The organism is Vibrio sp. D417a (assembly GCF_030248595.1).
GTDB lineage: Bacteria > Pseudomonadota > Gammaproteobacteria > Enterobacterales > Vibrionaceae > Vibrio > Vibrio alginolyticus.
In genome coordinates this window covers 1-56,871 of record NZ_JAHGAM010000020.1, presented here as the reverse complement: position 1 = coordinate 56,871, position 56,871 = coordinate 1, and the positions used below count along the sequence as shown (strand labels likewise).

The window sequence follows — 56,871 nt, the reverse complement described above, 5'->3', positions numbered from 1 at the left end:
TACCACCAAGCGGGTGCTAACTGGCTGCACTTGGTGGATTTAACTGGCGCGAAAGACACGACAGCACGCCAGCTTGATTTGATTGCAAAGCTACTAGCAAGTACACCAGCAAACATCCAAATCGGTGGTGGTGTGCGTACAGAGCAAGACGTTATTGATCTGTTAGAAGCCGGTGCTCAGCGTGTTGTTGTTGGTTCTACAGCAGTAAAACAGCCAGAGCTTGTGAAAGGTTGGATGGAAAAATACGGCGCAGAGAAAATCGTTCTCGCGCTAGATATCAACATCGATCAAGACGGCACACGTAAAGTGGCGATCTCTGGTTGGCAAGAAGATTCAGGCGTGACCATCGAAGCTCTAATCAACGATTACCTAACGGTAGGTTTGCAGCACGTGCTTTGTACGGACATTTCTCGTGACGGTACGCTAGAAGGCTCAAACGTAGAGCTTTACGTTGACCTATGCAAACAGTACCCACAAGTGCAGTTTCAATCTTCAGGTGGCATTGGCTCATTAGCAGATATCGAAGCGCTAAAAGGCAGCGGTGTGGCTGGCGTGATTGTTGGTCGTGCGCTGTTAGATGGTAAGTTCACAGCAGAGGAGGCGTTTGCATGTTGGCAAAGCGAATAATTCCATGTCTTGATGTACGTGATGGACAAGTGGTCAAGGGCGTCCAGTTCCGTAACCATGAAATCATTGGCGACATCGTTCCTCTGGCACAGCGTTATGCGGAAGAGGGCGCTGACGAGCTCGTGTTCTACGATATTACCGCTTCAAGTGATGGTCGTGTCGTCGATAAAAGTTGGGTCGCTCGTGTTGCAGAAGTGATTGATATTCCTTTCTGTGTGGCTGGTGGTATTAAATCAGCGGAAGACGCAGCGCGCATTCTTGAGTTTGGTGCAGACAAAGTGTCTATCAACTCACCTGCATTGGCGAACCCGCAATTGATTACTGACCTTGCTGATAAGTTTGGTGTGCAATGTATCGTCGTTGGTATCGATTCATACTACGACAAAGAGACTGGTAAGTATCAGGTTTACCAGTTTACAGGTGATGAAGAACGCACCAAAGCAACCCAATGGGAAACGCGTGATTGGGTGCAAGAAGTACAAAAACGCGGCGCTGGTGAAATCGTTCTGAACATGATGAACCAAGACGGCGTGCGTAACGGCTACGATATTGAACAACTTAATATGGTGCGTGAAGTGTGTAACGTGCCATTGATTGCATCGGGTGGTGCAGGTGCCATGGAGCACTTCGCAGAAGCCTACCAAAAAGCAAATGTGGATGGCGCGCTTGCCGCATCGGTATTCCACAAGCGAGTCATCAATATTGGTGAACTAAAGCAGTATTTGAAACAACAAGGCATTGAGGTACGACTATGAGTGTGAAAGCCGCCGAAGTAAGTTCGCTAGCTGAGCGAATCAACTGGGAAAAGGTGGATGGTCTGGTACCTGCCATCGTACAAGATTTCCAATCAAGCCAAGTGCTGATGATGGGTTACATGAACCAAGATGCGTTGGCAAAAACGGGCGAAACAGGTCAAGTGACGTTCTTCTCTCGTACCAAGCAGCGTCTTTGGACGAAGGGTGAGACCTCCGGCAACGTATTGCAGCTAGTGAACATGCAGCTCGATTGCGACAACGATACGCTACTGGTGAAAGTGAATCCCATTGGTCCTACGTGTCACTTGGGTAACACAACTTGCTGGGATGTGGACCCTCAAGAGGAGTCACAAATGGTGTGGCTTCATCAACTTGAGCAGCTATTGGCTGCCCGCAAGAGTGCCGACCCAGATTCCTCTTATACTGCCAGTCTTTACGCCCGTGGCACCAAGCGTATTTCGCAAAAAGTGGGCGAAGAAGGCGTTGAAGTCGCGCTTGCGGCGACGTCGGGCGATAAGGCGGAGTTAGTGTGTGAATCTGCAGATCTGATTTACCACTTACTGGTATTGCTTCAAGACCAAGGCTTATCGATTAATGACGTAGTGAACAAACTGAAAGAGCGTCATAAATAAACCTGCTATAGATAAATGAAAGCCCCTATGCTCTCGAGCCTAGGGGCTTTTTTAATTTAGTGTTCTTGATTCGGGGTAAAAACCGGCAACAGTGCTAGTAGCGATTAGATTCTGAATCACACTCGTTCCTCGCTGTTCAGAATGACGGTATATTTTCTAATGGTGCTTGCAGTAGAGTTATTTACTTCAAACAGGTACATATATTCACGTCACTCCAACGAGCCTAGGCGAGATCAGGAATTTCATTAAAGAGAGCTCAATAAGCTAGGAGTGGATGATCTTACCCACAACACTTCTTAAATTTCTTACCGCTTCCACAGATACACGGGTCGTTACGACCTACTTTTAGGCTACTTACTGGCTGGTTTAAGCGTGGATCTTGTTCTGGCTCTTCTTCAGGAAATGTGCCGTCAATGTAGTACCAAAGCCCATTTTCTTTTACAAAGCGAGAACGCTCTGTCATACAGTAGCGCTTGCCGTCTTCATCAAAATAAGCGCTAAATTCGACAAAGCCTTCATTGTCATTACTGCCAGCTTCTGTTTTTACAACTTCAAGTTTGCACCAATCGCTGTCGATAGATTGGGCAATGCCTTCACGTTGCTCTTCTGCATTACAGCTTGGGTGGTACGTGTTCACCACGTAATCTACTAGACCTAACACATGCGCACTGTAACGAGAGCGCATTAACTGCTCCGGAGTGGTAACGTAAGCATGGTTATTGTGGGCAATTTCACAACACTGTTGGTAGGTGCGGTTAGATCCGCAAGGGCAAGAAGAAGCCATAAAATGAAATCTCGATTAATTAAGCGGTAAAAACAAACAACCCCACAATTGCGAGGCTGGAGGTGAGGCATTATAGCGATTTAGGGCGTTTGAGACAGCAGTTCTTGAGCCCATTCCGTCGATTGATTAAAAGCGTCCGCTAATTGAGGTTCGGTTAATTTAAGAACGGTGCAATATCGCTCGGCTAACTCCCAGTCCGCTTGTTCATAGGCGATTGTCATCGAAAGTAAGTGACCAAGTACGCCTTTTCGACTGGTTAATGCGAGTTTTATATCTTCGTCAACGGGGATATCTTCAATGACATCCGAGAGCGGTTGATCGAGCAAAGATCCGAGTAAAGAAAACATGCCTGTCAAAAAAGCCTGCCCAGGGTCATACCTAGTGTTCATTTGACTAAGTAACAGTTCACACATTCGTGCACGCTGAATCGCTAAAGAGTAAAGAGAGTCAGGTTTATCTTCTTGAACGGACGCAATTGCAACTAAGGAAATAAAGCGTCGTAGTCGCTCTTCACCCAGATAAATAAGCGCCTGTCTGAACGACTTAATCTTGGTCGTTAATGTATATCCTGAATTTACGTAAGTAAGCAACTTGTATGACAGCGTCACATCAATTGAAAACAGACGTTCAACCTCATTGAAGTCGATGGGCTTATCTGCAATCTCTTTACAAAGCTGGATGACGGTAAGAAACGCGGGGTTCAACCGTTTTTTCTGGATCATCTCAGGTTTGCTAAAAAAATACCCTTGAAAATAGTTAAAACCGGCTTCTAGAGCTTGCTCAAACTCTTCATAGGTCTCTACCTTTTCCGCAAGAAAGTCGATTTTAAATGGGCTCAACGCCTGAATAAAAATGGCAGCTTTCTTGATCGGCACAAGTCTAATATCAAACTTGATCATGGAAACGTATGGAAGAAAACGCTTCCAAGCTTTCGTCGGAACAAAATCATCCAGAGCAATTTTGTATCCGCACTCATGAAGGTGCTTGATGGCTTCTAACAGTTCTTCTGTCGGTTCGCAGTCTTCAAGGACTTCAATGACGAGAGATTCTTTAGGGAACAAAGTTGGGACCAAGTTCACCAAGCTTTGATGCGGAAAGTTAACAAAGCCAAGTTTGTTTCCTAATGTGTTGTAATGCGTCGACAAAAAATGATCGGATAGCAGTCGACTAGTAGCCAGCTCTGGTTCTACTTCAGGGAAGGTATTTTTAGGGCCGTCTCGAAAGAGGAGTTCGTAACCTATGGTTCGTTTTTCTCTATCCAGAATCGGTTGGCGAGCTACGTAAGAATACTTCAATTAGGTACTTCGTTCTGTTTAACTTAGTATTATGATAATAGCGATTTTTTACAAAATATCTACGACTTGAGCGTGAATCTTCTACACGCTCTACATGCTTAACGCAAATTCTGTATGAACGGTCTCGTTTGTAGGTCAAAACTATCAGAATTTACTTTTAAAACTGAGCCTTGCGTATACCAATCCCCTAAAACAATTCGGGTCTTTTTAACGCCATCGACGTCAAAAAAATGTGTGTTCGGGCGATGTGTGTGACCATGAATCATTAAGTTGACGCAGTTCTGAGACATCACTTTCTCGACCTCATTTTGGTTGACGTCCATGATATCTAATGACTTGCTCATTTTATCATCACGAATATCGGATTGAACTTTTGAGACAATTTTCTTCTTAATGAACCAAGGAATACGGTTAAACAACCATTGTAGCCATGGTTTGTGAACGGTTTTTCTAAACTCTTGATATTTCACATCGTCAATACAGAGCGTATCGCCATGTAGGATTACGGCTTTTTGACCATAAAGATCAATCGTGCAGACATCGTCGAGTAATGTCATACCGGTTTCTTTGCAAAAGCGTTTGCCGAGTAAAAAATCTCGATTGCCTTGGATGAAAAAAGTTGGCACACCCGCATCCGTCAGTGCTTTAAATTCTGCACGGATTTGGTCTGCAAAAGGGGTGTTGTCATCGTCACCAATCCAGAATTCAAACAGATCGCCGAGTACATAAAGTGCATCAGCTTTTGTTGCTTCTGTTCGCATGAACGTCACAAAACATTCCGTGATATCAGGACGTGATGGGGTAAGGTGAAGATCGGAAATAAATAATGTCGTCATAGAAATAAGGGGAAGCTATGCCTCCCCATTAACTTATCTTTTAAAAATAATTCCTAAGAATTACTCTTCAATTGTTGTACCAGTGATTACTACGTCTTCTAGAGGTACGTCTTGGTGCATGCCGTAAGAACCAGTGCTAACGCCTTTGATCTTATTTACGATGTCCATGCCTTCGATTACTTCACCGAACACACAGTAACCCCAACCGTCTAGGCTTTCGCTACGGAAGTCTAGGAATGTGTTGTTGTTTACGTTGATGAAGAACTGAGAGCTTGCTGAATGCGGCTCCATAGTACGTGCCATAGCAAGTGTACCCACTTTGTTGCTAAGACCGTTGTTTGCTTCGTTCTTGATAGGTGCACGAGTCGCTTTTTCACGTAGACCAGACTCCATACCACCACCTTGGATCATGAAGCCGTCAATAACACGGTGGAAAAGCGTGTTGTCGTAGAAACCGTCGCGGCAGTACTGAAGGAAGTTTGCGCTTGTCTCTGGCGCTTTCTCTTCGTTTAGTTGAATCTTGATGTCACCAAAATTAGTGTGAAGGGTGATCATGCTACTTTCCTTTACTGTGTTGTGTTGAGCCCGAGATTCTAGCCTAAGTTCTAGTGCTTTAAAAACTCAGGAAGAGGAAATTCTTCGTTTTGTGCTTGAAGTTTAGTCGATTATCGTTTTATCGGTTAATTGCTATTACCTAACTAGGTTGGAGTTGATATACTCATCTTCTTTTATTCATTCACAATCATAGATAGAGATCATGTTAAAGATATATAACACACTCACAAGACAGAAAGAGGAATTCAAACCAATTACAGCTGGCAAAGTCGGTATGTATGTCTGTGGAGTTACCATCTACGATCTCTGTCACATTGGTCACGGTCGTACTTTCGTCTCTTTTGACGTTGTATCACGTTACCTTCGCTACTTGGGCTACGATCTGACGTTTGTACGTAACATCACAGATATCGACGATAAGATCATCAAACGTGCCGCAGAAAATGGTGAGTCTTGCGATTCATTGACTGAGCGTTTGATTGGTGAAATGCACGCTGATTTTGATGCGCTGAACATGAAACGTCCGGACGTTGAACCTCGTGCGACACAGTTTATTGCTGAAATCATCGAATTGGTTGAGAAGCTAATCGAGCGCGGTTTTGCATACGTTGCAGATAACGGTGACGTAATGTTTGAAGTAGGTAAATTCAACGAATACGGCAAGCTTTCTAAGCAAGACCTTGATCAGCTTCAAGCTGGCGCGCGCGTTGATATCGAAACAGCAAAACGCAGCCCTCTAGACTTTGTACTTTGGAAGATGTCAAAGCCGGGTGAACCAACGTGGGAGTCACCATGGGGTCCAGGTCGTCCAGGCTGGCACATTGAATGTTCTGCTATGAACTCTTCAATCCTAGGTAACCACTTCGACATTCACGGCGGTGGTTCTGACCTTCAGTTCCCACACCATGAAAATGAAATCGCGCAATCATGCTGTGCACACGATACACAATACGTGAACACATGGATGCACAGCGGCATGGTAATGGTAGACCGTGAGAAGATGTCTAAATCTCTAGGTAACTTCTTTACTATCCGTGACGTTCTTGGTCACTACGATGCTGAAACAGTGCGTTACTTCCTAATGTCTGGTCACTACCGTAGCCAGTTAAACTACAGCGAAGATAACCTAAACCAAGCACGTGCTTCGCTTGAGCGCCTGTACACATCTCTACGTGGTTTAGACCTAAACGCGGCGCCTGCTGGTGGTGAAGAATACGTATCTCGCTTCACTGCAGCGATGAACGATGACTTCAACACACCAGAAGCTTACTCAGTACTGTTCGACATGGCGCGAGAAGTTAACCGTCTGAAGACAGAAAACCTAGAGAAAGCGAGCGAACTCGGTGCGCTAATGCGTGAACTAGCTGACGTGATCGGTATTCTTCACCAAGATCCTGAAGCCTTCCTAAAAGGTGATGCGGGTAACGATGATGAAGTGGCTGAAATTGAAGCTCTGATCAAGCTGCGTAACGACTCTCGTGCTGCGAAAGATTGGGCGAATGCAGATATGGCTCGTGACAAGCTGACCGAAATGGGCATTGTTCTGGAAGATGGTCCAGAAGGCACAACGTGGCGTCGTAAGTAATTGAATTTTCATTTTTAAAGGGCTGATAATTCAGCCCTTTTATTTTCCATTTCCATAAATTAAAACTTTAACTTTAGGTAATGCTCTGTGGCTCAGATGTATTTCTATTACTCAGCAATGAATGCGGGTAAATCAACAACGCTTCTTCAATCCTCTTTCAACTATCAAGAACGCGGCATGACGCCAGTTATTTTTACGGCTGCGCTAGATGATCGTTTTGGTGTCGGTAAAGTGAGCTCTCGTATTGGTCTTCAATCTGACGCACATTTATTTCGTCAGGATACCAATTTGTATCAAGAGATCGCAGATCTGAATGAGGTTGAAAAACGTCACTGTATTCTTGTTGATGAGTGTCAGTTCTTGTCGAAAGAACAAGTTTATCAACTTACTGAAGTCGTTGATAAGTTGCATATTCCAGTATTGTGTTACGGCCTTCGCACCGATTTTCTAGGCGAACTTTTTGAAGGCAGTAAGTATCTATTATCTTGGGCAGACAAGCTGGTTGAGCTCAAAACAATCTGCCATTGCGGCCGCAAAGCGAATATGGTTATTCGTACCGATGAACACGGCGTGGCAATTAAAGAAGGCGATCAAGTTGCGATCGGCGGTAACGATAAGTATGTCTCCGTATGCCGCCAACATTACAAAGAAGCGCTCGGTAAATAAGCCGTATTGATACAGAAAAGCCACCGAACTTGGTGGCTTTTTGTTGTCGGTTAGAAAAAGTTAGACTAAGTCAAAACCAAACCGCTCGAGTAAAACCTGGTAAGAAGATTCGACTTGCTGAGGGATGTTCTGCTCGGTTTGAAATCCTTTCTCTGGATAGCTTTTTACGCGAGAGAAATCTTCCATTAGTGCTTCTAGCACCATCATTAATGGCATGTCTTCATTAATGTATTCAAAAAATGGAAGAGCCGCAGAGCTTACTTGGAGCTGAGTGTAGGGTGACTGCCACTGTTTTTCAAATGTCGCGATTGCTCTACGCTCCATAAACGGTTTTTGTACCAGAATAAACGAGGAACACTGTTTTCCTTCCTCTTTTAATCGTTGCTCAGTAAAGCGAACATTTTCTCCACTGTTTGTGGATTCAGTTTCGAGCAAAATTGCTTCACTTGGAACGCCCGACAACTTTGCAATCTCGGCAAAGGTTTCTGCCTCGCTTTTTTCAAACAGTCCATCTGTGAAGCGACCTTCACCCCCTGAAAATACAATCAAAGGTGCCAACTTTTGGTGGTAGAGCTTGGCAGCGTGCTCCGCTACACGCACATCATTACTGCACATCACAAACAAACAGTCCGCAGGCTTCAGTTCATGTTTAAGTTGCATGTAATCCCAAAGCGTTTCTATATGTCTATAGAGTCTCATAGCGCATCCAAAGTTGAATTGAAGTGAAATCGATAACCAAGTGAGAGTAGTTTGTCAGCAAGAATACGCTTGTCAGCTTGCTCTGTGACGGGTGGAAGAGGTATCTCACTTCCGATTTTGTTTATGGCAGCTTGGTAGAACTCAGCCTTGCTGACAGTATGAGGTGTCGTAACATTAATGACTTGGTTGCTTAAATTGCCTAAGGCAAATTTCGCAGCCGAGACAGCATCATCTTGATGAAGCATATTAGCTGGTGCTTTACGACTAACTTGTTGAAGCCTTGCTGCAAAGCGAGATGGGTGTCTATCTGGCCCGATTAATCCGCTACAACGTAGAATAACAAAGCTAATATTCGAGTCGATAACATGCTGCTCTGCTTGAAGCATAATACGTGCATTGTCAGAGAAATAAGGGCTTTCGGCTGCTAAAGAGATTGACGCGTCAGCTTCTTCCATATCGGAAGCAAGGTTAGGGTAAACCGTTGTAGAGCTGATCATGAGAAGTTTTTCAACGTTGTTTTGCTTAGCTGCGTTGGCAAGTATTTGCCATTGCTGTGCATATTCTTGACCGCGTCCTTTACGAAATCCTGGAGGAAAAGCACCGATAACGTGCGTAATTTGATGCTGTTTGAGCAGCTCATCTAGCCGTGCTGTGGCGTTCAATTGATTGAAATCGAACAATGCGGAGTGAGTTAATGAGGTGGGTAACTCTTTTAATCGAGTTTGGCTACGACGAGTGACGACAACATAGTGTCCATCTTTCATCAATGTTTCTGCTAGCGGAGTTCCGAGCCAGCCTGCACCTACGATCAATGTATTTGCCATTTGGGTCTTCCTACTTACTTATGTCTGCCCGAATAGGTTGAGCAGTTCTGCTTTAGCTTGTTGATGGAGGGGATCTGAATGCCATTTCTGGTGCTGAATAAGGTCAACATTGACTTGCCAAGCCAGTTTTGTGAAATCATCCCCAACTTTTTCTAATGTATTAGGTGAATACGCGACTAAATGCTGTGGTAGAAAGCACCAACCAAACCCTTTATTCGCCAATTCCAACAAAATATAGTAGTTATCAGCGTACCAGATATCTGGGCTAAATGCTTGATTGAGGCCACATGGCTCTGCACTTTTGGATCGTATGACCAATTGACGATGTTGTTTTAATTGATCAATGTGAGTGATTTTCTGCTTTGCTAAAGGATGTGTTGAAGAAACATAGACATCAAATGCAATATTGCCAAGATTGGTGAAATCGATGTGCCTTGGCATTTGTAAATCACTCAAAATAATCCCAGTCGTGGCGCGTTCCGACTTAACCAATTCAATGATATCAGGGCTTGATGCCGTTAAGCATTCAACTTGTAAGTGTGGAAAGCGTTGCTCTAACTTCTTTAGCACATCCGGCAAGCGAGTCAGAGGAATCCCTTCATCAATAGCTAAGACTAATTTGTTCGTTGGCGTGGAAAAGAGCTGTGATGCCCTATTGTTTAGGCGGTCGAGTTGGCTGATTGTTGCTTGTGCATAAGGTACGAGCGCGAGGCCATTCTCAGTTAATTTAGGGTACCTGCCTGATCGATCGAAAAGCTCAACGCCACAGTCGATCTCCATATTCATGATGTGCTGGCTAACTACAGATTGAGCTCGCCCCAGTTTTCTAGCTGCTCCTGAAAATGATCCTGCTTCTGATGTAGCAATGAAAGCTTGCAGTTGTTCGATGGTAAACATATCGCTTAAACCGATGGTATCTAACTTTTGGTTATCTAAATAATAGATAAAATTCTAAGCATTGAGTAGAACTATTTGGACAGAGAAATATGACTCGTAACGAACGAATTTTTCATGCAGTACTTTTTGAGTTAATCGCACTCGCGATTATTGTACCAGCGGCTTCATTGATCACTGGAAAGGGTTCTAGTGATCTCGCGTTGGTTGGGGTCGGGTTGAGCATGTATACCGTGATATGGAACTACATCTACAACTTGTATTTTGATAAGTGGTTTGGTGACAATCGAGCTGAGCGAAGTTTAGCGATGCGGCTTGGACACACTATTGGTTTCGAGGGAGGATTGATCTTTATCTCTCTACCTGTGATTGCCTGGTTCTTAGAAATTACGCTTCTTCAAGCTCTAATGCTGGAAGCCGGCTTCCTCGTTTTCTTCCTATTTTATGCCACTGGTTTTAACTGGTTGTATGACAAGGTTCAACCATTTAGCAAAATGAAAAAGCGATTATTGCCACAGGCATCGACAGGAAAAATATAGGACTAAAAAACGCCACCGAGTTCGGTGGCGTTTTTTGTTCAAATTACACAGACAAAACTCTTAAAATCTTATCTGCATGTTCTGCAACTTCAATGCCTTCGTCTGTTAGATAACCACCGTCAGGCTGTGTACAAAGTTGCTTCTTATATAGACGAGCAACGGCTGCCTGCATTTCTTCTGACGCGTCTGTATGAACTTTAATACCAGTTGCAGCACTACTTAGGTCGAACTGAAGAAGTAGATTCAATTCGGCGATATGTTCAGCTGAATATTTCATAAATGATTCCTTTGCGCTTTTTTTACCAAGCTAGTCTGAAAAGTAGCGTTGGGCAACATTCAACGACAAGAAGTGTTAAGTATGGCGCTATCAGGCTGATATAACGCAGGATCTTTGTTCGAAAGGTCGAATACTTGTTAAGTATCAATGATACTTACGGTAGCGAATGATAGGCGCTATTTATTGCTTTATCTCCCAATAACAACGATTTTAGTAAACACGCCAAATAGCACTTGAAAAAATAGGGAAATAGAGCGATTATCCGCGCCTCTTTAAATGTTTCTAAATGTTACACCAGAATGAACTTTAATCAGTTTGACTCACTATTACCGCCACAAGCTGCGGAACGCGCGGCTGAAGTGGGGGTAGGCAAAGCAACGAAAGCTCCAATCAAATCTTTTCTGCTCGCCATTTCTGCGGGGCTTCATATTGGTATTGCTTTCATCTTCTATACCACAGTAACGACAGGCGCAGGCGAGCTGCCTTGGGGCATTACACGACTCATTGGTGGTCTGGCATTTAGCCTTGGTTTGATTTTGGTGGTGGTTACTGGCGGCGAGCTTTTCACTAGCTCTGTGCTGACACTAGTTGCGCGTGCGAGTGGAAAAATCTCTTGGCAAGCACTTATCAAAAACTGGTTGGTGGTTTATTTTGGCAATATGGTTGGGGCCATTTTGCTCGTGGCCTGTATGCTAGTTACCAAGCAATATATGTTTGATCATGGCCAAGTTGGTCTCAACGCGATGGCGATCTCCCAACACAAATTACATCATGGTTTCTTTGCTGCTGTTGCGCTTGGCATCATGTGTAACGTATTAGTTTGTATTGCAGTTTGGATGACGTTTAGTGGGCGAACATTGACAGATAAAATAGCGGTCATGATTTTGCCTGTGGCTATGTTCGTGTCGGCAGGTTTTGAGCACTGTATTGCGAATATGTTCCAAGTACCTATGGCGATTGGTATTAAGTACTTTGCGCCAGAAGCGTTTTGGCAAATGACAGGGGCAGATATTGCAAACTACGCGGACTTAAACATGATGGGGTTCATCGTAAACAACCTAATTCCTGTTACGATAGGAAACATTATTGGTGGTGGCGTATTTGTTGGCATGTGGTATTGGATGATTTATCTACGCGATGAAGATAACCATTTGCGATAAGTTTAGAAGATCACAAGAAAGGCGAACCAGATGGTTCGCCTTTCTTTTTACTTGTCTCTGCAAGTGTCAAATAAGTCGAGTCATGCTAAATCAACTCTTCGTTGATGCCAAAATCGGTTGGGAGCCAATGAGAAGTTACTTCCTTTGGTTCTTGAACGAGCCAATCCAGAGGTGCATCGGACAGGAGTTCATCGTAATTTTCTTTGATCATTAAGACATCCATGTACGTCTCTCCAAGTTTGTGGTCACTGCCTTTACTTTAAAATTAGAACATGTCAGTCACGTGATCAATGCATGAAGATTAGATTGATCACTTATGTTGCTATGTTTCTGGTTGCGTATGGGTTTTGGGGGCTTATCCACATTTTCTGTGGATAACCTGTATCAAAGATCGTGCGTATCTAAACTTGCAAAGAAAATTTCATAAAATTAGAGGCTTATATCAAAAAGAATTCTGCCTGACTTTTCATCTGAAAGCGTCTTGATGAGTGCTCGAAGAATAGTTGAGTTATTCAGTTATAAGTACGTTCGACTTGGCAACACAAGTTGTTTAACGGGCTTTACCCACAAGCGCCAACTAACCGTGAGTTTTGGTCGATTCGGGTTGCTCGATTTTTATCTTGATTCGGCCTTCTTTGGTTTGTACCCAGCGCAATGTCATTTCTAACGTTATGGTTACGGAGGCACTCAACATAACGAAAATAGCCAGCATAATTACTAACTGGTATTTAATCGCAACCATCGGGCTCGCGCCACCTAGAATTTGACCGGTCATCATACCCGGTAAGGTAACCAGCCCTGTAGTGGCCATAGAAGCTAAAGTCGGGGCAAGGGACTTTCTAAGAGCCTCCTGAATGAAGGGGAAGGATGCGTAGCGAGGAGAGGCTCCAAGTGAGATTGCAGCCTCATATTCTGCTTGTCTCTGCTCAAAAGCCGTAAACAAATTCTGAAGAGCGATGATATTACTACTCAAGCTGTTACCCAATAACATACCAGCAAGTGGGATCATGTACTGCGCATTGTAAATAGGGGATGGTTGCACTAAGCCTGCTGTAATTGCTATCAGAAGTGGTATTAGACCACAGGTAAGGCCCGTTAGTAGCGGAAGCATAAGTGGCTTTTTAGGTAAGTGAGCTTTTCCCGCAATTGAGCTGGCACCAATCAGTAGCATGATGGCAAGCCAAAGTATATTGACAAGTAAGCTGTTTAATTGAAAAAGATATTCTAAATACACGCCAATCAATATGAGCTGAAGTGTCATTCGGATAACACTGATTATCGTGTCTTTTGCTATCCCTAATTTGTAGCGGGCATTGATAAAAAAGGGGACCAATAAAATCAAACCAAACAGTGCCAGTTTGACCCAGCTTATATCCACCACGTTATCCATAATCGCTCCTTGAAAGTACGCGAATAATTGTATCTAAGCCTCTCCTTTATATGAACCACTACGTGCACTTTTTGCTGTTCTTAAAGTAAATCTTGAGTGCTATTTTCGACATTAATACGCAGCATTTTGTTTACAAACGGTTATCTTTTTCGGAGTTTTTAAGTCGATTTATGGCATGGTAATTACGATTTAAATGTGATCGATGTTTCTTAAATGTTGGTTATTTAACAACTCCTTAAAAGACTTATTTTGTCACATCTGTTCATGTTTTTTAATAAATAACATCAATCCATCATATCTCTGGATGAGCTCAAAAAAGTGTTGAATTACAAGGTCTGAGGTCGCTTATTTGATTGAACCCTACTATTAGTATGGTCTAACATTTTCCATTAGAGATTGTAAAAAACTTAAGCTTGGTTACGCGGGCTTTTCAATAACACTAGATACAAAATAGGCAAATGTATGAGTGATGTTAATAAAATTGAGAGTGGTGAAAAACGCTCCCTGGAGTGGAAGTCGTTCCTCTTCATTGCAGTTGTTCTCTTCCCAATTCTGAGTGTGGCCTTTGTTGGCGGCTACGGGTTCATCGTTTGGATGTTGCAAGTCTTCTTCTTTGGGCCTCCAGGCGCACACGGCATGTAAGCCAGTGCGCTCATAACCACACTTTTGAAAAGATTTTAAGAGAGCAAATAATGAAATCATTAATCATTAAACTGTGGCGTACCATGACGCGCCCAGCTGTACATATCAGCCTAGGTGTGCTGACTATGGGCGGCTTTATTGCTGGTGTTATCTTTTGGGGTGGCTTTAACACCGCTCTAGAAGCAACCAACACAGAAGAATTCTGTATTAGTTGTCACACAATGCGTGACAACGTATACGTTGAGCTACAAGAAACGGTGCACTGGAAAAACCACTCTGGTGTTCGTGCTACCTGTCCTGATTGTCACGTTCCACATAACTGGACAGATAAGATCGCTCGTAAGATGCAAGCTTCTAAAGAAGTATTTGCACAAGTATTTGGCAACTACGACGAACCGGGTGTGTTCGAAGAGCGTCGTATCGAACTTGCTAAACACGAATGGGATCGTTTCTCGGCAAACAAATCTCTGGAGTGTAAAAACTGTCACAACTATGAATCGATGGATTTCGAGCAAATGTCTCCTACGGCTCGTATCCAAATGAAGCAAGCCGCTGAGAAAGATCAAAGCTGTGTTGACTGTCACAAGGGTATTGCGCACAACCTACCAGCAGGCATGGACAGCATTGGCGGTATCGTGGGTGATCTAGAGGGTATGACTTCTAACACGGATTACGGCGTTGGTCAGCAACTCGTGAGCGTTCGTCACCTACCAATTTACTTTGATGCGCAAGGCAGTAAAGAAGCTGGTCTTCTTAATCCTGCATCGACTGTTAAAGTTCTTGAAGACAAAGGCGAGTTTGTTGAGATCGAAATTGACGGTTGGCGCAAAGCAAAAGGTTTTGGTCGTGTAATTCAAGAAGACTTCGGTAAGAACATTGCGACTGCGTCTCTGATGAAAGAAGCAGCAACAGACAGCAACATTGTGACGACTGGTGAGAAAAAAGTGGATGAGCTAACAGGCCTTCCTTGGGAAAAAGTAGCGGCGAAAGTATGGATTAAGAAAGAGTCTATGCTGAACGACATCAATCCTGTTTGGGAAAAATCTCGTGAAGCCTACAAGACCAATTGTTCTGTATGTCACACTCAACCTGCGGAAGCGCACTTCGACGCGAACACCTGGCCAGGTATGTTCGACGGTATGTTGGCGTTCGTTAACCTAGATACAGACAGTGAAGCACTGATCTTGAAGTATCTACAGAAACACTCTTCAGATTATGCTGAAGGTCACCACTAATAAGCGTCGGATTGGAGTAATTTTAAATGGCTATTACACGAAGAAGTTTTCTTAAAGGTGTAGCAACCACAAGTGCAGCGTCAGTAATTGGTCCTAGCTTATTGGCGTCCGCCTCTGCAAATGCCGTTGAGACGACAGGTACTTGGAAAGTAACCGGTTCTCACTGGGGCGCGTTCCGCGCCCACATCTACGCGGGTAAAGTTCAAGAGATCAAGCCGCTAGAGCTAGACAAAAACCCAACAGAAATGTTGAACGGCATTAAGGGTATTATCTACAGCCCTTCACGTGTTCGTTACCCAATGGTTCGTCTAGATTGGTTGAAGAAACATAAATACAGCGCAGATACTCGCGGTAACAACCGTTTCATCCGAGTAACTTGGGATGAAGCGCTAGACTTGTTCTACCGTGAGCTAGAGCGTATTCAAAAAGACTACGGCCCATGGGCGCTGCATGCAGGTCAAACAGGTTGGAACCAAACGGGTTCATTTAACAACTGTACTGCGCACATGCAACGTGCAGTAGGTATGCATGGCAACTTCATCACTAAAGTAGGTGACTACTCGACGGGTGCAGGTCAAACCATTATGCCGTACGTGCTAGGCTCAACCGAAGTTTATGCACAAGGTACGTCTTGGTCTGAGATCCTAGAAAACTCTGACAACATCGTTCTTTGGGCTAACGACCCAGTGAAAAACCTTCAAGTAGGTTGGAACTGTGAAACGCATGAGTCGTTTAAGTACCTTGCACAACTAAAAGAAAAAGTGGCGAAAGGTGAGATCAACGTTCTATCTGTAGACCCAGTGAAGAACAAAACTCAGCGCTACTTAGAGAACGATCACTTGTACATCAACCCGCTGACAGACGTAGCGTTCATGCTCGCTGTGGCACACGTGTTGTACAACGAAAACCTGTACGATAAGAAGTTCATTGATACTTACTGTCTCGGCTTTGAAGAGTTCATTCAATACGTTCAAGGTAAGACAAAAGACAAAGTAGAGAAGACGCCTGAATGGGCAGCAGCGATTTGTGGCGTGAAAGCGGACAAGATTCGTGAATTCGCACGCATGCTAGTCAGCGGTCGTACACAGATCCTGATGGGTTGGTGTATCCAGCGTCAAGAGCACGGTGAGCAGCCATACTGGGCAGCGGCTGTGGTTGCTGCAATGGTTGGTCAAATCGGTCTACCTGGTGGTGGTATCTCTTACGGTCACCATTACTCAAGTATCGGTGTGCCTTCTACTGGTTTCGCGGGCCCTGGTGGTTTCCCTCGTAACCTTGACCAAGGTATGAAACCGAAGTGGGACAACAACGACTTTAACGGCTACAGTCGTACTATCCCAGTTGCACGTTGGATCGACTGTCTGCTAGAACCTGGCAAAGAGATCAACTACAACGGCGGTAAAGTGAAACTGCCAGACTTCAAGATGATGGTTATCTCGGGTTGTAACCCATGGCACCACCATCAAGATCGTAACCGCATGAAGAAAGCGTTCCGCAAACTTCAAACGGTTGTAACGATCGAGTTTGCTTGGACTGCGACATGTCGTTTCTCAGATATCGTTCTACCGGCGTGTACGCAATGGGAACGTAACGACATCGACGTATACGGTTCATACTCGAACAAAGGTCTGATTGCGATGCATCGCCTAGTTGATCCATTGTTCCAATCTAAGCCTGACTTCCAAATCATGAGTGAACTAACTCAGCGTTTTGGTCGCCGCGAAGAATACACTCGTGGTATGAGCGAGATGGAATGGATCGAAAGCCTTTACAACGATTGTAAAAAAGCGAACGAAGGTAAGTTTGAAATGCCAGAATTCAACGAGTTCTGGGAGAAGAGCGTACTAGACTTCGGTGAAGGTAAACCTTGGGTTCGTCATGCGGACTTCCGTAAAGACCCTGAGCTTAACCCATTAGGTACACCGTCTGGCTTCATCGAGATTACATCACGCAAGATCGGCCGTTACGGTTACGAACACTGTCAAGAGCACCCAATGTGGTTCGAAAAATCAGAGCGTTCACACGGTGGTCCTGGTTCAGATAAATACCCATTCTGGTTGCAGTCTTGCCACCCTGATAAGCGTCTTCACTCTCAGATGTGTGAGTCTGAAGAGTTCCGCGCGACTTACGCGGTACAAGGTCGTGAGCCGGTTTACATCAACCCAGCGGATGCCAAAGCAAAAGGTATCAAAGATGGTGATTTGGTACGTGTATTCAACGGTCGTGGTCAGCTGTTAGCCGGTGCTGTTTTGACTGACAGCTACCCACGTGGCGTTATTCGTATCGAAGAAGGTGCATGGTACGGTCCTCTAAACGAGAAAGAAGGCGCAATCTGTACCTACGGTGATCCTAACACGCTAACGCAAGACATCGGTTCTTCTGAGCTTGCACAGGCGACTTCTGCGAACACATGTATCGTAGACTTCGAGAAGTTCACAGGTAAAGTGCCGCCAGTCACTTCATTTGGTGGTCCGATCGAAGTTGCTTAATTAGTGCAGTTTGCATAAATCGAAATACCAGCCTCAGGGCTGGTATTTTTTTATCAAGATTTCAGTGAGCGTTGTCTCAATAGTAACTTCATAACGTTAAACGAGACTGGTATTCGTGATGATGGTAACGAATTGGGTGAGACAAGCAGGAGATAATGCGCCAAGCTAAACAATAATAATTAAGTGAGTAGACCCTTTATGGCTCAGAGCATTCAATTAGCAAATCACACTGAGATCACTGTGAATAACAATGACTCCCAAGTTGAAGTCAAGGGTAATCAATTACATTTTTCTTTTGCCGGTCTTCACAATAAAACCTTTACCGACCGTGAAGTGTTATTCGAAATGCCGTTTTTGTACGAGCACGAGGCCAACGTAATTGGGGATGGTTTTCAAATGTTGGCGCAAACGGCGGGAACGATCAATCACCCCGTTGATATTGGTCGCTGCCCAGACAATAATCCTTCTTATCGAATCTACCCTAAAGATGCCCCTAAGCGTTATTACAACTATTTAGTGGTGGAAGGTTCAGCGGGCTACACATTATTTGGCTTCACATCATGTCATCGCTTTGCAGGCTATTTTGATGTTGTGCTGCGTGATGGGCATTGGGTTTTATCAGCCGCAATTGATGGTGAGTTGACTCAAGTGGCGGATTGGGAAAGTAATCAACTTGAGTCCGTGGCGGTACTCTGCGGTCAATCACTGTCCGAGCTTTATCAAACCTATGGCGAGATGATTGCAGAGCATCATCCTGTTCGCCAAGGTGTGACACAAGATGCGCCTGTTGGTTGGTGTTCGTGGTACGCGTACTACGCAGACGTGACAGAGCAAAACATCATGCAGAACGTAGATTGTATGCAAGATAAGCTCGAAGACCTAGAGTGGGTACTTCTGGATGATGGCTATCAAGCCTTTATGGGCGATTGGTTAACCCCATCAGATAAGTTTTCTGGTGGCGTAAAAGAGCTCATTCATAACATCCGTGCAAAAGGAAAAAAGCCGGCAATTTGGATGGCGCCTTTCATTGCACAGCCTGAGTCGGAGATCTTCAAACAGCATCCAGAGTGGTTTGTTCGCCACAAGGATGGTGGCTTACTTAAAGCAGAAGATGTCACATACGGTGGTTGGCGATGCACGCCTTGGTACATACTCGATACCTCAAACCCAGAAGTACAAGACCATCTGACGCATGTAGTCTCTGTCATGAGACAAGAGTGGGGCGTTGAGTTGTTCAAGCTAGACGCGAACTATTGGGGCACCTTAAAAGGTGTTCGTAAACAATCTGGTATTACAGGCGTTGAGGCGTATCGCTTAGGAATGGAAGCGATTGCCAAAGGCGCTGGTGATGCGTGGCTTTTAGGTTGCAACGCGCCAATGTGGCCATCTCTGGGGCTTGTGGATGCAATGCGTGTTTCTGACGATGTAGAGCGTCATAGTCGTCGATTCGAACAGATAGCCAAAGAAACCTTTTACCGTAGTTGGCAGCATCGAAAATTGTGGCAAATTGACCCGGATTGCGCCACGTTCACTTCATTAGCTAATCAATCTGCATCCAGAGAAGAGTATGAATTTCATCGCACGGTGTTATTAGCGAGTGGTGGTTTGCTGCTGTCTGGTGACCCGCTCCCTGAGATTACGCCGTTTGCTAAGAAGACACTGTCTAAGCTCATGTTACGTCAACAACGTAACCAGCAATCTGCAAAGTTTACCGCTTTGAGTTTAAATCACGCGTTTTTAAAACTAACGACGAAGAATGACCTCCATTGTTTGTTTAATTATGCGAGTTACGGAGCGATGGAATTTACGCTGACGTCTGATCAACCGGTGGACTGGTATGATTACTGGACAGGGGAAAAGCTAAACCAAGAACCTTGCCAGTTGTTAATGGTGAGCGTGGATAAAGGGCTCAATGCGAAAGCGATCGTTACAGCATAAAACGTGAAGTAAATCGCCTAATACCAAGATCAAGAAAGGAGCCTATTGCGGCTCCTTTCTCGTTTGATGCTCTGAGCGTTAGAACTCGAGTAAAAAGTAATACCCGTATCCAACAATAAACGCAGGAATGGACGAGTAAATAGTCGCGACCAAAGCAGCTTTCGGTGCCATTGCAATAGCGGGGAATAGGGCGTCACCATCGTTAGAAATCGCATTGGCCAGTTGCGCAGAAAGTGGCGCTGCACCAGAAATGTATAGGCTAGTGACTAAAATTTGCGGTCCACAACCAGGCAACATACCAATGGCTAGGCCAGCTAATGGCATCCAAATTCCCCAATGAGAAAAGGTTTCTACAAGGTCGAGTCCAGAAAAATAGGTCGTCAGTTCAAACGCCAGAAACGCCACGATCACCCAAGCACTGACGAAATTCGTATCTTGTGCTGCTTTTTGAATCGGGTGTGAGTCCACGATTTTTTCATCTTCAGAGACCGTTGACTGATAATCGCCGAGCTCTTTTGTCATAGCCCACAACGACATTGTGATCACCGCGAAGATAGCGCCCAGCCATTCAATGGTATTGGCCTGCAAAGACAACAGCTGATTAATATCGATTTGGAAAGACATTAACACAGCAACGACACTAGCAGGCACAATAAGCCATTTCCAAAATGCGCCTTGTAGATTGATTGCACGTTGTTCAAGGGGTGTGTGTCGGTCTGTCTGGTGTTGGCAACAAGCATGTGTCTGAGGTGCTTCTTTTGGTTCTGGTCGCAGAAAGTTATCAGCATGAAAAGCATTAACGACTAACCCTGAAAGAGTACCCACGATAATGCCTAATCCAACCACGCCTAATCCAACACTTGGTTTGGCGGCCAGAAGTAAAAAGGCAGCGTCACCCATTGTTGAAGTAAGTACCGCGACAATCGCACCAAATCCTACTCGGCCACTAATAAATTGCGTTGTCACAACAATAGCGCCACCACAGCCAGGCAAAGCACCCAACAAAGAAGCAAAGAAAACCTGATGATTACGCGAGCGATGATATAGCTCGGTAATTCGATTGGTTTTCGACATAAAGTTTGAAAGATAATGATAAATAGCCAATGTGGCAGCAACATAGCATGACACCGCCCAGAATGAGTCGGATAGCGTCTGTACGGCTACGTCACGTGTATTTTCATTGCCTAGCAAAATGAGCATGACGATAGGGATCAGCAATCGCTTATAAGCTAAACGAAACTGAGTAGGCTGAAACAACTGTTGTGCAGAGTGTAATAATTGGGTCGCGTTCATCGTTTACTCAAATGCAAATAGGAATAATTATCATTATATGTAAATGAGATTTATTCGCAATAGCATTGTGAACTTTTCTTCGTGTCAAACTCTCTGAAATCAGGTAAAGTATCGGCCTTTGTGAGCAAACACGCCCTAATTAACTGTATTAGGCGGCGTATAAAATTGACTTGAATAGGAAGAAACATGATTCTAGTTGTAGGTCATAAGAACCCAGACAGTGACAGTATTTGTAGTGCACTCGTTGCAACTGAACTTCTAAAAGCGCGTGGCGTTGAAGCTATGCCAATTCGCCAAGGCGAAATCAACCGTGAAACTCAGCACATCCTAGAAGTTGCTGGCGCTGAAGTTCCTGAGCTTCGCACATCAGTTGCGGGTGAGACCGTTTGGCTAGTAGATTACTCAGATCTAGCACAAGCACCAGACGATATCGCAGAAGCTGAAATTGCGGGTATTGTTGACCACCACCGTCTAGGTGACGTGATGACAGTAAACCCAATGGAAGCATGGATCTGGCCTGTTGGTTGTACCAACACTGTTCTATTCAACATGTTCAAGATTGAAGGTCACGCGATTACTCCACAAATAGCTAAGCTAATGATGTCAGCAATTCTATCTGACACAGTAGGTTTTGCTTCTCCAACTTGTACACAAAAAGACAAAGATGCCGTTGCTGAACTAGCGGCAATCGCAGACGTACAAGATGTTGACGCGTTCACTAAAGATCTTCTAATTGCTAAAACAAACATCGAAGGTCTATCAGCGGCTGAGCTTGTTGAGAAAGACCTTAAAGGTTACCCATTCAACGGTCGTGACGTAGTGGTTGGTCAGGTTGAACTTGCAACTCTTGAGCAAGTTGACGGTATGATCGAAGCACTAGAAGCAGACCTAGAATCTCGTTGTGAGAAAGATAACCTAGCGTTCGCTGCTGTAATGCTAACAGACATCACGACTGCTCAAACTCGTCTTCTATACAAAGGTGAGTGGGCTGAGAAGCTTGCTAAGCACGAAAAAGACGGCATGCTAATGATGGAAAACACGCTAAGCCGTAAGAAGCAAGGTTGGCCTTGGCTTCAAACTGAGCTAGCTTAATTTTCTAGCATATACTTTAAATGCCCGCCTAGCTGCGGGCATTTTTCTATGGGAAATAGGAGACGAATATGTCTGAGCAACTGACCCAAGAGCAGATGGATATCATTAATCGCTACAACGAAGAGCAACGTTTAAAGTACTGCGTAAAAGAGATTGTGGCGAATCGTAAGGTTTGGATTCTGAAAGACGAACATGGCTGTGTCATGTTAAATACAGAAGATGATGATTGTGTACCAGTATGGCCAAACGAAGAATTTGCTTTGCAATGGGCGAATGGTGATTGGGAAGATTGCGAGCCTGAGGCGATCTCTTTAAACAAGTGGCACAGCCGTTGGACCTCTGGTCTAGAGGATGACGAGCTATCGATTGTTGTATTCCCAAATCAAAATGAAGAAGGGGTCGTATTGTTTCCTGACGAGTTTGATTTTGAACTGCGCAAACAAGCGAGCCGCCGTTAGTTTTTTGATTAGTACCCATGCAATAAAGAAGCCTGCGTTAAAGCAGGCTTCTTTACATTTGCACGATCACATCTTTGATAAGCTATTTTGTTTGATGGCTTGGCGCTTTATAAAAGTGGCTTTCGACTAGTCGTTGAGTAATAGGATGCTCGGGATGAGTCAGTACTTGGTTGGTCTCGCCAAACTCGACCACTTCACCTTCATGCATCACCATCACTTTATCAGTAATATGCTTAACAATGCCAATATGCTGAGACACGTACACAAATGACAATCCCATCTCTTCTTGCAACTCGAGGAATAAGTTAATGATCTGCGAGCGCATTGCCATATCCAAACCGTTTAACGCCTCATCAGCGACAATGATGGAAGGTTGAAGAATAAGTGCACGAGCCAAACACACGCGCTGTTTTTGACCGGCAGCTAGCATTTGTGGATAAAAATAGGCGTGCTCAGGCAGCAATCCTACGCGGAGCAAGGTGTTCTTTACACGCTGCATGCGCGCATCTGGCGGCATGTTGGTATTTCGCTTTAGCGGACCTTCTAAAATACGACCAATCTGGATACGTGGGTTTAACGATGTGTTTGGATCTTGGAAAATCATGCGGATGAGCTTGCAGCGTGTCGCGTAATCTTTGTGCTCCAATCGTTCGCCATTCACACGGATCTCTCCGGAGCTTGGTTCAACAACGCCAGCAAGCATACGAGCTAGTGTGGATTTTCCTGACCCGTTTTGACCAATAAAACCAATAGTTTGTCCTGGCTCTAAAGTAAAGCTTACCGGTTTAACTGCCTCATTAACCTGACGTTTGAACAGACGGGAGCGCGTAACAAATTGCTTCGATAAATTATCGACTTCAAGTAACGCACTCATGACTTTTTCTCCGTGTTCAATGGAAAGTGGCAGTTAAATTTATGATTCTTAATTCGTCTGGTGTGTGGAATTTCTACACATTGTTTCTGCGCATATGGGCAACGTGGTCCGAGGCGACAGCCGATAGGCAGATGCTGCAATGGCGGAATCGAGCCCGGTAGGGATTGGAGCTTTTGCTTGTGTGGTACCCAATCATTAAAGTCAGGCATCGCTTTAAGCAAGGCATCGGTGTACGGGTGCTTGGGTGCCGCAATGATTTTACTGGTATCGGCAGACTCCACCGACTGACCACAATACATTACCGTAATACGCCCTGCCCACTGTGTTATGGTCGCTAAGTCGTGACCGATAAGCAAAATGGTTGTGTTATTAAGTTGGTTCATGCGGCTCAACAGACGCAAAATTTGCGATTGAGTAATCGGGTCTAAGTCGTTGGTTGGCTCATCTGCGATCAGCAATTTAGGTTTGGTCGCAATCGCCATGGCAATCATGACTTTTTGACACTCACCATCAGTCAGCTCATAAGGGTAGCTACCCATTAAACGCTTGTGATCTTTAATACCCACTTTATGCAAAAGCGCGATGGCCTGTTTTTTACGCCATTTAAATCGCTCCCACCATTTCCCTTCAAATGCGCGAGATGGAATGGATTCAATCAATTGACGCCCGACTTCCTCTGAAGGGTCAAGACAAGTTGAAGGCTCTTGGAAAATCATCGCAATATCACGAGCAATGACGCGCCGACGCTCTTTTGGTGTAAGCTGAAGCAAGTCAATATTGCCAAGGCGCATACGGTCTGCGGTGATGCGCCAGTTATCTTTACTTACCCCGACAATCGCTTTTGCAACTAAGCTTTTCCCTGAACCAGACTCACCTACAAGACCACGAATTTCGCCTTCGTTCAAAGTTAGGCTCATTCGGTCAACGGCTTTGACCAACCCTTGAGGTGTTTCGATCTCAATGGTCAAATGTCGAATATCTAACAACGGCATTATTCGATCCCCGCATTAAGCGCTTGACGTACACCTTCACCTACTAAGTTTAGGGTAATAACAGTAAACATGATGGTCAGGCCGGGTAGGGTCACTGTCCAAGGTGCAATATAAATAAGCTCGACAGAGTCACCTAATATTGCTCCCCACTCGGTGCTTGGGGCCTGTGCGCCTAGGCCAAGAAAACCCAGTGCCGTAATATCTAAAATCGCAGCAGAGAGCGCGAGTGTGATTTCAGCGGCAATGACCGTCAGAATGTTAGGAAGAATTGAACTCCACAGTAAGTAGAAATCATTAGCGCCATCAAGGCGTGCTGCCATTATGTAGTCTTTTTCAACTTCGGTGTGGACTGCGATATAAACGGAGCGAATAAAACGCGGAATCAAAGCCAAGCAGATTGCGAGTAAAATATTGAACCCACCAAAGCCTAGAAATGCCACAAAAATGATTGCTAATAAGAGCGACGGGATCGACATGACGGTATCGAGCAAGTGGTTGAGAGTACTCGACAGTAAGCCTTTCGTCATACCTGCCAATACGCCAATTAAACAGCCTACAACGGCAGCAATTGCGGTGATGGCGACAGCAGCGCCAAATGTCAGCTGAGAGCCCATAATCAGGCGCGAAAGAATATCTCTACCTAAGTCATCGGTCCCCAAAAAGTAATCAACCGTTCCTGCTGGGGCCCATGATGGCGGCACAAGCAACTCACCTGACTGTGCTTGGGCGTCAAATGGTGCAAGTAGGGGGGCAAAAATGGTAATAAGGACGATAAACACCAAGCACCACAAGCCAAACATGGCTAGTCCGTTGGCGCGGTAGCTTCGCCAAAAACGCTCAAACTGTGTTGGAATGCGCTCTTCCTGATAAACGTTATTTGTTAGCATACCATTCCTTTCGAACTAAAGGATTAATCATCGCGCCAATCAAATCCGAGAGAATGTTAGCGGTAAGAACCAAAGTCGCAAGTACCATCACGCCAGCTTGGATAGATGCATAGTCTTGGCTTGCCAGCGCATCTAAAAGCCAACGACCAATACCTGGCCAGTTAAAAATAGACTCCGTGATGATAGCTAAGGTAATCATACTCGAAAGTTGAACACCAACTTTGGGAATGATAGGCGGTATCGCATTCCGCAATACATGTTGAGTTACGATTTCGCGGTTAGAAAGACCTTTGATTCTCGCTGCACGGATGTAGTTTTGGCTCATCACTTCCGCTACCGAGGAACGCATTAGTCCGACAACCTGGGTGGTTGGAGCCAAAGCGAGCACCAAACATGGCAGCACCATATGCTCAATAACGCTTTGCAGTGCATGAGCGCGGTATTCGCCTTTCGCCATGAATGCGTCGATAATGGCAAACCCGGTTACATGATCAATTTCGTAAAGTAAATCATACCGTCCCGCAACGGGAAAGAGTTGGTATTCCAATGAAAAGACCATGATAAGTAACAGAGCTACCCAAAAGATTGGGGCGGAATAACCAGACATTGACATGAATGAAATGCTGGTATCGAGCCATTTACCTTGCTTCATCCCAGCCACGGTTCCAAGTGGAATGCCGATCAAAAGGGACACCAAAAAGGCAAAGAAACACAATTCCAAAGTGGCTGGGAATACAACGGCGAGCTCGTCGTAAATCGCATTGCCGTTTTTACTTATGCCAAAATCGAGTTGAGAAAGGTTGATCAAGTAAGTTTGCCAGCCAGACCAAAAATCAACGTTTGCCCAGTGCGAGAGAGGGTCAAGGCGCAGCAGAGAAAAACCCACTAATGTAAGGATCATCAAAGTGATGATAAATAGGTTAAAGCGTCGAACGGTATACCAAAACATCAGTGAATTCTCTCAACTCTATCAAACGGTTGGGCATTGAAAGGGCTTGATTTGAAGCCTGTCAGCGATTTGTCGTGAACACGGAACTGCACGCCATGCGCCAGAGGAATAACCGGGAACTCTTGATTCAAAATGTTCTGTGCTTGGCGATATAGGTTCAAACGGTAACGCGGTTCTTGAGTTTCTAAAGCCAAATCGAGCAAGAAATCGAAGTCATCGTTACACCACATGGACACGTTAAGGCCAACGCGGTCAGACTCGCAAGATAATAAAGGGCGGAAAAAGTTGTCAGGATCCCCGGTATCACCAATCCAACCAGTTAAAAGTAAATCGATATCGTTGATGTTCTCCAAATCCACACGTTCAAACCTATCATCGGTAAGTAGCGTTAATTTAACCCCAATATCGGCAAAATTCGCTTGGATTAGCTCTGCGGTCTTGCGAGGGCTTGGGTTAAAAGCACGTGGTTCAAGTGGTACCCACATGGTCAATTCTAGGCCGTCTTCGTAGCCTGCATCTCGAAGTAGTGCCAATGCATAATTCCGGTCATAACGAATTTTTACGCTGTCTTTTTGATAAGCCCATGAATTAGGTGGTAGCAAGGTATAAGCTTGGGAGCCAGTTCCGTAGTAAACCGAATCTAAAATATTTTGACGGTTGATCGCTAAGTTAAGAGCTTGGCGAACTCGAGCATCACTCAGCGCGGTGGTTTCTGTGTTTATCGCAATAAAGGAAACGTTGTTAGCTGGTGTAGCCGTCAGCTCAAGGTTGTCATTTTCTTGAATGACAGGTATTTGGCTCGAAATAGGTGAAGAGAGTACGTCACACTCGTTTCTTAAAAGTTTAGCTAATGTACCCGTCCCTCTGTGAGAGATATCGAACACCACTTGTTCCATTTTTGCTGGTGACTTCCAGTAATTAGAATGACGCTCTAATCGAATCAAGTCGTTCACTTGGTACTCTTTTAATTGATAAGGGCCGGTACCGATAGGAAGTTGGTCGATTTCTTCTTTATGATCTTTTGCTGCCAATTGCTGTCCATACTCCGCAGACAAGATAACCGCATGGCTGGTGGCAATATTGGCCAAGAAAGAAAAGTTTGGCTGAGATAACGTAAACCTTACCGTATACTCATCTATTGCAACCACGTCTTGGAGTAGGTTTTGAAAATCTAACCCTGCAAACCATGGATAAAAACCACCACCTACTTGGTGAAAAGGATGGTCTACATCGATGATTCGCTTGAAGCTAAATACCACATCTTTTGCATTCAATGGGCGAGTGGGTGTGAACCAAGGTGTGGTTTGGAATTTAACACCACGTTTAAGCTTAAACGTGTATTCCGTCCCTGATTCATTTACTGACCAACTCTCGGCGATGCTTGCCACGGGCTGATGTGATTTAGGATCGAGCGTGAGCAGCGTATCGTACAGCTGCGGGCTCAGAGCCTCTGCGGTAATACCGCTATCAATAAGCTGAGGGTTAAACGTGGTCGGCTTACCTTGTCCGCAAAACACAAAGCCAGCTTTGCGAATATCATTGTGGTCAATTTCATCGCCACAAGCGGTCAGTAGGCTAATCCCAATAAGGCTCAGCGATAATCTTATAAAAGCATTCATAATATGAAATGTTCATTGGATCTTGCTCGTTTCGTTTGATCTTACTCTTTCAAAGCTAACAAGCGAAAATGATCTCGCTAATTTATCACCTTTGTGAACTCGCTCCAAACATAAAATCCATACACTGTAAGGTGTTATGCCATAAATGCATGCGAATTAGAGCGCAGTCACGAGCTCGTGTATTGATTGAGTACTCTCGGTCAAGTTAGCTTTGTCCGACCAAACCATATTTTCTAACCATCCCTCGTAATTGGTGATAGCTCAAGCCAAGTAGCTCGGCTGCTTGTCGTTGATTAAACTTGGCTTCTTCCAATGCACGATTGAGTAAATGGATATCTTGTTCCTCTTGCCATTGTTTATAGTCTAGAGGGAATTGGATGGTGTTGCTTGATGCTTCCTCTTCTTGTTGTTCTGCTTGTTTTGCACTATGGCCAAGCGCGCTGTGCCAAACCGTTTCAAAAGGATTGAAAACCAGTTCATCAATTGGGTGAGCATTCAGACCATGTTGGTAAATCGCACGTTCAATCACGTTTTTTAGTTCGCGGACGTTACCGGGCCATTCATATTCAATAAGCGACTGCTGCGCTTTTGGGGTAAAACCGACAAAGTATTCCAGTTGCAGTTCACGACACATTTTCATCGCGTAGTGCTCTGCTAAAGAGAGAATGTCTTCTTTGCGCTCGCGAAGAGGCGGTAACATAATGACATCGAAGGCTAGCCTGTCGAGCAGATCTGCACGAAAATCACCTTGCTCTGCCAATTTTGGTAGGTCGGCATTGGTTGCACAAACAAGTCGAACATCCGCATTGAGAGCGGTATGACCGCCAACTCGCTCATATTCACCATATTCAATGACACGTAATAGCTTTTCTTGAACTAAAAGTGGTGCGGTTGCCAGCTCGTCAAGAAACAAAGTACCGCCCTCGGCACGCTCGAAACGCCCTTTATGCTTACCTTTAGAGCCCGTGAAGGAGCCGGATTCATGTCCAAACAATTCGGAATCTATTAGCCCTTCGCTTAATGTCGCACAGTTGAGTGATAGTAGTGGTTTATCCCAACGTCTTGATAAATAATGCAAACGCTGAGCGATGAGTTCTTTACCCGTACCTCGTTCACCAATGATGAGGACAGGGCGCTCAATGGGTGCAAGTTGTGATACTTTATCTAGTACAGCGAGAAAAGCAGGTGATTCACCAATCAGGTTTTGCTTCATAAAATCCTTCTTATTTAACAGCCGAGCCATGATTCAGGGATAGAGTTGGTAAATTTCACCAACAGTTGGTGAAAAACATCATAGCACAATAGTGTGTAACGACAACAAAATGAATAACAATCTGATTTAAAAGAAAATTATAAGTTGGCACGTTACTTGTTATATATTCAGGGAGACACAAGGTTAATCACCACCTTGTCGAGTTTTAATAGGAAAAAAGAGGAGTTCCGTTATGGGTATTTTTTCTCGATTTGCAGATATCGTTAACTCAAACATCAGTGCATTACTGGACAAGGCGGAAGATCCTGAAAAAATGATCCGTCTTATCATTCAAGAAATGGAAGACACACTTGTTGAAGTGCGTACTAACTCGGCTAAAGCGATTGCAGACAAGAAAGAGTTGGCTCGTAAGGTTGAAACGTTAGAAGAGCAAATTGGCGAATGGGGCCAAAAAGCGAGCTTAGCATTAGTTAAAGAGCGTGAAGATCTAGCTCGTGCAGCGTTAATTGAAAAGCAAAAGCTAGAGCAAGTGATTAAGGGCCTCCACACTGAGCAAACCTTAGTGGAAGAAACGATCGATAAGCTTACTGGCGAGATTGGTAAGTTGGAAAGCAAAATTGCTGAAACGCGCGCAAAACAGCAAGCACTAGCAATTCGTAACCAAACTGCATCTAACCGTCGTGATGTGCAAAAACACCTGCACACTAGCCGCACTAATGAAGCGATGGCGAAATTTGAGCAGTACTCACGTAAAGTGGATGAAATGGAAGCGGAAGCAGACTTGTATGCTCAAACTGGTAATGCTAAATCGCTAGAACAAGAGTTTGCAGAGTTGCAGGCACAAGACGAAATAGAAAAAGAGTTGGCAAAACTGAAAGAACAGATGTCATCGAAAGATAAATAAGAAAGGAGCCATTTATGTCGGCATTTTTTATAGCAGGACCAGTGATTGTCTTTTTAATCTTTGTCGCTCCACTATGGCTCTTCTTACACTATCGCAGCAAACGCAAAACAGATAGTGCACTGTCGAGCCAAGATTTAGAGCGCCTTCAGGTACTATCTGAAAAAGCGGAAGCGATGCAGTCCCGAGTTGATACATTGGAGCGCATCTTGGATGCTGAGTCACCAACATGGAGACGAAAGTATGAATAATCGAGAACTGTATCGTGATCCAGTAAATGGCAAAATCTCCGGTGTTTGCGCCGGAATTGCCAACTACTTTGGTGCAGAAGTTTGGTTGATTCGTATTGTAGTGATTTCTGCAGCGCTGTTAGGTGGTACGTTTTTGGTATTGTTAGCGTACATCGCGATGGCGTTTATGTTAGAAAAGCAACCAGTAACGTATTCTGAAAATATCAGAGCTCAGCAAGAGCATACGCTCAAAAGTAAGCCTTGGCAGAAAGGGCAAAGCCCTGATCAACTGCTCAGTGTGTTGGAAAGGGATTTTGACCGTCTTGATGGCAAAATTCGTAACATGGAAGCTTATGTTACGTCTGATACATATAGGGTGAACAGAGAATTCAGTAAGCTCTAGGCATTTTGTATCCAAAGAAGATTTAACTGAAGCAGGCATAAAGCCTGCTTTTTTATCACAAATTACTAATTTTAAAGCACTATTAATCTTTTCTGCTCTGGAAGTTCGTTCAAAATTCATCTACTTTAAAAATAATCCCCCAATTTTTATGGATGAATGTAATGAGAAAATTGCTCATTCCTATTGCCATCTCGGCTGTCTTGTCGGGGTGCGGTAAAGAACTTCCTCCTGTTCCTGAACCTGAATCGCGCCCTGCGAAGCTATTTACAGTATCTGTTGGCAATGCCCAGTTTGAGCGACATTTTCCTGCCACGACGGAAGCTGGCGATAGAGCAGTACTGACATTTCGAGTTCCTGGGCTTCTTCAAACGATAGAAGTGAATGAAGGTCAAGTCGTCAGTAAAGGTGATGTTTTGGCGTCATTAAACCCAGATGAATATTCTCTGCTCGAACAGCAAGCTCGGGCAAATTTTTTGCTCGCAGATGTGCAATACAAGCGATACCAAAAGCTACGTAAAGACCAAGTAGTATCTGAGCAAGATTTTGATGAGGCAAAAGCGAATCACAACTCGGCAAAAGCTCAATGGAATCAAGCAAAGGCAAACTTAAGGTATACCAAACTTGTCGCGCCATATGATGGCACCATTTCGTACATTCCAGCAGAAAACCATGAATATGTTGCCGCGAAAGAAGGGGTGATGAATATTCAGTCCAACCAACTCCTCAAAGTGATATTCCAAATCCCAGACTATCTTCTAAATCGTTACACGCAGGGGAGCGATGTCTCTGCCAGAATGATATTTGATGCGTTCCCCGAGCGAGCCTTTGATTTAACCTTTCAGGAAATCGATACAGAGGCCGATCCTAAAACGGGCAGTTACAAAGTCACGATGGTCATGGAGCGACCAGCAGAAATAGGCCTTTTGCCGGGAATGTCTGGCAATGCTTACCTCCTGTCCAAAAGTGCAGGAGCGACAAAGATTCCTAACTCCGCGTTGCTAGAAGAGAACGGCAAAACATACGTTTGGCGTGTCGATGAGCAAGGCATTGTGTCCAAAGCCGCAATTGAGATGAATGACAAAAATCAAGTGTTAGCTGGGCTTAACGATGGCGACCAAATCATTATCTCGGGTGTCAGTGTAATTGAACCCGGAATTAAGGTAAGAGCGTGGATTAAGGAAAGAGGGTTGTAATATGAAAGGAATCATCTCTCTAGCGACTTTACTTTCAACGCTTTTTCTCGTTGGCTGTGGGGATAAGGCACCAGAAAAAGAGCTCGAAACGCCACGAGTTAGAGTTACGTCGTTAGCGGGAAACAAGGTGGACGACAACTTGTACTTCCCTGCGGTTGCGAATGCAGCGGATCGCTCTCATTTGAGCTTCAGAGTGGCAGGAGAAGTCAGCAGCATCATGGTAAAAGAGGGCGACAAAGTCACGAAGGGTGATGTTATTGCAACGCTAGATCCCACTGACTATGAGTTGGATGTAGATAATGCGAGTGCGCGTTTTTCTGTTGTCGACAGTCAGTATCGCCGCTCACGCCCTTTGGTCGATAAAGGCCTATTAGCTAAGTCTCAGTTTGATGAAATTGCAGCACAACGACAAATCGCCTTAGCTGAGCTTCAGTTAGCCAAACTTCGTCTATCATTTACTGCCTTAAAAGCGCCCGTGGATGGGATTATTTCGCGAGTTAATATCGACCAATTCGAAAATGTTCAAGTCGGACAGCATATCGTTAATATTCACAGCTTGGAGCGAGTCGAAGTGTTGATTCAGCTTCCTGACCGCCTCTATGTGAACCAACCGCCAACGGAAGAAAGGCTTACCGCGATCAAAGCATTAGTGCGCGTGCCCAGTGGTAACGAATATAACGCGACGGTAAAAGAATTTACAACCGAACCCGACCCAACAACAGGTACGTTTACTGTCACACTGTCGCTTCCTATGCCGGAAGAAGAGTACATCCTAGATGGGATGGCTGTTGAAGTAACGTCTAAAGACGAGAATGTTGGGCTTGATCTCAACCTAGGAATTAATGTCCCTATCGAAGCCATTTTTAATGCGGATGGTGACGAGCTGGGGCGCGAAAACAAATTTGTTTGGGTACTGAATGACGACAATACGGTATCGCGCAAACAGGTGCGAGCAGGTAAGGCATCTAAAACGTCCATTCAAATCCTTGATGGTCTCATGCTCAAAGACAAAGTTGTGATTGCCGGTGTTTCTCGATTAAGGGATGGCATGAAAGTGGAAGTGATACAGGAAATGGCTACGCAGGAGGCCGGTCTATGAGCGATCTTAATAAATCAGCGCCTCAAAGTGATGATGATGTGACCGGTATTGCTGCGTACTTCATCCGAAATCGCGTCATCAGTTGGATGTTCGCACTGATATTTTTGATTGGTGGTATCGCCGCATTCTTTGGTTTAGGGCGTCTTGAGGACCCTGCTTTTACTATTAAAGATGCGATGGTAGTGACCTCTTACCCTGGTGCAACACCGCAACAAGTCGAAGAAGAAGTGACGTACCCAATCGAAAAAGCGATTCAGCAGCTTACTTATGTTGATGAAGTCAATTCGATTTCTAGCCGGGGATTATCTCAAATCACGGTCACGATGAAGAACAATTATGGCCCTGATGATCTACCACAAATTTGGGATGAGTTGCGCCGTAAAGTGAACGACCTTAAAGGGACGTTGCCTCCAGGTGTGAATGAACCTCAAGTGATCGATGATTTTGGTGATGTTTACGGGATTTTGTTAGCGGTGACTGGCGACGGTTATAGCTATAAAGAGCTACTGGATTACGTCGATTACTTACGCCGAGAGCTCGAACTGGTTGATGGTGTGAGTAAAGTTTCGGTATCCGGGCAACAGCAAGAACAAGTTTTCATCGAAGTATCGATGAAAAAGCTGAGCAGTATAGGTCTTGCTCCGGATACCGTGTTTAATCTTCTTTCGACGCAAAACGTGGTTTCTGACGCAGGAGCGATCAGAATTGGTGACGAGTACATCAGAATTCAGCCGACTGGCGAGTTCCAGAGTGTGGAGGAGCTGGGTGATTTGTTAATTACTGAGTCGGGTGCTCAGGGGCTCATCTTCTTGAAAGATGTGGCGGAAATAAAACGCGGTTACGTAGAAGTCCCGAATAATATTATTAATTTTAACGGCAGCCTCGCACTAAACGTGGGTGTTTCTTTTGCTGAAGGCGTCAACGTCGTTGAAGTCGGAAAAGCGTTTGATCATCGCCTTGCAGAGCTAAAGTACCAACAACCTGTCGGTATCGAAATTTCGGAAATCTATAGTCAGCCGAAAGAAGTGGATAAATCGGTTAGCGGTTTTGTTGTGAGCTTGGCTCAAGCTGTCGGTATCGTCATTATCGTACTTCTGTTCTTTATGGGGCTACGTTCTGGGCTACTAATCGGTTTAATCTTGCTGCTGACGGTGCTGGGTACGTTCATTTTCATGAAGTATCTCGCGATAGATTTACAGCGGATTTCATTAGGTGCCTTGGTTATCGCGTTAGGTATGCTGGTGGACAATGCCATCGTTGTGGTTGAGGGGATTTTGATTGGTACTCAAAAAGGGCGAACTCGACTCCAAGCAGCGACCGACATTGTTACCCAAACAAAATGGCCATTACTTGGGGCAACTGTGATTGCGGTAACTGCATTTGCGCCAATTGGACTGTCTGAAGACTCGACGGGCGAATACTGTGGCACTTTGTTTACGGTTCTGCTGATCTCTTTAATGTTGAGCTGGTTTACCGCTATCTCGTTGACACCATTCTTTGCTGACATCTTCTTTAAAGGCCAGAAGATTAAACAAGGTGAAGGGGAAGAAAATGATCCATATAACGGGGTTATTTTCGTTATTTATAAAAAGTTTCTTCAGTTTTGTATGCGTCGTGCTTGGTTTACCGTTGTGGTGCTGATTGCGGGATTAGCGGCAAGTGTTTACGGGTTCACGTTTGTGAAGCAAGCGTTTTTCCCATCTTCGACAACGCCGATTTTTCAGTTAGATGTATGGATGCCAGAAGGAACTGATATTCGAGCAACCAACACAACGCTTAAAGAGTTAGAAAGTTGGTTAGCTAAGCAAGAGCATGTTGACCATATCACGACGACCGCGGGTAAAGGCTTACAGCGCTTCATGTTAACGTACGCGCCAGAGAAAAGTTATGCGGCTTATGGTGAGATAACCACTCGTATGGAAAATTACGAAGCGTTGAAACCATTAATGGCGAAGTTTCGAGAGTATTTAAAAGCCAACTATCCAGAAATCAATTACAAGCTCAAACAGATTGAGTTAGGCCCTGGTGGTGGTGCAAAAATTGAAGCGCGTATTATTGGCTCAGATCCAACCGTCCTTCGTACGATAGCCGCTCAGGTCAAGGACATCATGTACGCCGACCCTCAGGCAACAAATATCAGGCATGATTGGCGTGAACGAACCCAAGTTCTTGAACCTCAGTTTAACGAGAGTCAGGCACGTCGCTATGGCATTACCAAATCGGACGTCGATGATTTCTTGTCCATGTCATTCTCTGGAATGACGATAGGCTTATACCGAGACGGCACGACGCTCATGCCTATCGTGGCTCGTTTACCAGAAGATGAGCGCATTGATATTCGTAACATCGAAGGCATGAAAATATGGAGTCCAGCACAGAGTGAGTTTATCCCACTTCAACAAGTCACAATGGGTTACGACATGCGTTGGGAGGATCCTATTATTGTGCGTAAGAACCGTAAGCGTATGCTCACTGTGATGGCAGACCCAGATATTCTAGGTGAAGAAACCGCATCGACGTTGCAAAAACGCTTACAGCCCCAAATCGAAGCGATTCAATTACCACCAGGTTATTCCTTAGAGTGGGGTGGTGAATACGAATCTTCAGGTGATGCTCAAGAGTCACTGTTTACTACTATGCCAATGGGGTACTTGTTCATGTTCTTGATCACTGTATTCCTATTTAACTCTATCAAAGAGCCACTCATTGTTTGGCTTACCGTGCCGCTGGCGTTAATTGGTGTCACTACCGGTTTGTTGGCACTCAACACGCCGTTTGGTTTTATGGCATTGCTCGGCTTCTTAAGCTTATCGGGAATGGTGCTCAAAAATGGCATCGTATTACTGGACCAAATTGAAATTGAAATGAATTCCGGTAAAGAGGCTTATGACGCGGTCGTTGATGCTGCGGTAAGTCGCGTCCGTCCCGTTTGTATGGCTGCTATCACGACGATCCTTGGTATGATCCCACTGTTGCCAGATATTTTCTTCAAACCAATGGCGGTTACGATTATGTTTGGTTTGGGTTTTGCGACAGTCCTGACACTGATTGTCGTGCCAGTGTTGTATCGTTTGTTCCATAAAGTGGCAGTACCGAAACAGGTTTAGTGCTACTGATATAACGATGAAAAATATCGCGCCTCTAGCTCATCAGTTAGAGGCGCTTTTTAAGGAAGAATAATGACAGAACAAAAAACGTGTGCGTGGGCGATGAATCACCCATTAGAGCGCGAATATCATGATTCCGAATGGGGCGTGCCAGTATATGACGACCAAGTCCTGTTTGAATTTATTACTTTGGAAGGTGCGCAAGCTGGTCTTAGTTGGATCACCATCCTTAAAAAGCGCGAAGGTTACAGAGAAGCGTTCGAGAATTACGATCTAGATGCGTTGGAACAAAGAAATGAAGAACGCGCTGAATACATCGTGGAAAACTTCGATGTTGTGAGACATCGCGGAAAGATTAACTCGGTATTCAGTAATGCCAAAGCGGCCAAAGCGTTAATTGCTGAATACGGGAGTTTATCAGACGCGTTGTGGCAGTTCGTGGACGGTGAACCAATCGTCAATCAATGGCAACATATGAGTGACGTACCAGCTTCGACAGAGCAATCCAAAGCCATGAGTAAATTCCTAAAAAAGAAAGGCTTCAAGTTTGTCGGTGAAACCATCTGTTATGCTTTCATGCAAGCCGTCGGCATGGTGGATGACCATATCGTTGGATGTCCTAAAAAGCAGAATAAGTAACGTTTGGCGATTAAGCTAATGTTGTTAGTTCTGGCTATCATGAATACGTTCCAAAGCTTCGATTCGACGCCATTGAGTGGCATCGAAGCTTTGTTTTCTTAAAGCAATGATTTCTGCCTGTTTTTCGTCTTGCCCTAGAAAATCCCTATTCAGAATATTTTGACGCTGCTTTAAGTAAGTGGCGAGTTGAGTCTCAAATGATGCTCTTTGCTCATCAAGCTTTTGCAGCCTCTGCGCTCCGGCATCTCCTACCAGAGCAACACGGGCGATGTACTTATCTTGTGAATCAAGCTGAGAAGCTTGCTCGAGCTGCTCTGCTAATGCGTTATTGCGTTCACTTTCTCGTATGTAATCCGGTTGTTCTGATAACGCTTGATTGAGAAGGTGTGTTTGACTCTCGATATCCGATGCCTGTTTTTTGATCGTCAGCTTTTCTAATGCAAGCTGGCGAAGTCGGTTTTCTTCGTCAAACAATTGGGTTATCTGCACCTCGTTAAAGTATTGAAGCTGTAAGTTCAGTATTGCTTCATTCAGCATGGTTAACTGTTCAAGCGTTAGGTGGTTGTGCTCAAAAGGCTCTAATGCAGTGAGTGCTTGCTTGTAGGAAAGGTAGGCTTGAAAAAGTGTGGCATCAATATTCAGAGTTTGCTTTGCTAAAGTGTCATCATTGACTTCCGCTTTGATCGTATCGAGATCTTCTTCGCCCAGCCGGCTAAGAGAATATTCGAAGAAATCTTTTGGAGAAGAGACATCGGCGGCTATATCTTGCTGAGATTGCGAATGGTTAGAGGTTATCTCTTGTTGTTTGTCGCTTTGCAACAGAGAAAGCGCTCCCACGCCAAATATCGAGAGCAGGATAAAAGTGGTGAGAGCGACTTTCTTCATTGTGATGACCTCTTATAAACCTTGAAGTTTGAGACGATTTGCATGTTGGCGATAAAGCGTGACTGGATCGGTTTCAAAAAGATGATGGATACCGAGTAGGCCGTTAATTTCATCCAAATGGTTCATTTGATAATCATCACGTATGACTTTGCCCAAATGTGTGCTGCACGCACCAACTAAGCCATCATTTGGCCCATCAAAGGCTAAGCCAAGTACCATCATGGCAGCGTCGGTCGGATCGAAAACGTTTGTAAAAGTGGATGATCCGGTCCATGAGTAGTAATAAACGCCATTTGAAGCCAGCAAGTCACCATTACCACATTCACTGGTAGGGACTCCCTCCGGGTAGTGTTGGTTAAACGCTAATGATCCTTCCGTGGTTAATGCTGCTAGTGAGGCTAAAGGGTCTTGGTCGAGATCAGAACCACCTGATAGAAGATTAATAAGAGTAGTTAAGCCTTGCGCCAGTTTTACCGCGAGCTGCTCACTACCCGAACCCTCAGATACGGTGCCACGAACTAAATCTGCCACTTTAGACCCTTTATTAACGCCTCCTATACTCGTAACTGATGCGACTAGGTCAGGACGGACAGAGGCAACATAGCGCGTTGTTGGACCACCATGACTGTGACCAATGAGATTGACTTTCTCTGCGCCTGTTGCTGCAAGTAAGGTTTCTACTTGAGCAAGCAGTTGCTCCCCTCGAACTTCGCTGCTATTGGTCGCGGATACCTGCGCTACATAAACTTTAGCGCCGTCTTTCGTTAAGGAATGTGGTATTCCGAAAAAGTAATCAACGCCTGCCAGGGTATCAAAGCCAAACAAACCGTGAACCAGAACAATCGGATACTTGGTTTGGGTATAACCTGTTGCAGCGTATACGGAGGTTATTGGGACGGTAACTAAGGTAAAAAGCATTAGCGCTATAAATTTGAGTTTCAAAACTATCTCCTTGTGGTATGACCTCTTATGAATGATAAAAAGTAGGAGAGAAACTCTAAATTTGGAAAGCCTATTTGTGGCACATTATTTCATTCTGTGACTGCTCAATTGAAAAACAACATAAATGATTAACATCAATTAATGGTTCGGGTGAATGTTAGTTAATTCTAATTAAGTCAGGGAGTTATAAAAACGCCCCGCAATGCAGGGCGATTCAATCATTGTTATAGGGAGACTTCTTTTTCAAGCATTAAGGCGTTATAACGCGCAAAACCAGCCTCTAAATCAGCGATCAAGTCATTTACGTCTTCTAAGCCAATATGAATACGAACCAAAGTACCTTCAAAGTGTGGGTGAGCTACGGTTCTTAGGCTGTTAAAACTCTTAGGTTCGTTAGCTAGAATGAGGCTTTCATAACCGCCCCAAGAGTAACCCATACTGAAGTGTTTCATACCATCAAGCAGAGCCGTCGTCGCTTTTGGATAAGACGTTTTGAGAACAAATGAAAACAAGCCGTTTCCACCTGTGAAGTCTCGTTTGAAAAACTCATGGCCAGGGCTTGTTTCTAAAGCTGGATGGCGGACATGATCAACTTCTGGGCGAGAAGCGAGCCACTGAGCGACTTTTAAACTGCTTTCTGCGTGCTGTCTTAGGCGAACATCCAACGTGCGAATACCTCGAAGACCTAGGTATGCGTCGTCAGGAGAAACGCACTGACCCATCAGGTAGCTTTGTTCACGAAGCTGATCCCAATACTTTTCAGAAGCCACAGCAGTACCTAGCATGACATCTGAATGTCCAACGATATACTTAGTTGCCGCTTGAATGGAAATGTCTACGCCATGCTCGAAAGGAGAGAAGTTCACGCCCGCTCCCCATGTGTTGTCTAGCATCACGATGATATCTTGCTCGTGGGCAATGCGCGCTAATGTAGGCACATCTTGGACTTCCATGGTTATTGAACCAGGAGACTCCAAGAAAAGGACTTTGGTATTCGGCTGAATCAAGTCTCGGATACCTTCACCGATCATTGGGTCATAATAGGTGGTTTCGATGCCCATCTTTTTCATGATGGTGTTACAAAAGTCACGAGTTGGTTCGTAACAAGTGTCCACCATTAGAATGTGATCGCCAGTTTCAACGAAAGAGAGGATGGCGTTTGAAATTGCTGCCGTTCCACAAGGGTAAAGCGCGCAACCAGCTCCACCTTCAATCTCAACCATTGCGTCTTGGAAAGCAAAGTGCGTGTTGGTGCCTCGGCGACCATAAAACAACGTTTTGTTTGCACGATTAATGGTGGCTTGGTTCTTTTCTGCAACGGTATTGAATACCACAGTTGAAGCGCGTTGAACGGGTGGGTTTACAACACCATTTGTCCACTTTTTATCGCGGCCAGCGGTAATGAGTTTGGTTTTTTTTCCCTCTGACATAAAAGTTCCCTGTCTTAAATATTGCGGTTTTGAATATTTAAAACATGGACGACGTAGGTTATGCAAGGGAAAAGTCAACTATCAGCCAATAACAGCCAAGATGAACAGGTAATGATGTCGAGAGGTATCGTGTAGATAGGGAGCTAAAAGAACAAACCTCCAGCAGGATGCATGTAGCGCTGGAGGTTTTTTAGCCTGTGTATTTGAGGTATTAGAGGAGTGGGTTGAAGAGATAGAACACTCGCTCTAAGAACCGAGAAAATAGGCTCCTTTTCTCCCATTCTTCCAATACAACAGTGTGAGATTGCTTAATATAGCTATCTTGTAACCAAGACATTTGCTTGGTGAACTCTTCGTCATCAACGGCGAGGGTCACTTCGAAGTTCAGCCACAAGCTGCGCATATCCATGTTTACGGTGCCAACTAAACAGAATTGGTCGTCAATTACGACAGATTTTGTATGCAGCAAACCACCATAAAACTCATAAATCTTGACCCCTGCACTCAAGAGCTCACTATAAAAAGCGCGTGACGCCCATTGCACCATCATAGAGTCATTTTTATGGGGAATAATGAGTTCAACGTCAATGCCTCGTTGTGCTGTCATCTTTAACGTTTCGAGTAAATCAGCATTGGGCACGAAATATGGTGTTGTGATTCGTACCGAGCGATTGGCTTGGTTTATTGCCAATGTTAATACTTGATAGATCAGATATTCCGGCATACCTGGGCCAGAAGGCACAACCTGAATAGGGTGTTGGAATTCACTCTCATCGATCTTGCATTCAGGTAGTCTTGGTAAATGACGTTCGCCAGTTTCGACTTCCCAATCCCAACAGTGGATGGCACTCAATACGTTTACCGTTGGTCCCGTAATGCGAACCATGATGTCCACCCAATGCCCAACGCCACTATTTTGCTTGAAGTAAGCCGGGTCAACCAAGTTCATTGAACCTGTATAAGCAATTTCATCATCAATTACGATGATCTTGCGATGTTGGCGAAGATCAAGACGACGCAAGAAAATACGCCACATCTTCACTTCTAGCGCTTGAATAACTTCAATTCCAGCATCCTGCATCATTCGATACCAAGGACTTCTGAAAAAACGTGGACTACCTGCTGAATCGAGCAATAGTTTGACATCTACGCCGCGTTTAGCCGCTTGGATAAGTGCAGAAGCGACAGAGTCAGCCAAACCACCTGGATGCCAAATGTAGAATACCATTCGAATACTGCTCTGCGCGTTTTCGATGTCTTCAATAATGGAATGCAAAATCTCATTAGGTGACTGTTGCAGCGACAATGTATTACCGCTCAATGCGGGAAGACCAAGGCGGTTGTTACAAAGTTCATCAATTCGGTAGATGTGCCTTCCCATCGTTTCTGGGTTGTGCGCGTTACAGTCGTTAAGTTGACTGAACCACTTCTCGAATGGTGTAAACATCTCTTTTGCGCGTTCGGCCCGTTTTCTGCCTAAGTTCAGTTCACCGAAGAGGAAATAACACGCGACACCCAGAACGGGAAGGATATAAATGATCATTAGCCAAGCTAAAGACACGCTCACTGCACGGCGCTTTAAAACGACACGAATGGTCACACCTGCGACCAGTAACCAATATAGCCCGATGCCAGCTAAAGTAAGAAAGTGATAAAACTTGTCCATATACGCTCAGAGTAATATGCCCTTCTAGGATATTAAGCATAAAAGTGGGTTGGGGGAATAGATTTCCCATTTAGACGTGGGATTGACCTTATATGAGGAACAAATTTCATAACAGCTGATTCTGTTATTTTAATGTGAAAAATAAGGTCATTCTTTAACTTTTGAACAAAAAAGCAGCATTTAACCTGCGTAACTCGACACTTGTGCGATAAATGTACTTTTTTGGGGTTCCAATTTTAAAGGGGAGCTGCTTTACTTTCTAGACATAGTGCGTCGAACGCTTATTTTATAAGTGTACAATAATTTTTACATAAACTTTTTAGACGCCTATCTCTATGCATACACAACAAACTAATTTTGGAGAAAAAGCGTGGCTACAACTAATACAGCAGCACCACGTGATACGTGGGGGTCTAAACTAGGCTTCGTAATGGCAGCAGCGGGTTCCGCTGTCGGTTTAGGCAATATATGGAAATTCCCTTACACAGCAGGTGAGAGTGGCGGCGGTGCATTCGTTGCTATCTATCTTATCTTTGTAATTTTTATCGGCTTTAGCGTGATGCTGACAGAGTTCGCTATTGGTCGTAAGACAGGTCTTTCTGCCGTAGGTGCATTCAAAACAACTGACCGACGCTGGACGTTTACTGGCGTTATGGGAGTCTTCAGTGGTCTTTTGATCATGGGCTTCTACCCTGTGGTTGGTGGTTGGGCATTGGCCTACATCTTTAAAGTGGGTGGTGGTCTACTCAGCGCGCCAGAAGCAATTGGCGACAGTTTTGGCGGTTTCATCTCAGATCCGATTCAACCTTTAATGTGGATGGGTGTTTACCTGTTCCTTAACGTCATGATTGTGATGAAAGGGATTTCGGGTGGTATTGAGAAAGCCGGTAAGGTTCTGATGCCGCTTCTGTTCTTAATCCTAATCGTTGTTTCTGTTAAAGGCTTGATGCTGCCAGGTGCAATGGCTGGCCTTGAGTTCTTATTCATGCCGGACTTTTCTAAAGTCGACAGCAACGTGGTTCTTGCTGCACTAGGACAGGCGTTCTTCTCACTTAGCTTAGGTATGGGTTGTATGATGACGTACGGTTCTTACCTGAAGAAGAAAGAGAACCTAGTTCAAACAACCGGTATGGTTACAGCTATGGATACAGGTGTCGCGATTCTTGCTGGTGTTGCTATGTTCCCAGCTATGTTTTCCTTTGGCATGGAGCCTGCGGCAGGCCCTGGTCTTGTATTTGTTGTCGTTCCTCAGCTGTTTGCTGAAATGGGCGGAGTGATTGGGTTGCTATTCGCGTTGCTATTTTTCATCGGTTTGACGGTGGCGGCATTAACTTCTTCAGTATCATTATTGGAAGTTGTCGTGTCTTACCTAATCGACGAGAAAGGCATGAAGCGCTCTAACGCTGTTCTGTCTGCAAGTGCAGTTATGGCGGCATTATGTATTTTTGCGTCACTATCTTTAGGTGGAATGGGGCCAACGCTGTTCGGTACCGGTGCCTTTGATATCTTCGACTTGCTAACGGACAAAATCTTCTTAGCGGTTGGTGGTATGTTGGTTTGTATCTTTGCAGGATGGCGCCTAAGCCGTGCTGAGCTAGAAAAAGAGATCACTAATGACGGCGAAGTATCCTTCCCGCTATTTGGATTGTGGTACAACCTAGTTAAATACCTGATTCCTGTTGCGATTGCTATTGTTGCCTTCATGGGGATTAAGTCTGGCTTTGATAGTGGCAAAGGTGAAATCATGCTGCTGGGTATCGCAATCATTGGTCTTGCTGGCATTTTCTCGAAGAAGCTTTAGCAAATACCTTGGGGGCAAGCCTCGATAGCTTTGTCCGATAACTTATGTATACTGCTGGCTCCAAACGTGGAGCCAGTTTTTTATGTTCGATATTCTACATACCCATCCCGATTTTCTGATCATCAATAAGCATCCCAACGTCTCTGTTCATAAAGACGATGGCGACACAATGCTGCTGCAAGAAGTGGCTAAGCAGAGTGGTGATCAGCAGCTCTATCTTATCCATCGCTTGGATAAAATGACATCGGGTATTCTGCTCCTCGGACGTAGCGCCAAAGCGGCCAGTGCGTTATCGCAAGCCTTCGCTGACCGCCAAGTGGAAAAGTTCTATCTGGCGATTGGCTCTAAAAAGCCGAAAAAGAAACAAGGTTTGGTCGTTGGTGATATGGAGCGTTCGCGCCGTTCATCATGGAAGCTGGTCAACAGCAAAAACAACCCAGCCGTCACCCAGTTTTTCTCTCTTGCGGCAGAGCCCGGAGAGCGCCTATTTTTATGTAAGCCACACACTGGTAAAACGCATCAAATCCGCGTGGCATTAAAATCGGTTGGCTCAGGTATTGTTGGCGACCCGATTTACAATGCAGGCAATGAGGCTGATCGCGGTTATCTGCATGCATTTTCACTTTGCTTCCAATACCGAGATGAGCAATATCGCTTTGTTTGCGATCCACGAGAATACAAAGTGCTGGGTAGCAAATGGCACAGTGAAATAGTCTCTCAGGGCTTGGATACTTGGCTTTCCCCTTGGGAGCTGAACTGGCCTACGATCAAATAACCGTCACAAAGAAAACTAATAAGAGAACTCGATGCAAGCATCACAACTTCCGCTGTTCTTTCAGCATCTAGAAACCGAGCTCGCGCAAGCTCCGAATGAAATTCGTCGACTGTTTCATGGTCGTGGCCGTCGTTTTGAGGGCCTAGAGCAAATCACCTGTGATTGGTTACAAGGTCAGTTGATTATCAACTTGTTTAAAGAAGTCGACGACGCGTTTCTCGCTGAGCTGAAAAGCGGCCTGAATGCGTTGGCACTATCACCACTGTGGGCAGACAAGCAAGGTCGCACTATGGTTCTTCAGCACCGTTATGCCGATGGTGCGCCTTCAGAAGTACTTGTCGGTGAATTAGACGCTCGCCCTGTCGTTGAAGAAAGCGGTTTGAAATACCAATTGGATATTGGCCGCAACCAAAACTTCGGTCTGTTTTTGGACATGCGCTACGGTCGTGATTGGGTTCGCGAAAATGCGAAGCACAAAAACGTGCTTAACTTGTTTGCTTACACGTGTGGCTTTTCTGTCGCTGCCATTGCGGGTGGCGCAGATAAAGTGGTTAACGTCGACATGGCAAAAGCGTCGCTGTCTAAAGGTCGTGAGAACCACAAGCTAAATGGTCATAACATCAACCAGGTAAGCTTTATGGGGCACGATATTTTTAAATCTTGGGGTAAGATTAAAAAATCTGGTCAGTATGATTTGATCATTATCGATCCGCCTTCATTCCAGAAAGGCAGCTTTGCGCTGACTAAAGACTACAAAAAGATTCTACGTCGATTGCCGGATTTGTTGGCAGAAGGCGGTCAAGTGATGGCATGTGTGAACTCACCATCTGTGACAAGCGACTTCTTGATTGAAAGCATGAAAGAAGAAGCGCCAGAGTTGACATTCCGTGAGCGTCTGGATAACCCACCAGAGTTTATGGACGTAGACAGCGAAGCTGCATTGAAAGTGTTGCTGTTTAGCGAGAAGCAATGACGACGAAACGAAAGTTGTGCCTATCTATAATACCAGCCGTTTGAGTACGGCTGGCATTTCCACGATACCCCGTTAATCTGAATAGCGAGACGCGAGTGTGATTCAGAGTCTATTATCAGAGTGAGTTATTCCTAACACGCTGATATTGGATTCCTGATCTCGCCTAGGCTCGTCGGAATGACGGGAAACAATAAAAGATCGATACCAGCAGCATTAACCGATCTGCACTTCAAGATCCGCTTCGATAGTTGATGAGCAGGCGAGCACATAGCCTTGTTCAATTTCTTCTGGCGTCAATGTTTCTAGGCTGGTAGAAGAGACGTTGCCTTTACGAACCTTGCATTTACACGAGCCACAAATCCCGCTTCGACAAGCGACGATTAATGGTAAACCTGCGCCTTCGAGCACATCGGCCAGTACCTGACCTTTTTGCGCATCGATGCTTTGAGCAAAATCAGGAACAGAAACGTTAACCGTCTCATCGGAGACCGATGATTCTGCGCCAGTCGCTGGCGTAAAACTCTCTTGGTAGAAGTTCGTCATGTCAAAACCAAGGTCATTCAAATAGCCGTGTACATCTAGCATAAACTGGCTTGGACCACACAGGTAAACGGTGCGCTGTTTGAAATCAGGAACAAGCTCTTTAATCCAGTTGGCATTCAAACGACCTTGTGGGTGTGACGTTCCTTCGCGGTTTTTCAGCAACAATTTTAAATTGAAGTTGGGATATACGGCGTCTAACGTTTCTAGCTGATCGTAGTAAATCGTCTCTTCTGGGCTGCGTGCAATATGAAGAAATGCGATGTCCACATCGTTGTCGTTTTCATCTTGATTACTCAGCCAGTGTTTTGCCATCGAAAATACGGGCGTGACGCCGCAACCTGCACTGATAAGCAAGGCTTTTGTTTCGCCATCACGTAACACGGGTGGATGGTCGATGCAGTTGAATTCGCCTGCTGGTGGTAATGCTTGAACAGTATCACCGAGCAGCAGCGAGTCAACGATGTAGTTCGATACTTTACCGCCAGATACTCGTTTGATGGTGAGTTGAAGGTGATCGTCTTCATTGATCGAGCTGATTGAATAGGCGCGAAACTCCATTTTTCCATCAATTTCCACGCCTAAGTTAATAAACTGGCCAGGCTTAAACTGAAACAGAAGTGATTCGGTTAGTTCGGCCAATTTGATGCTGACGGTGTCGTGTGTTTCGAAGTATTTGTCGATGCAACGGAGTGTGACGGGTTGGTTACCTTGCCATTCAAAAAACATAACAATCTCTTTGGTTGTGGCTATTTTTAGTTCGAAATAGAGAGCGCCTCCGCGTAAGGAGGCGCGAACAAGCAAGTTTATTAAGCTGCTAGGATGGCTTTTAGATCATCCTGAACATTGCCAATACTGCGCATATCGAACTTCTCTTGGATGATGGCGATTAGGTTTGGCGTTAGGAATGCCGGTGCAGTAGGGCCTGTGTAAATGCCTTTCACGCCCAATGCAAATAGCGTTAGCAAGATAACGATCGCTTTTTGCTCGAACCAAGAAAGCACAAGCGTGAGTGGTAGTTCATTGATGTCACAGTCAAACTCTTTCGCCAGTGCAAGTGCAAGCTGGATTGCAGAGTAAGCATCGTTACATTGGCCCACATCCAATAGGCGAGGGATGCCGTTGATATCGCCGAACGTATTCTTGTTGAAGCGGAACTTACCACACGCCAAGGTCAGGATTAGCGTGTCTTCTGGCGCTTCAGCCGTAAAATCGGTGTAGTAGCTGCGTTCTGCTTTATCGCCGTCACAGCCGCCGACTAGGAAGAAGTGTTTGATGTTGCCTTGCTTCACTTGGTCGATAACCGCAGGGGCGGCGTTCATCAGTGCATTGCGACCAAAACCAACCGTGATGTGGTGTTCGATTTCATCGTGTTGGAAACCGTCTTGCGCTAGAGCACATTCAATCACTTGGCTAAAATCATCACCTTCGATGTGAGCCACTCCAGGCCAGCCAACAATACTGCGGGTGAATAGACGGTCTGCGTATTGACCCACATTTGGATTCAACAAGCAGTTTGACGTCATTACGATTGCACCAGGGAAGTTTGCGAATTCTTTCTGTTGGTTTTGCCATGCGCTGCCGTAGTTACCGACGAGATGAGGGTATTTCTTCAGCTCAGGGTAGCCGTGTGCAGGCAGCATTTCACCGTTGGTGTAAACGTTAATACCTTTGCCTTCAGTCTGTTGCAGGATTTTTTCTAGGTCATGCAAATCATGGCCAGAAACAAGAATACATTTACCTTTTACTGGCTTGACGTTCACCGTGGTTGGTTCTGGATGGCCGAAGGTCGTTGTTTCACCTTGGTCGAGCATTTCCATCACTTTGTAGTTCATCAGGCCAATGCGCATTGAGCAATCAAGTAGTTCGCCAAGATCTTCAGGGTCTGTGCCCAACCACGCCATGATTTCATGGTATTCGGCATAGATATCGTTGTTGGTTTGCTCAAGAACACGTGCGTGCTCCATGTATGCTGCGGCACCCTTAAGGCCGTATAGGCAAAGTAGGCGTAGGCCAATAACATCTTCATGTACTTGGTCCTTACCACGGTTAACCGCGACTTGAGGAGCAAAAGCTAAGATCGCTTCTGCGCTATTTGGTAGCTCAAAGTGAGCAACAGCAGGAATGTCAGCAACTTCGGTATCGGCGAGTGTTGCAGCAGACATTACTTGCTCTTTTAGCAATGCTTTGTACGTTGCCGCTTGAGAAGTTAGCTCTAGGACACGTTCAGGGTCAAAGTTTACGTTCGTCAATGTAGAGAAAAATGCCTTGGGTGCCCATTGGTTGATTTCATCGTTAATGATGTTGAATTCAAGTGCTTTTGATGCCCAAAAAGAAACCCCTTGCAGTGTGTAAACCAACACGTCTTGTAGGTCTGATACTTCAGAAGTTTTGCCACACATGCCTTGTGCAAAAGAACAACCTTTAACAGCAGGGGTTTGAATTGTCTGTTCACATTGAATACAGAACATATTGGGTTCTCCAGTGATTGTTTTAATAGTCGTGATGTTGACCGCTAGAGAGCAGAATGTGTGCCAATTATTATCTTGTTGATTTGTATTGAATTTTATCAGATTTAGGAGAGTGGTTGATGTAATTAAGACAACGCAGTTGATGTCTTAATCACATCGACTTCTTGTGGTCGGTTATTTATTGATCCCGAGCTTTTTACCCATCCGATATAAGTTCCCGCGATCCATTTGTAAAAACTCCGCTGCTTTTGCCCAAACGCCACCAGTTTGGCTCAAAGCATGTTCAATTAAATCACGTTGATAGCTTTCTATTAGCTCTCGCATTGGCTGGCTTTCTTTAGGCAGATAATGCGATGTGTTTTTTACATCATCGAGAGCTAATGAGGTGTCAAAATGGTTAAGCATGATCGTGCTTGCACCTTGTTGAATAGCGTGTAAAGCCGCGCGAGTTAAAGTGTGTTCGAGCTCGCGTACGTTTCCGTACCAAGGTAAAGACTCCAGTTGAGTCAACACTTTAGGGTGAACGTGCAGATTGGGTGCATTGAATTGTTGGCGTACTTTTTCCAACAAATATCCTGCTAAAACGGGAATATCCCCGTCACGGGCACGCAGTGGGGGGACTTGGATTGGGAACACGTTCAAACGGTGGAAAAGGTCTGCTCGAAACGTGCCAGATTCGACCTCTTTTTCTAATTGTCGATTGGTCGCGGCGATGATGCGCACATTGACCATCAAATGCTGATCGCTACCTACACGTTGCAGCTCGCCTTGCTGAATTACGCGCAGCAATTTTGCTTGCAAAATCAAAGGCAGTTCGCCCACTTCATCAAGGAAAATCGTTCCACCGTCTGCCAGTTCAAACTTACCGGCACGGTGGCTATTAGCACCTGTAAATGCGCCTTTGACATGGCCAAACAGTTCACTCTCAGCCAGACCTTCAGGCAGGGCCGCACAGTTGACGTAAATCATCGGCTTATCGCTACGATGAGATTGCGCGTGTACCGAGTGCGCGACCAGTTCTTTACCAGTTCCGGTTTCTCCTAAGATAAGTACCGCGTAATCTGATTGAGCAACAGTCGCAATGTTGTTTCGTAACTGGTTGATCTGCGGACTCAAACCCACCATTTCGCCATGTTGAGAACGGGCTTGTTGGATAAGGGTTTGAGTGACGCTTTTTTGCTTCTGGTTTTGCGCTTTGAGCGCTTTTAACTGAGCAATGTTACGCAATGTCGCAGCGGTCAAAGCCGCAAAGGTTTCGATAGCGACAGGGTCAATGTCATCAAACGCGCCCACCGTTAGTGCATCCATCGTTAGTGCGCCAACAAGTTGGCCTTCGACATACAAGCTAAAGCCCATGCAATCGTGAACATCAATGCATTGGTCTTCAGTTAATAGTGTGCCGTCGAAAGGATCCGGCAGTGAACAATCGGCATCGAAACGCACCGGTTCACGGCTATGAATAATGGCATCTAAGCGAGGGTGCGCCTTGGGGAAATAGCGACGACCTAAGACTGAGCTGGATAAGCCTTTTACCGCGACAGGAGTTAGAAACCCATCCTCATCGAAAATAAACAGGCAGCTCGCATCACATGGGAATACTTGCGCGACCCCATCAATGAGGTTTTGATATTGCTGCTCGTGAGAGCGATTTGAGCTGAGGTTTAGCGCGATATTAAGGAGTACGTGGTCAATAGTCGGAGTCATAACAAGCCCAAAGTTATCTGGAATGGGCTCATGCTAGCAACTTGATGTCATTTGAACATCGAAAGGTGTGGGAGATTGATGTTCCATTGACGACGATCAAGTTTGATACGAAAAGAAACGCGCAAGTTAACAAGCCAGTGATGTGAGCTTGCGCGGGTTAGGTGTTTGAATCAAAGCAGGCCAAAGGTTTGGTTCGTCCGAATTAACGAGGAACGACTCTGGCGTTATTACCAGAAACATTGATTTGGACCGCTTGGCCTGGTTGGAAAATCATGTTTGGATTTGCTTCTTGAACAATAGAGATAATCTTTCCGTCCTCTAAACGAATGGTCAGATTCACGCCATTTCGTTTCGCGGTTGCTTCAGCCGCTTTGCTGCCTGCATAGCCACCCAATAGACCACCACCAATGGCAGCGATATCCGAGCCAGAACCGCCCCCAACTTTTGAGCCTAAGATCCCGCCCACGGCAGCACCAGCGATGGTGCCAATGGCATTGGATTGGGTAGAGGCATCAATGGTTACGGGTTCTACTTTTTCTACTGTGCCGTAGTAAACCTGCTGAACTTTGCGAGTGTCGGATGAGCCGTATGCATCTCCGTACGGGTTAGGTGAGCTACAGCCGCCAAGCACGAGCGCACAAGTAATGGTGAGCAACATGCCTAAATTGATCTGTTTTTTCATATAGCCTCCGAATGGTTTCTTCATTCAAAGAGTATATACCCCAATTTAACCTGCGTTTTGGTGCTTTATAAAACAGTGGCTTAGCGGCCTGTCCCTTAAGGAAACGCGATTGTCTAAGCAGTATTAATGATCGTTAAGCGTATGAAACCCTGAATAAATACGTGTAAAAGTAGTAAACCAGCATGCCGCGCCAAAGATATACGCGATGACGGCAAAGTGTTGCGGTAGCAAACAAAATAAAACCAAGCAGCCAATGGTTTCTGTACCTTCGGTTAAGCCGCTCATGTAGTAAAGCGATTTGTTTTTATATACCGGATTATCGATGCCTTGTTTTCCTGCCATGATGGCAAAAGCCAAAAAGCTACTACCAGTGCCGATGAAGGAAAAAATCAAAAATGCGCCTGCAACGGCATTGTGCTCTGGGTTGGCAAGCACAAAGCCAAAAGGAATCAACGAATAGAACAAAAAATCTAAGCTGATATCAAGAAAACCACCCGCATCGGTAATGCCTTGAATCCTCGCCAGTGCACCGTCTAACCCATCACAGATTCTGTTCAGCAAAATAAACAGCAACGCCAACAAGTACTGTTCGGTGATCAAAGCCGGCAGGGCAAAACAGCCAAGTACAAAACCAAACACTGTCGTCTGATTTGCAGTGATACCACATTTATCGAGATATTTCGCACTGAGTGCCAGCGGTTTGCGGATGAGCTTTATACTCAGGCTATCAAGCATGATTTGTCTCCCACGGCCAGTTTAGGCAGCTGCTGCCATCAGGAATATCGTCTTCATCGTGCGTTACCATCAAAGTAGGGATGTTCGCTTGCTGCAATTGTTCGACCACCCAATTGCGAAATTGCACGCGCAGGTCTTTATCCAGCTTGCTATAGGGCTCATCAAGTAGCGCAACTTTTGGCTTTGCTAGCAGCATACGAGTCAATGAGATACGGGCACGTTGCCCTCCCGAAATTTGGTCAGGAAAGGACTCTGCTAGTTTGGTCAATGAAATGTTCTTCAGTGCTTGCATAGCGTGAGCTTTACGCTCTTCACCTTTGATTGAGTTTGGTAGCGCGAAGGCAAGGTTCTCCCACACCGTTAAATGAGGGAAGAGCAAATCTTCTTGGAATAGAATACCGACCTGACGCTTATGGGCAGGGAGGGCATCCAACTTTTCGTTATCAAGCGTAATGGATCCAGAGTAGTTGAACTCGGCGGATAGGTGCCCGGCAATGGCATCCAACAAAGTGGATTTACCACAACCGCTAGGCCCCATCAGGGTAACGATTTCACCTTTTTCTACGGTCATGTTGAACGCTGAAAAAAGCGCGTCGCCATTGGTTTTACGGATGGCGAGGTTTTCGAGACAAAGACTCATTCAGTAGTAAACCTTTTATAGACAAGCGGCGATACTTCCTGTGCAAGTGGCTAAGCAGTATCGCAAAAGAAAAGAACAAGAATGGCAGCAGAGCTTGCCAAATGGCGTAAATAGCGGTGACACGTCGGTCAAAACCACTGGATAGTGCAACGGCTTCGGTTGTGATGGTGCTAATGCGCCCAGCCCCTAGCACCAATGTTGGTAGGTATTGCGCCAGGCTGACACTAATACCGACAGCCCACGCGAATGCAATTGCAGGCAGGAGGATTGGCAGTTTCACTTTTAACCAAGCTTGCATCGGTGATTTACCCAAGCTGAGTGCGACGCGAGTTAAGCCGTTATCGAAGCTGCGCCACGGACCGTCTAGCGAGAGGTAAATAAATGGGAACGCAAAGAATACATGCGCCCAACATACCCAAAAGAAATACGCATTACTGTTTAAGTACAGCGTCACTACTTGCATACCGAATAGCACGGATAGCTGAGGAATCAGCATTGGGATGGCGATGATGTAACCGGGCACCTGCCAGCGATAACGGAGACGATACTCATGTACTATTAAAGCAAGAACTAGCGCGACAGTCGCGCTGATTAGGGCGATTGACATACTTTGTTCTAGAGTCCCTAGAATACTGTGCCATTCGTATTCCCAAAAACGCAGGCTGTAACGGCTTGGGAGCAAATCTGGAAAGCGCCAACGTTGGGCAAAGCTCCACAGCACCATGAGTGGAATCATTAGAAGTGCAAGTAGCGCGACCAGTGAAAATAGGGTTTTACCGGGTAAACGAAACCCGTTTCGACCAGAGTACTGCCAGCGTTTGAAGCCTTTGGTAATACACCATTCCATTAAGCGTGCAAATCCAATCAAAAGGCTTGCGATCGCAAACAGTATTACTGCGCCAGCGGCCGCTCTTGGTAGGAGCGATAAATCTGGATCGTTAAACCATTGCCATACCAAAACCGCAAACGTCGGCGGGTTGGTGGGGCCAATAATCAGGGCGACATCGACAACGGACAAACTGTAAGCCAATACCGCCAGCATTGGAAAGCGCAGTTTTGCTATCCACTGTGGGAACACGCATTTCCACCACGCTTGCGCCGAACTGTAGCCCATCGAATGACTGACTTTTTCAATCTTATCGACTTTCAATTGCTGAAGAATTGGAATACTCATCAACAATAAAAACGGCACTTCTTTAATCGCAAGCATGATGATCAAACCGAGTGCGTGCGGATCTTTAATCAGCAATGCTAAGTCATTCACCGTTTGTGCATTCGGGTCGTAACCAAACAGTTGGTTGAGAACCCTAACGCCCATACCAGTTGGGGCAAACAAGAACGCAAAGCCAATCGCAAACGCTACGTGCGGCATGGCAAGAAGTGGCGAGAGGCTTACTTCAATTTTTCGCCAAAACTTACTGCCCCAAGAGGCTTGCAAAATCGCAAATGTGATCAAGCAAGCCAAGTAGCTACTGAAAATGGCAGAGTAGAAAGTAAGCCCGATGGATGTCCAAACACCCTCCCAATCAAAAACAGCGTTAAAGCCATCTAAAGAAAAGTGGTGCAAGCCGATAGGAGGCACATAACCGAGCGCAGAGACCACCACTCCAAGTAGTCCCGGAATGGTAGGCAAAATACAAACTGCGATAATGACTAAATACAGCGCTCTTAACATGGATTCTTACTAATTCCCGTAGCGTTTCAACCATTCTTTTTCCAACGCCGCTTGCCAACTTGGATGTGGCTCAGCGATAGATTTGAATTGTTGAGTGTTTTTGGCCGAACCAGTTAGGTATTGGTTGCTTAGTACCGAAGGGTCGCCCCAGATGTTTAGGTTACCTTTGCGAGACTGTGCTTCAGGGCTCAATAAAAAGTTTATCGCAACTTGTGCACCAGCACTGGCATTTGCGTTCCAAGGAATCGCTAAAAAGTGGATATTTGAGAGTGCTCCTGCGTCCATTGCGTACGCTTTGGTGCTCTCTGCAAGATTACCGCTCGACTGCGCAGAGAAAACCGCGTTCGGGTTAAAGGTAATCGCCAGGTCAGTCTGACCATCATCTAGTAGCTGAAGGGTTTCTGCTGTACCGCCTGGAAACTGCTTACCACCGCGCCAAGCGACTTTATGGAACTCATCTAGATAAGACCACAGCAGTTGAGTGACTTGTTCAAACGTGTCATCGGTAACTGGTTGTTGCAGCTCAGGGGCGTTGTTAGACAGTTCAATGAGTAATGCTTTGATAAAGCTTGTGCCATGAAACTCTGGTGGTCGAGGGTAAGTCAGGCGATTCGGGAACGCTTTTGCATAGCTCAGCATTTCTGAGAATGATTTTGGAGGGTTATGGAGGGTTTGCTCGTCATGGATAAACACTAATTGTCCTACTCCCCAAGGTGCTTCTAGACCTTCTGTTGGCTCGGAGAAGTCCACATCAATTGGTAGAGATTTATCCACATATTGCCAGCTTGGCAAACCTTCGACAAAAGGACCAAATAGCAATTGGTTATCCTTCATTGATTTGAAGTTTTCGCCATTGATCCAAACCATATCAACACTACCACCGCTGTTTTTGCCTGCCGCTTTTTCTGCGATAAGTCGAGTAGTGGTCTCAGAAATATCAGTTACTTTAACGTGGTTTAGCGTCACGTTATAACGTGATTTTAGCTCTCTACTCGCCCACTGTATGTAGCGATTAATTTCTTGGCTCCCGCCCCAAGCATGAAAGTAGACGGATTGCCCGTCGGCTTGCTGTTCGATTTTTTGCCATTCGCTATTCACTGATGAATCGGCAAAAGAAGGTGTCGCAAAAGTCGTGGCTAAAATGCCAATGCTGCTGAGTAGCTTTTTCATATCTATTCCGTGTTATGTCTTTTGGTTCTTGCTTTCGTTTCTATTGACGTTTTCGCAAGTCGTTCCGCTCTGTTACAAGGATAGTAATTCATCTCTCTCTATTATCAATGCCAATCCCAAACGGAATCACTCATTGATTCAAAGAATTACTCTCAATGTGAAGCAAAACGAATAAAGGACAAATTTGGTGTCATTTTAGGAGCGGACCGTTTGTTTGAGGATATTCTTTCAAGTAATTGAAAATTATTGTCCCCAGAGATATGAATAGGTTGTTTTACAGAGCAAAATTGATGTCTAAAGCATGGAATTGAGGGCGAAAAGAGAAAGAAAGTTGGCCATTTAAATGACTTTAGCATGCATGACTAACGATTCATCGATATAAAAAAAGCAGCCGTTTGGCTGCTTTAAGATACTATCTGGTTTACTTAGTTGGGATTAGTTTACCCAGTCACGTAGTGTAAACGTCAATTCGTGATCGGCACTTTTCAGAACAAGACCATCTTTAGTTAGCGTGATATCGCTCCAGTTAGATAGTGTTTGTGTCATTGCGTTTTCGATCTTCATTTGATCTTCCATACACATCTTCATGGTCATGCCCATTTTTTCGATGCGTAGTTGGTTGTTTTTCAGCTCGGCTTGACCGAAGAAGTTATTACAACCTGCGTTGCCGTTTGCGGTTAGATTTTCACCGATTTCTAGGCGAGCCGCTTTTTGGTGTTCGTCTAGAACGATATTTTTGCCATCAACTTGAACAAGTTCCCAGTTGTGGTGCTGCAAATCTTGAGCCGTTATTTCTTTCACATCATCACCGTTGCTAGCACAAGCAGTCATAAGAACAGGGAGAGAGATTGCTGTAACTAACGTTTTTAGGCTAAGCTTCATTTTATAGACTCCGTTTTTATAAACGCGGTAAGTATAAGTAATAAAACACTGTTTTTGTCAGCATAAGGTTATGGTTTCGTATGTTTTTGACATAACGAAGCATATAGCAAGTTTTGTTGCTGACTAATCTTCTCATTATTTAAACTAGGCCAATACGCCCTAATATGGAAAGAGCGGTTTTAGTATGGAGCAACTGGAGTTTTTTACTGTCCCAAGCCCTTGTGTTGGAGTATGTACCTCCGATGAAAAAGGGTATTGCAAGGGGTGTATGAGAAAGAGAGAGGAAAGGTTTAATTGGCTTAACTTAACCCCCGCTCAGCAGTTGCACGTTATTAAGTTGTGTCGTCAAAGGTACAGAAGAAAGATGTTGGCAGGGAAGACGAAGCCAGAACAGCTTCAAGATGAGTCATCGCCTCAACAAGACTTATTCTAGAACTCTTGTTCAGTCTGTGGGGTTACGCCTTCGCTTTCGGTTCTGATTAGGCTTTTACATATTCCCGGTCCGGCAAGGTGTCCTTTAAGAACCGGGAATCTCCTATCCATTTTCCCTATAGAGCGGTAATTGGCGTTATTTCATCGACCAACGGTCGCTAACCCAGCCTCCCGCTTGTTCGTCGAAGTGATTTCCTGAAAATCGATGATTGAATTCAACATCTAATTTACTTGTTGGGCGTTCATCCATCAGTTGATGAATATATCTCGCCATAGGATCCGTACAAGCTTCACGCTCTCTACGGGTAACTACTTCTTTGATCATTTGGAGTCTGTAGCTATTGCTGGCTCGTTTCATTTTTGACCTCCAGAACTCGATGGCAGCAGTTTGAACACATTGACGTCCAGATCGCTGCTCATTAGTGTGTGCGTGGAGGCACATCACCATCGTTTGAAGTCCAAAGACAAATTGTTTGAGAGCAGTGTTTGTAACGCCATTCACATCTTTCTCAGAATCATTGACTATGCGATTAAAAATGTTTCGCGAAATTTAGCCGATGAACCTGCATATTAAAAAGACCTTATCAAACATAGAAGCCCAACACAGGGGCGTCAATAACACAAATGAACAATTTTTGAACATATTGTGAAGGTGGAGAGTTTTCAGTAATTTATCGAAAGTAAATTACCACCTTCT

55 protein-coding genes (1 of these 55 only partly in view) are annotated in these 56,871 nt (G+C 44.9%); 24 read left to right on the top strand and 31 right to left on the bottom strand.

The window, feature by feature from the left end; translation table 11 throughout:
• The 3 genes in view from hisA to hisIE are tightly spaced (each overlapping or abutting the next) and all read left to right on the top strand, a layout consistent with a single transcriptional unit that may run on beyond the window.
• On the top strand, positions 1-627 hold the 3' portion of the coding sequence (hisA, locus tag KI742_RS19220) for a 1-(5-phosphoribosyl)-5-[(5-phosphoribosylamino)methylideneamino]imidazole-4-carboxamide isomerase (RefSeq protein ID WP_005390889.1). 111 nt of this gene lie to the left of the window's left edge; the window shows 627 of its 738 coding nt (coding positions 112-738); its start codon lies beyond the left edge, outside the window; it ends in the stop codon at positions 625-627.
• Positions 609-1,382: an imidazole glycerol phosphate synthase subunit HisF gene (gene hisF, locus KI742_RS19215; protein WP_258664206.1), complete on the top strand. Its 774-nt coding sequence runs from the start codon at positions 609-611 to the stop codon at positions 1,380-1,382. Before hisA ends, hisF begins: the two co-directional genes overlap by 19 nt.
• Positions 1,379-2,014 (top strand): bifunctional phosphoribosyl-AMP cyclohydrolase/phosphoribosyl-ATP diphosphatase HisIE, encoded by a 636-nt coding sequence (hisIE, locus tag KI742_RS19210; protein ID WP_213901071.1) that lies wholly within the window; start codon positions 1,379-1,381, stop codon positions 2,012-2,014. Before hisF ends, hisIE begins: the two co-directional genes overlap by 4 nt.
• Positions 2,015-2,294: 280 nt before the next feature.
• Here hisIE and KI742_RS19205 read toward each other — a convergent pair whose 3' ends face one another.
• From KI742_RS19205 to KI742_RS19190, 4 genes are all read right to left on the bottom strand, one after another.
• Entirely contained in the window at positions 2,295-2,798 is a 504-nt protein-coding gene (locus tag KI742_RS19205) for a YchJ family protein (RefSeq protein WP_285386245.1), read from the bottom strand.
• Positions 2,799-2,878: 80 nt separating this feature from the next.
• Positions 2,879-4,093, bottom strand: coding sequence for an EAL and HDOD domain-containing protein (locus KI742_RS19200; RefSeq protein WP_005378158.1), 1,215 nt, complete (start codon positions 4,091-4,093; stop codon positions 2,879-2,881).
• 98 nt (positions 4,094-4,191) lie between these two features.
• Positions 4,192-4,929, bottom strand: a complete 738-nt coding sequence (gene lpxH, locus KI742_RS19195; RefSeq protein ID WP_005389817.1) for a UDP-2,3-diacylglucosamine diphosphatase — start codon at positions 4,927-4,929, stop codon at positions 4,192-4,194.
• Between the two features lie 60 nt (positions 4,930-4,989).
• The gene (locus KI742_RS19190; protein ID WP_005378156.1) at positions 4,990-5,484 is read right to left on the bottom strand and encodes a peptidylprolyl isomerase; all 495 of its coding nucleotides are present in this window, start codon (positions 5,482-5,484) and stop codon (positions 4,990-4,992) included.
• 202 nt (positions 5,485-5,686) lie between these two features.
• Between KI742_RS19190 and cysS the strand changes: the two genes are divergently transcribed.
• Positions 5,687-7,069 (top strand): cysteine--tRNA ligase, encoded by a 1,383-nt coding sequence (cysS, locus tag KI742_RS19185; protein WP_005378155.1) that lies wholly within the window; start codon positions 5,687-5,689, stop codon positions 7,067-7,069.
• An 87-nt stretch (positions 7,070-7,156) separates the two neighbouring features.
• Positions 7,157-7,735: a thymidine kinase gene (locus tag KI742_RS19180; protein ID WP_042522050.1), complete on the top strand. Its 579-nt coding sequence runs from the start codon at positions 7,157-7,159 to the stop codon at positions 7,733-7,735.
• 60 nt (positions 7,736-7,795) lie between these two features.
• Here the strand turns inward: KI742_RS19180 and KI742_RS19175 are convergent, their stop codons facing one another.
• From KI742_RS19175 to KI742_RS19165, 3 genes are read right to left on the bottom strand one after another with little or no spacing between them, the layout of a single operon-like run.
• The gene (locus KI742_RS19175) at positions 7,796-8,434 is read right to left on the bottom strand and encodes a YdcF family protein (RefSeq protein WP_137281858.1); all 639 of its coding nucleotides are present in this window, start codon (positions 8,432-8,434) and stop codon (positions 7,796-7,798) included.
• Positions 8,431-9,258 carry an NAD-dependent epimerase/dehydratase family protein gene (locus KI742_RS19170; protein WP_017634682.1) on the bottom strand — a complete coding sequence of 276 codons (828 nt, stop codon included), beginning with the start codon at positions 9,256-9,258 and terminating at the stop codon, positions 8,431-8,433. Before KI742_RS19170 ends, KI742_RS19175 begins: the two co-directional genes overlap by 4 nt.
• Before the next feature lie 18 nt (positions 9,259-9,276).
• Entirely contained in the window at positions 9,277-10,155 is an 879-nt protein-coding gene (locus tag KI742_RS19165) for a LysR family transcriptional regulator (RefSeq protein WP_137281859.1), read from the bottom strand.
• 89 nt (positions 10,156-10,244) lie between these two features.
• Here KI742_RS19165 and KI742_RS19160 point away from each other — a divergent pair, with 89 nt between their 5' ends.
• Positions 10,245-10,691 carry a PACE efflux transporter gene (locus KI742_RS19160; protein ID WP_042522041.1) on the top strand — a complete coding sequence of 149 codons (447 nt, stop codon included), beginning with the start codon at positions 10,245-10,247 and terminating at the stop codon, positions 10,689-10,691.
• A 43-nt stretch (positions 10,692-10,734) separates the two neighbouring features.
• Here the strand turns inward: KI742_RS19160 and KI742_RS19155 are convergent, their stop codons facing one another.
• Complete coding sequence (locus KI742_RS19155; protein WP_005387662.1) at positions 10,735-10,968, bottom strand: TIGR02647 family protein; 234 nt, start codon at positions 10,966-10,968, stop codon at positions 10,735-10,737.
• A 299-nt stretch (positions 10,969-11,267) separates the two neighbouring features.
• On the opposite strand from KI742_RS19155, the gene focA reads away from it, so the two are divergent.
• Entirely contained in the window at positions 11,268-12,128 is an 861-nt protein-coding gene (gene focA / locus KI742_RS19150; protein WP_005378146.1) for a formate transporter FocA, read from the top strand.
• An 85-nt stretch (positions 12,129-12,213) separates the two neighbouring features.
• On the opposite strand, the gene KI742_RS19145 is transcribed toward focA, so the two are convergent.
• Positions 12,214-12,351 (bottom strand): hypothetical protein, encoded by a 138-nt coding sequence (locus KI742_RS19145; protein ID WP_005378145.1) that lies wholly within the window; start codon positions 12,349-12,351, stop codon positions 12,214-12,216.
• Between the two features lie 354 nt (positions 12,352-12,705).
• Complete coding sequence (locus KI742_RS19140; protein ID WP_017634681.1) at positions 12,706-13,518, bottom strand: ABC transporter permease; 813 nt, start codon at positions 13,516-13,518, stop codon at positions 12,706-12,708.
• Positions 13,519-13,980: 462 nt separating this feature from the next.
• On the opposite strand from KI742_RS19140, the gene torE reads away from it, so the two are divergent.
• The 4 genes from torE to KI742_RS19120 all read left to right on the top strand — a co-directional run bounded on the left by torE (position 13,981) and on the right by KI742_RS19120 (position 19,822).
• The gene (gene torE, locus KI742_RS19135) at positions 13,981-14,160 is read left to right on the top strand and encodes a trimethylamine N-oxide reductase system protein TorE (RefSeq protein WP_005378141.1); all 180 of its coding nucleotides are present in this window, start codon (positions 13,981-13,983) and stop codon (positions 14,158-14,160) included.
• A gap of 50 nt (positions 14,161-14,210) precedes the next feature.
• Positions 14,211-15,395 carry a pentaheme c-type cytochrome TorC gene (torC, locus tag KI742_RS19130; protein WP_005378139.1) on the top strand — a complete coding sequence of 395 codons (1,185 nt, stop codon included), beginning with the start codon at positions 14,211-14,213 and terminating at the stop codon, positions 15,393-15,395.
• 26 nt (positions 15,396-15,421) lie between these two features.
• On the top strand, positions 15,422-17,884 hold the full coding sequence (gene torA, locus KI742_RS19125) for a trimethylamine-N-oxide reductase TorA (protein WP_005378138.1): 2,463 nt from the start codon (positions 15,422-15,424) through the stop codon (positions 17,882-17,884).
• 198 nt (positions 17,885-18,082) lie between these two features.
• Positions 18,083-19,822 carry a glycoside hydrolase family 36 protein gene (locus KI742_RS19120; RefSeq protein WP_213898130.1) on the top strand — a complete coding sequence of 580 codons (1,740 nt, stop codon included), beginning with the start codon at positions 18,083-18,085 and terminating at the stop codon, positions 19,820-19,822.
• Between the two features lie 78 nt (positions 19,823-19,900).
• Here the strand turns inward: KI742_RS19120 and KI742_RS19115 are convergent, their stop codons facing one another.
• Complete coding sequence (locus KI742_RS19115) at positions 19,901-21,115, bottom strand: putative manganese transporter (protein WP_285386250.1); 1,215 nt, start codon at positions 21,113-21,115, stop codon at positions 19,901-19,903.
• A gap of 186 nt (positions 21,116-21,301) precedes the next feature.
• Between KI742_RS19115 and KI742_RS19110 the strand changes: the two genes are divergently transcribed.
• Both KI742_RS19110 and KI742_RS19105 read left to right on the top strand, forming a co-directional pair.
• Positions 21,302-22,207: a manganese-dependent inorganic pyrophosphatase gene (locus KI742_RS19110; protein WP_213899660.1), complete on the top strand. Its 906-nt coding sequence runs from the start codon at positions 21,302-21,304 to the stop codon at positions 22,205-22,207.
• Positions 22,208-22,275: 68 nt separating this feature from the next.
• Entirely contained in the window at positions 22,276-22,665 is a 390-nt protein-coding gene (locus KI742_RS19105; protein ID WP_285386254.1) for a DUF2750 domain-containing protein, read from the top strand.
• 82 nt (positions 22,666-22,747) lie between these two features.
• Here KI742_RS19105 and KI742_RS19100 read toward each other — a convergent pair whose 3' ends face one another.
• The 6 genes from KI742_RS19100 to pspF all read right to left on the bottom strand — a co-directional run bounded on the left by KI742_RS19100 (position 22,748) and on the right by pspF (position 29,199).
• Positions 22,748-23,539: an ATP-binding cassette domain-containing protein gene (locus KI742_RS19100; RefSeq protein WP_005393308.1), complete on the bottom strand. Its 792-nt coding sequence runs from the start codon at positions 23,537-23,539 to the stop codon at positions 22,748-22,750.
• Complete coding sequence (locus KI742_RS19095; RefSeq protein WP_005378126.1) at positions 23,536-24,531, bottom strand: oligopeptide/dipeptide ABC transporter ATP-binding protein; 996 nt, start codon at positions 24,529-24,531, stop codon at positions 23,536-23,538. The genes KI742_RS19100 and KI742_RS19095 overlap by 4 nt, the downstream gene beginning before the upstream one ends.
• Entirely contained in the window at positions 24,531-25,418 is an 888-nt protein-coding gene (locus KI742_RS19090; RefSeq protein WP_005378123.1) for an ABC transporter permease subunit, read from the bottom strand. The genes KI742_RS19095 and KI742_RS19090 overlap by 1 nt, the downstream gene beginning before the upstream one ends.
• A complete protein-coding gene (locus KI742_RS19085) occupies positions 25,405-26,367 on the bottom strand; it encodes an ABC transporter permease subunit (protein ID WP_005378122.1) in 963 nt (320 codons plus the stop codon). Before KI742_RS19085 ends, KI742_RS19090 begins: the two co-directional genes overlap by 14 nt.
• A complete protein-coding gene (sapA, locus tag KI742_RS19080) occupies positions 26,367-27,986 on the bottom strand; it encodes an ABC transporter substrate-binding protein SapA (protein WP_033905101.1) in 1,620 nt (539 codons plus the stop codon). The genes KI742_RS19085 and sapA overlap by 1 nt, the downstream gene beginning before the upstream one ends.
• 205 nt (positions 27,987-28,191) lie before the next feature.
• On the bottom strand, positions 28,192-29,199 hold the full coding sequence (gene pspF, locus KI742_RS19075; protein WP_017820869.1) for a phage shock protein operon transcriptional activator: 1,008 nt from the start codon (positions 29,197-29,199) through the stop codon (positions 28,192-28,194).
• Positions 29,200-29,431: 232 nt separating this feature from the next.
• Here pspF and pspA point away from each other — a divergent pair, with 232 nt between their 5' ends.
• The 7 genes from pspA to KI742_RS19040 all read left to right on the top strand — a co-directional run bounded on the left by pspA (position 29,432) and on the right by KI742_RS19040 (position 36,771).
• Positions 29,432-30,103 carry a phage shock protein PspA gene (gene pspA / locus KI742_RS19070; RefSeq protein WP_005378119.1) on the top strand — a complete coding sequence of 224 codons (672 nt, stop codon included), beginning with the start codon at positions 29,432-29,434 and terminating at the stop codon, positions 30,101-30,103.
• 14 nt (positions 30,104-30,117) lie between these two features.
• The gene (gene pspB, locus KI742_RS19065) at positions 30,118-30,351 is read left to right on the top strand and encodes an envelope stress response membrane protein PspB (RefSeq protein ID WP_005378117.1); all 234 of its coding nucleotides are present in this window, start codon (positions 30,118-30,120) and stop codon (positions 30,349-30,351) included.
• Positions 30,344-30,733 (top strand): envelope stress response membrane protein PspC, encoded by a 390-nt coding sequence (gene pspC, locus KI742_RS19060; RefSeq protein ID WP_025766867.1) that lies wholly within the window; start codon positions 30,344-30,346, stop codon positions 30,731-30,733. The genes pspB and pspC overlap by 8 nt, the downstream gene beginning before the upstream one ends.
• 161 nt (positions 30,734-30,894) lie before the next feature.
• Positions 30,895-31,926 carry an efflux RND transporter periplasmic adaptor subunit gene (locus KI742_RS19055; protein ID WP_005378114.1) on the top strand — a complete coding sequence of 344 codons (1,032 nt, stop codon included), beginning with the start codon at positions 30,895-30,897 and terminating at the stop codon, positions 31,924-31,926.
• 1 nt (position 31,927) lies between these two features.
• Positions 31,928-33,025, top strand: coding sequence for an efflux RND transporter periplasmic adaptor subunit (locus KI742_RS19050; RefSeq protein WP_136976057.1), 1,098 nt, complete (start codon positions 31,928-31,930; stop codon positions 33,023-33,025).
• The gene (gene vmeI / locus KI742_RS19045) at positions 33,022-36,132 is read left to right on the top strand and encodes an efflux RND transporter permease subunit VmeI (protein ID WP_285386257.1); all 3,111 of its coding nucleotides are present in this window, start codon (positions 33,022-33,024) and stop codon (positions 36,130-36,132) included. Before KI742_RS19050 ends, vmeI begins: the two co-directional genes overlap by 4 nt.
• Before the next feature lie 72 nt (positions 36,133-36,204).
• Entirely contained in the window at positions 36,205-36,771 is a 567-nt protein-coding gene (locus tag KI742_RS19040; RefSeq protein WP_005378109.1) for a DNA-3-methyladenine glycosylase I, read from the top strand.
• A 24-nt stretch (positions 36,772-36,795) separates the two neighbouring features.
• On the opposite strand, the gene KI742_RS19035 is transcribed toward KI742_RS19040, so the two are convergent.
• The 4 genes from KI742_RS19035 to cls form a co-directional block, all read right to left on the bottom strand.
• Positions 36,796-37,656 carry a lipase secretion chaperone gene (locus tag KI742_RS19035; protein ID WP_138939986.1) on the bottom strand — a complete coding sequence of 287 codons (861 nt, stop codon included), beginning with the start codon at positions 37,654-37,656 and terminating at the stop codon, positions 36,796-36,798.
• Between the two features lie 12 nt (positions 37,657-37,668).
• Positions 37,669-38,574, bottom strand: coding sequence for a triacylglycerol lipase (locus KI742_RS19030; RefSeq protein ID WP_005378107.1), 906 nt, complete (start codon positions 38,572-38,574; stop codon positions 37,669-37,671).
• A gap of 248 nt (positions 38,575-38,822) precedes the next feature.
• On the bottom strand, positions 38,823-40,028 hold the full coding sequence (locus tag KI742_RS19025; RefSeq protein ID WP_017820862.1) for a cystathionine beta-lyase: 1,206 nt from the start codon (positions 40,026-40,028) through the stop codon (positions 38,823-38,825).
• Positions 40,029-40,239: 211 nt separating this feature from the next.
• Entirely contained in the window at positions 40,240-41,694 is a 1,455-nt protein-coding gene (gene cls / locus KI742_RS19020) for a cardiolipin synthase (protein ID WP_005378105.1), read from the bottom strand.
• A gap of 430 nt (positions 41,695-42,124) precedes the next feature.
• On the opposite strand from cls, the gene KI742_RS19015 reads away from it, so the two are divergent.
• From KI742_RS19015 to KI742_RS19005, 3 genes are all read left to right on the top strand, one after another.
• Positions 42,125-43,495: a sodium-dependent transporter gene (locus KI742_RS19015; RefSeq protein ID WP_285386263.1), complete on the top strand. Its 1,371-nt coding sequence runs from the start codon at positions 42,125-42,127 to the stop codon at positions 43,493-43,495.
• 82 nt (positions 43,496-43,577) lie between these two features.
• Positions 43,578-44,270: a TIGR01621 family pseudouridine synthase gene (locus KI742_RS19010; protein WP_138939984.1), complete on the top strand. Its 693-nt coding sequence runs from the start codon at positions 43,578-43,580 to the stop codon at positions 44,268-44,270.
• 31 nt (positions 44,271-44,301) lie between these two features.
• Positions 44,302-45,243, top strand: coding sequence for a class I SAM-dependent methyltransferase (locus KI742_RS19005; RefSeq protein ID WP_054574036.1), 942 nt, complete (start codon positions 44,302-44,304; stop codon positions 45,241-45,243).
• A gap of 213 nt (positions 45,244-45,456) precedes the next feature.
• On the opposite strand, the gene KI742_RS19000 is transcribed toward KI742_RS19005, so the two are convergent.
• From KI742_RS19000 to KI742_RS18960, 9 genes are all read right to left on the bottom strand, one after another.
• Entirely contained in the window at positions 45,457-46,512 is a 1,056-nt protein-coding gene (locus KI742_RS19000) for a hybrid-cluster NAD(P)-dependent oxidoreductase (RefSeq protein WP_285386260.1), read from the bottom strand.
• 80 nt (positions 46,513-46,592) lie between these two features.
• Entirely contained in the window at positions 46,593-48,254 is a 1,662-nt protein-coding gene (gene hcp / locus KI742_RS18995; protein ID WP_045626782.1) for a hydroxylamine reductase, read from the bottom strand.
• A 174-nt stretch (positions 48,255-48,428) separates the two neighbouring features.
• Positions 48,429-49,958 carry a nitric oxide reductase transcriptional regulator NorR gene (gene norR / locus KI742_RS18990; protein ID WP_065274383.1) on the bottom strand — a complete coding sequence of 510 codons (1,530 nt, stop codon included), beginning with the start codon at positions 49,956-49,958 and terminating at the stop codon, positions 48,429-48,431.
• A gap of 202 nt (positions 49,959-50,160) precedes the next feature.
• A complete protein-coding gene (locus KI742_RS18985; protein WP_065274384.1) occupies positions 50,161-50,640 on the bottom strand; it encodes a glycine zipper 2TM domain-containing protein in 480 nt (159 codons plus the stop codon).
• Positions 50,641-50,763: 123 nt separating this feature from the next.
• Entirely contained in the window at positions 50,764-51,375 is a 612-nt protein-coding gene (locus KI742_RS18980; protein WP_042522015.1) for a CDP-alcohol phosphatidyltransferase family protein, read from the bottom strand.
• Positions 51,368-52,015 (bottom strand): ATP-binding cassette domain-containing protein, encoded by a 648-nt coding sequence (locus tag KI742_RS18975; RefSeq protein ID WP_065274385.1) that lies wholly within the window; start codon positions 52,013-52,015, stop codon positions 51,368-51,370. Before KI742_RS18975 ends, KI742_RS18980 begins: the two co-directional genes overlap by 8 nt.
• Positions 51,981-53,690, bottom strand: a complete 1,710-nt coding sequence (locus KI742_RS18970; RefSeq protein WP_213905293.1) for an ABC transporter permease — start codon at positions 53,688-53,690, stop codon at positions 51,981-51,983. Before KI742_RS18970 ends, KI742_RS18975 begins: the two co-directional genes overlap by 35 nt.
• A gap of 9 nt (positions 53,691-53,699) precedes the next feature.
• The gene (locus KI742_RS18965; RefSeq protein ID WP_213905292.1) at positions 53,700-54,860 is read right to left on the bottom strand and encodes an ABC transporter substrate-binding protein; all 1,161 of its coding nucleotides are present in this window, start codon (positions 54,858-54,860) and stop codon (positions 53,700-53,702) included.
• 435 nt (positions 54,861-55,295) lie between these two features.
• Positions 55,296-55,742, bottom strand: coding sequence for an META domain-containing protein (locus KI742_RS18960; RefSeq protein ID WP_005378077.1), 447 nt, complete (start codon positions 55,740-55,742; stop codon positions 55,296-55,298).
• Between the two features lie 184 nt (positions 55,743-55,926).
• Between KI742_RS18960 and KI742_RS18955 the strand changes: the two genes are divergently transcribed.
• Positions 55,927-56,175 carry a DUF1289 domain-containing protein gene (locus tag KI742_RS18955; protein ID WP_005378062.1) on the top strand — a complete coding sequence of 83 codons (249 nt, stop codon included), beginning with the start codon at positions 55,927-55,929 and terminating at the stop codon, positions 56,173-56,175.
• A 135-nt stretch (positions 56,176-56,310) separates the two neighbouring features.
• Here KI742_RS18955 and KI742_RS18950 read toward each other — a convergent pair whose 3' ends face one another.
• On the bottom strand, positions 56,311-56,532 hold the full coding sequence (locus tag KI742_RS18950) for a hypothetical protein (RefSeq protein WP_005386686.1): 222 nt from the start codon (positions 56,530-56,532) through the stop codon (positions 56,311-56,313).
• Positions 56,533-56,871 lie beyond the last annotated feature (339 nt).

What these genes read in the sequence shown, in the direction of transcription:
- torC (WP_005378139.1), top strand. Translation starts at nt 14,211, where the DNA reads ATGAAATCATTAATCATTAAACTGTGGCGTACCATGACGCGCCCAGCT.
- KI742_RS19190 (WP_005378156.1), bottom strand. Translation starts at nt 5,484, where the DNA reads ATGATCACCCTTCACACTAATTTTGGTGACATCAAGATTCAACTAAAC.
- KI742_RS18975 (WP_065274385.1), bottom strand. Translation starts at nt 52,015, where the DNA reads ATGAGTCTTTGTCTCGAAAACCTCGCCATCCGTAAAACCAATGGCGAC.
- pspA (WP_005378119.1), top strand. Translation starts at nt 29,432, where the DNA reads ATGGGTATTTTTTCTCGATTTGCAGATATCGTTAACTCAAACATCAGT.
- cysS (WP_005378155.1), top strand. Translation starts at nt 5,687, where the DNA reads ATGTTAAAGATATATAACACACTCACAAGACAGAAAGAGGAATTCAAA.
- KI742_RS19165 (WP_137281859.1), bottom strand. Translation starts at nt 10,155, where the DNA reads ATGTTTACCATCGAACAACTGCAAGCTTTCATTGCTACATCAGAAGCA.
- KI742_RS19025 (WP_017820862.1), bottom strand. Translation starts at nt 40,028, where the DNA reads ATGTCAGAGGGAAAAAAAACCAAACTCATTACCGCTGGCCGCGATAAA.
- focA (WP_005378146.1), top strand. Translation starts at nt 11,268, where the DNA reads ATGAACTTTAATCAGTTTGACTCACTATTACCGCCACAAGCTGCGGAA.
- KI742_RS18970 (WP_213905293.1), bottom strand. Translation starts at nt 53,690, where the DNA reads ATGTTAAGAGCGCTGTATTTAGTCATTATCGCAGTTTGTATTTTGCCT.
- KI742_RS19050 (WP_136976057.1), top strand. Translation starts at nt 31,928, where the DNA reads ATGAAAGGAATCATCTCTCTAGCGACTTTACTTTCAACGCTTTTTCTC.
- torA (WP_005378138.1), top strand. Translation starts at nt 15,422, where the DNA reads ATGGCTATTACACGAAGAAGTTTTCTTAAAGGTGTAGCAACCACAAGT.
- KI742_RS19085 (WP_005378122.1), bottom strand. Translation starts at nt 26,367, where the DNA reads ATGTTTTGGTATACCGTTCGACGCTTTAACCTATTTATCATCACTTTG.
- cls (WP_005378105.1), bottom strand. Translation starts at nt 41,694, where the DNA reads ATGGACAAGTTTTATCACTTTCTTACTTTAGCTGGCATCGGGCTATAT.
- KI742_RS19170 (WP_017634682.1), bottom strand. Translation starts at nt 9,258, where the DNA reads ATGGCAAATACATTGATCGTAGGTGCAGGCTGGCTCGGAACTCCGCTA.
- torE (WP_005378141.1), top strand. Translation starts at nt 13,981, where the DNA reads ATGAGTGATGTTAATAAAATTGAGAGTGGTGAAAAACGCTCCCTGGAG.
- KI742_RS19110 (WP_213899660.1), top strand. Translation starts at nt 21,302, where the DNA reads ATGATTCTAGTTGTAGGTCATAAGAACCCAGACAGTGACAGTATTTGT.
- KI742_RS19015 (WP_285386263.1), top strand. Translation starts at nt 42,125, where the DNA reads ATGGCAGCAGCGGGTTCCGCTGTCGGTTTAGGCAATATATGGAAATTC.
- KI742_RS19205 (WP_285386245.1), bottom strand. Translation starts at nt 2,798, where the DNA reads ATGGCTTCTTCTTGCCCTTGCGGATCTAACCGCACCTACCAACAGTGT.
- KI742_RS19035 (WP_138939986.1), bottom strand. Translation starts at nt 37,656, where the DNA reads ATGAAGAAAGTCGCTCTCACCACTTTTATCCTGCTCTCGATATTTGGC.
- KI742_RS19105 (WP_285386254.1), top strand. Translation starts at nt 22,276, where the DNA reads ATGTCTGAGCAACTGACCCAAGAGCAGATGGATATCATTAATCGCTAC.
- KI742_RS18965 (WP_213905292.1), bottom strand. Translation starts at nt 54,860, where the DNA reads ATGAAAAAGCTACTCAGCAGCATTGGCATTTTAGCCACGACTTTTGCG.
- KI742_RS18985 (WP_065274384.1), bottom strand. Translation starts at nt 50,640, where the DNA reads ATGAAAAAACAGATCAATTTAGGCATGTTGCTCACCATTACTTGTGCG.
- KI742_RS19140 (WP_017634681.1), bottom strand. Translation starts at nt 13,518, where the DNA reads ATGGATAACGTGGTGGATATAAGCTGGGTCAAACTGGCACTGTTTGGT.
- KI742_RS19145 (WP_005378145.1), bottom strand. Translation starts at nt 12,351, where the DNA reads ATGGATGTCTTAATGATCAAAGAAAATTACGATGAACTCCTGTCCGAT.
- pspB (WP_005378117.1), top strand. Translation starts at nt 30,118, where the DNA reads ATGTCGGCATTTTTTATAGCAGGACCAGTGATTGTCTTTTTAATCTTT.
- KI742_RS18980 (WP_042522015.1), bottom strand. Translation starts at nt 51,375, where the DNA reads ATGCTTGATAGCCTGAGTATAAAGCTCATCCGCAAACCGCTGGCACTC.
- pspF (WP_017820869.1), bottom strand. Translation starts at nt 29,199, where the DNA reads ATGAAGCAAAACCTGATTGGTGAATCACCTGCTTTTCTCGCTGTACTA.
- KI742_RS18950 (WP_005386686.1), bottom strand. Translation starts at nt 56,532, where the DNA reads ATGAAACGAGCCAGCAATAGCTACAGACTCCAAATGATCAAAGAAGTA.
- hisIE (WP_213901071.1), top strand. Translation starts at nt 1,379, where the DNA reads ATGAGTGTGAAAGCCGCCGAAGTAAGTTCGCTAGCTGAGCGAATCAAC.
- KI742_RS19115 (WP_285386250.1), bottom strand. Translation starts at nt 21,115, where the DNA reads ATGAACGCGACCCAATTATTACACTCTGCACAACAGTTGTTTCAGCCT.
- sapA (WP_033905101.1), bottom strand. Translation starts at nt 27,986, where the DNA reads ATGAATGCTTTTATAAGATTATCGCTGAGCCTTATTGGGATTAGCCTA.
- KI742_RS19055 (WP_005378114.1), top strand. Translation starts at nt 30,895, where the DNA reads ATGAGAAAATTGCTCATTCCTATTGCCATCTCGGCTGTCTTGTCGGGG.
- KI742_RS19040 (WP_005378109.1), top strand. Translation starts at nt 36,205, where the DNA reads ATGACAGAACAAAAAACGTGTGCGTGGGCGATGAATCACCCATTAGAG.
- KI742_RS19000 (WP_285386260.1), bottom strand. Translation starts at nt 46,512, where the DNA reads ATGTTTTTTGAATGGCAAGGTAACCAACCCGTCACACTCCGTTGCATC.
- KI742_RS19005 (WP_054574036.1), top strand. Translation starts at nt 44,302, where the DNA reads ATGCAAGCATCACAACTTCCGCTGTTCTTTCAGCATCTAGAAACCGAG.
- KI742_RS18960 (WP_005378077.1), bottom strand. Translation starts at nt 55,742, where the DNA reads ATGAAGCTTAGCCTAAAAACGTTAGTTACAGCAATCTCTCTCCCTGTT.
- hisF (WP_258664206.1), top strand. Translation starts at nt 609, where the DNA reads ATGTTGGCAAAGCGAATAATTCCATGTCTTGATGTACGTGATGGACAA.
- KI742_RS19175 (WP_137281858.1), bottom strand. Translation starts at nt 8,434, where the DNA reads ATGAGACTCTATAGACATATAGAAACGCTTTGGGATTACATGCAACTT.
- vmeI (WP_285386257.1), top strand. Translation starts at nt 33,022, where the DNA reads ATGAGCGATCTTAATAAATCAGCGCCTCAAAGTGATGATGATGTGACC.
- KI742_RS19010 (WP_138939984.1), top strand. Translation starts at nt 43,578, where the DNA reads ATGTTCGATATTCTACATACCCATCCCGATTTTCTGATCATCAATAAG.
- hcp (WP_045626782.1), bottom strand. Translation starts at nt 48,254, where the DNA reads ATGTTCTGTATTCAATGTGAACAGACAATTCAAACCCCTGCTGTTAAA.
- lpxH (WP_005389817.1), bottom strand. Translation starts at nt 4,929, where the DNA reads ATGACGACATTATTTATTTCCGATCTTCACCTTACCCCATCACGTCCT.
- KI742_RS18955 (WP_005378062.1), top strand. Translation starts at nt 55,927, where the DNA reads ATGGAGCAACTGGAGTTTTTTACTGTCCCAAGCCCTTGTGTTGGAGTA.
- KI742_RS19100 (WP_005393308.1), bottom strand. Translation starts at nt 23,539, where the DNA reads ATGAGTGCGTTACTTGAAGTCGATAATTTATCGAAGCAATTTGTTACG.
- KI742_RS19095 (WP_005378126.1), bottom strand. Translation starts at nt 24,531, where the DNA reads ATGCCGTTGTTAGATATTCGACATTTGACCATTGAGATCGAAACACCT.
- norR (WP_065274383.1), bottom strand. Translation starts at nt 49,958, where the DNA reads ATGACTCCGACTATTGACCACGTACTCCTTAATATCGCGCTAAACCTC.
- pspC (WP_025766867.1), top strand. Translation starts at nt 30,344, where the DNA reads ATGAATAATCGAGAACTGTATCGTGATCCAGTAAATGGCAAAATCTCC.
- KI742_RS19090 (WP_005378123.1), bottom strand. Translation starts at nt 25,418, where the DNA reads ATGCTAACAAATAACGTTTATCAGGAAGAGCGCATTCCAACACAGTTT.
- KI742_RS19155 (WP_005387662.1), bottom strand. Translation starts at nt 10,968, where the DNA reads ATGAAATATTCAGCTGAACATATCGCCGAATTGAATCTACTTCTTCAG.
- KI742_RS19030 (WP_005378107.1), bottom strand. Translation starts at nt 38,574, where the DNA reads ATGCTTTTTACCTTAGTTACCGTCCCAATAACCTCCGTATACGCTGCA.
- KI742_RS19160 (WP_042522041.1), top strand. Translation starts at nt 10,245, where the DNA reads ATGACTCGTAACGAACGAATTTTTCATGCAGTACTTTTTGAGTTAATC.
- KI742_RS19120 (WP_213898130.1), top strand. Translation starts at nt 18,083, where the DNA reads ATGGCTCAGAGCATTCAATTAGCAAATCACACTGAGATCACTGTGAAT.